The organism is Micromonospora sp. NPDC047756 (assembly GCF_055587245.1).
This window is the reverse complement of sequence record NZ_JBVJGQ010000001.1, coordinates 567,395-622,433: the sequence shown is the minus strand read 5'-3', so window position 1 is coordinate 622,433 and position 55,039 is coordinate 567,395. Positions and strand designations below refer to the sequence as shown.

Below are 55,039 nucleotides of genomic sequence, written 5' to 3'. Positions count from 1 at the left end.
GCCGACAACCTGCCCGGCCGGGTGCACGTCCGCGATTCCAAGGACCGCGACGGCGACCTGCTGACCTTCGCCCCGGCCGCGTGGCGGGCCTTCGTCGAGCTGGCCCGCAGCCACTGACGGGCTACTCAGCCGGCTAGCCGCAGGCGTCCCCGCACCCGACCCGGGCCACCCGTCAGGATGGCCTGGAAGTCTCGCTCGCCCCCCAGTCCCGCGATCAGCCGCCGAACCAGCCGGGCACGTCGAGCCGGAACCAGTTGGCCGAGGCCATCGCGCCGAGGTCGTTTTCCATCGCGGTGACGCGTTCCGGGCCGAGCGTGTCCGCCCACTGTGCACGCAGCCGGTCGAAGATCTCGGCCGAGCGGCGCAGCCCGTCCGCGCCGCGCGGCGTAACCCGGATCAGCCGGCGTCGCGCGTCGGAAGGGTCGTCGACCCGCTCCAGGTAGCCGACGGCGACCAGCCGGTCGACTGTCTTGCCGGCGGCCTGCTTCGAGATGCCCAACCGCTGGCCCAGTTCGGTGGCGGTGGTGCCGTCCGCGCCGACGGCCTGGAGCACGAACCCGTGCAGCGGTCGCAGCTCCGGGTGGCCCTCCCGGGCCAGCTCGGTGTGCAGGTCGTCGATCAGCGTCCGGAACCCGGCCAGCAGCAACAGCGGCAGCGCGAAGCCGGGGCGCGCGGGGTCAGCGGTTGCCATCTTCGACAACCACGTTTACTATTTCGTCAACCACGTTGACTATCGTACCGGATGCGGCACCGACGTCAGCCGTGGCGGCCTCCCGACCTCGCGGCCTCGCGCCGCCCTCTCCGAAAGCAGGTGGACATGTCCGTCTTCACCGAACACACCGCCGAGACCGCACCGGTCGCCGCCCGTCGTGCCATCGAGGGCGTGCAGAACCGCTTCGGCTGGCTGCCCACCCCGGTGGCGCTGATGGCCGACTCGCCGCAGCTGCTCGCCGGCTTCCTCACCGTCAGTGCGGGCTTCGAGCAGACCGACCTCGCCCCGCTGGAGCGGGAGGTGGTCGTCCTCGCCGTCGCTACCACCAGCGAGTGCCACGTCTGCGTCGCCCTGCATACCGGCACGCTCACCCGGCTCGGCGCGACCGCCGAACTGATCACCGCGCTGCGTGCCGGCTCGGCGCTGCCCGAACCACGCCTGGAGGCGCTGCGCCGGTTCACACTGGCCGTGCTCGACCACCGGGGCGCAGTGCCGGACGACGAGATGGACGACTTCCTGGCCGCCGGCTACCAGCCCCGGCACGCGCTGGACGTGGTGCTCGGCGTCGGCGCGTACACCATGTCCACCTTCGCCAACCGGCTCACCCGGGCACCGCTCGACCCGCCACTGGCCGCCCACGCCTGGACGCCGGCCGCCTGACCGCTGGCGCCTGCTTCAGTCGGCCTGCAGAAAGTCGCGCAGCAGGGCGAGCATCTCGTCGGGCCGCTCCTCGTACAGCCAGTGCCCGCAGTCCTCGATCACCTCGCCGCGGACCGTGTCGGCGTACCTGCGGACCTGCTCGGCGACCTGTCCGCCGAGGCTGGCCGCCGACCCGACGGCCAGCACCGGCATGGTCAACTTCGTGCCCCGGTACGCGGCGTTGTCCGCGATGTCCTGCTGGAACGCCCGGAAGTAGGCGAAGCTGGCCCGCAGCTGCGCCGGGTCGCGCAGATGGCTGGCGAACTCCTCGATGTCGGGCGCGCTGATGCTGCCCTTGCGCACCATCAGCGCGTCGGTGAACCTGTCCACCCAGAGCGACTCCCGCCCCTCGACCAGGGCCTCCGGAAGCCCGTTGCCGAGAGAGAAGTAGCCGAAGTTCCACACCCCGGGCCCGGCCGAGGTGAGCGCGGGGAACGTGTAGATGCTCTCGTCGGGGATCGGCGCCTCGGTGAGCGCCAGCCGGCTCACCCGCTGCGGATGGGCGGCGGCGTACGCGTACGCCACCATGGTCCCCAGGTCGTGCCCGACCAGTCGAAGGTCACTGACCAGGCCGAGCTGGTCGAGGAGGCCGTGCAGGTCGGCGGCGACCGTCACCTTGTCGTACCCGCCGGCCGGGGCGTCGCTGCCCCCGAAGCCCCGCAGGTCGGGCGCGACCACGTCGAAGGAGCGCCCCAACTCGGGCAGCAGGTGCCGCCACATGTACCAGCACTGGGGGTACCCGTGCAGCAGCACCAGCGGCGGGCCGGCGCCGCCACGGACGTAGTTCATGGTGATCTGGCCGACCCGTGCCCGTTGCTCGGTGAACCCCGCCGGAACCCGTTCCACGCCCATTCGCCGCCTCCGCCCGCCGTCCGTCCGCCCGGCTACCCGCTCAACCGCCCGCCATGCCCGCGAGGTTCGGGTCCTGCCGGTTGATCCACTCGCCTTCCTTGAAGTCGCGGTGTCCGGCGGCCCGGGACACCGCGACTTCCTGAAAGCCGAGTCGATCTACGGCCGCCGCCCGCCGCGGGCAGGGGGCGATCTCACAGCACCCGGCTTGGGCCGTTCGGGAGCCGGTGCGGGAGACTGGGCGACATGGCGGCTCGTGGCTTCCCGTACACCGATCTCAAGGACTTTCTCGCGGCGCTGGAGCGCGCGGGGGAGTTGCGCCGGGTCGACGTCCCGGTCGACCCGACTCTGGAGATCAGCGAGGTGGTCACCCGCACGGTGCGGGCCGGCGGCCCGGCGCTGCTCTTCGAGCGTCCGACCCGGGGCGAGATGCCGGTGGCGATCAACCTGTTCGGCACCGAGAAGCGGATGGCGATGGCGCTCGGGGTGGATGACCTCGACGAGATCGGCGCGCGGATCGGCGAGATGCTCAAGCCGGAACTGCCGCAGGGCTTCTCGGGCATGATGGGCGGGCTCGGCAAGGTCATGCAGCTCAAGTCGATGCCGCCGAAGAAGGTCAAGACGGCCCCCTGCCAGCAGGTGGTCTACCGCGGCGACGACGTCGACCTCAACCGGTTGCCCGGTCTGCAGGTCTGGCCGGGCGACGGCGGGATCTTCCACAACTTCGGGTTGACCCACACCAAGCACCCCGAGACGGGCAAGCGGAACCTCGGGCTCTACCGCCTCCAGCAGCACTCGCACAACACCATCGGCATGCACTGGCAGATCCACAAGAACTCCACGGCGCACCACGCGGTCGCCGAGCGGCTCGGGCAGCGCCTGCCGGTCGCGATCGCCATCGGTGCCGACCCCGCGGTCGCCTACTCGGCCAGCGCGCCACTGCCCGCGGACATCGACGAGTACCTGTTCGCCGGTTTCCTGAGCGGCGAGCGGGTCGAGATGGTCGACTGCCTGACCGTGCCGCTGCAGGTGCCGGCGCACGCGCAGATCGTGCTGGAGGGTTACATCGAGCCGGGCGAGCGACTGCCGGAGGGCCCGTTCGGCGACCACACCGGCTTCTACACGCCGGTCGAGCCGTTCCCGGTGATGCACATCGAAGCGATGACCATGCAGCGCAACCCCGTCTACCACTCGATCGTCACGTCGCAGCCGCCGCAGGAGGACCACGGCCTCGGCAAGGCCACCGAGCGGATCTTCGCACCACTGCTGCGCTTCCTGATCCCGGACATCGTCGATTACAACCTGCCCGCCGCCGGGGTCTTCCACAACTGCGCGATCGTGTCGATCCGTAAGCGCTACCCGAAGCATGCCCAGAAGGTGATGAACGCGATCTGGGGCGCGCACATGATGTCGCTGACCAAGCTGATCGTGATCGTCGACGAGGACTGCGACGTGCACGACTACAACGAGGTCGCCTTCCGCGCCTTCGGCAACGTCGACTACTCGCGCGATCTGCTGCTCACCGAGGGCCCGGTGGACCACCTCGACCACGCGTCGTACCAGCAGTTCTGGGGCGGCAAGGCGGGCGTCGACGCGACCCGCAAGCTACCCACCGAGGGCTACACCCGCGGCTGGCCGGAGGAGATGCGCATGAGTCCCGAGGTCACGTCTCTGGTCGACAAGCGCTGGAAGGAGTACGGAATCTGATGGCCACCACCGACAACCCCCGCGATCTTGCACTTTCGGTCGACGATTCCTCCCCTTCCTCCGCTTCTGTCGCCGCAGAAAGTGCAAGATCGCGGACGAGGGTGCGGGCCTTCCTGAAGCTCGTCGCCGTCGAGCACTCCGTCTTCGCGCTGCCGTTCGCGTTCCTCTCCGCGCTCGCCGCGATGCAGGGTGCCGGCGGGCGGGTACGGTGGCTCGACCTGCTGCTGATCACCGTGGCGATGGTCGGGGCGCGGACGTTCGCGATGGCCGCCAACCGGATCCTCGATCGCGAGATCGACGCGCGGAACCCGCGTACCGCCGGTCGGGAACTGGTCACCGGAGCGGTGAGCGTCCGCACGGCCTGGACCGGCGCGGCCGTCGCACTCGTGGTCTTCCTTGCCGCCGCCGCCCTGCTCAACCCGCTCTGCCTGGTGCTCGCGCCGCTCGCCGTGGTGCCGCTGGTCGTCTACCCCTACGCCAAGCGGTTCACCAACTGGCCGCACGCCATCCTCGGTATCGCCCAGGCGGTCGGCCCGGTCGGCGCCTGGCTGGCGGTCACCGGCACCCTGGACGGGTCCGGGCCGGCCTGGCTGCTCGGCGCGGCGGTGGGGCTGTGGATCGGCGGCTTCGACCTGATCTACGCCTGCCAGGACTCCGAGATCGACCGGGAGATCGGCGTGCACAGCGTGCCCGCCCGGTACGGTCGGCGCTTCGCTCTGCACGCGTCCTCGGTCGCGCACGTGGTGACCTTCGCGCTGTTCGCCTGGTTCGGTGCGCTGATCGGTCTCGGCTGGCTCTGGTGGATCGGGCTGGCGCTGACCGCCGTGGCGTTCGCCTACCAGCACCTGGTGGTCACCCCGACCGACCTCAGCAAGGTCAACCGGGCGTTCTTCACCGCGAACGGGTTCGTCGGCATCGCGCTGTTCTTCTTCGCCCTGCTCGACCTGGTGATCCGGCTCGGCCTACGGCCCTGAGGTGCTGACCGGGTAGCGCGCGCTCTCGAAGGTCCAGTCGATGGTGCCGCGCACGGCGTTCGCGACCCCGTCGAGATGGTCGGCGACCGCCTCGTCCAACGCCGGGCCGAACGACGGCACCGCGGCCCGCAACGCGACGAAGCGCCGCATCGCCTCCCGCCAGTGCTCGGCAGCACGCTCGGCCGCCTCCGCCTCCGAAACGCCCAGTTCGGCCTCGATGGCGAGGACCAGGTTGTGCCCGCCGGCGGCCACCCGATCCCGTCTCAGGGAGGCCAGGTCGTTGTACCAGGAGAGCAGGTCGTTGCCGGTGCGGGCGATCTGACGCAGCAGCGGGTGGTGGTAGACCGGGTCGGGCAACAGCCGGCCGTTGACGAACTCCACGAGCGGGTACGACACCTCCGCCGCCGAGGTCGACCGACGGAGCTCGACGTACTCGTCCACGCTCGGGCGGCGGCCAGCCTCCTTGCTGACGGCCTCCTGCCAGGTGCCGTCGAGGTGTCGGGCCACCGCGTCGGCGAAACGCTGCCGCCACCGTGCCGGCATCCGGCGGCGCGGCTCCCGCCAGGCCAGCACCAGCAGTCGGCGCAGCGAGCCGGTCAGCCCGGCCTGCCGCAGCCGGGCGCCGTCGTGCAGGAGCGCCAGGGTGCCGTTGCGCAGCGCCCGGATCTGCTCCGGCGTCAACCGGTCCGGCCCGTCGCAGGCGTCATCGACCAGGAAGAACCAGGTGAAGATCGCGGCCAGCACCCGCAGGTCGGCTTCGGTCGCCGCCGGGTAGAGCCTCGCGGCGTACCGGGCGAAGGCGCCCTGGGACAGCCGGCGCAGCGCGGCGTCGTCCAGTGGGAAGCCGAGCTCGGGCAGCAGATCGAGCAGCCAGGCCTGCACTCGATCGACGTGTGGTGGTGGGCGCCGTGGCGGGATCGGGCACTCGGCACGCAGCGCCCGGAGAATCTCGCCGGTCGTCACCGATGCCTCCTCTTCGAGATGGATCCGGTGCGAATCGCCAGCGGCAGCATGTCAGGTCGGCGGGTTGCGCCGGCGCCCCGCCCGACATGTCGGACCGGACCAACCACGGGGGTGCCCACCGGCGGGCCAGCCGGACCAGGCAGGCTGGGGGGATGCGGGAACCATGGGTGGTCGGGGTCTCCGGTGCCTCCGGCACGCCGTACGCGGCGGCTGTCATCGGCGGACTGCTCGACGCGGGCGAGCCGGTGGACCTGATCGTGTCCCGGGCGGCGCGACTCACTGTGCTCGACGAGACCGGCCGCTCCTTCCGTGACGGGCACTGGGCCGAGGACCTCGCCGCCTGGCTGGATCGGGACCTGGCCACGGCGGATGTGCGGCACTGGCCGGCCGGCGACCTGGCCGCCGGGCCGAGCAGCGGCTCCTACCGGGTACGCGGAATGGCAGTGGTCCCGGCCAGCACGGCCGCCTGCGCGGGCATCGCGATCGGGCTCTCCAAGGATCTGTTGCAGCGTGCCGCCGAGGTCAACCTCAAGGAACGCCGTCCCGTGGTGCTGGTCCCCCGGGAGACACCGGTGACCCGCAGCCACCTGGAGCACCTCATCGCCCTGCACGACGCGGGCGCGGTGGTGCTGCCGGCCAGCCCCGGCTTCTACGGTGCCGGCGCGGCGGCCAGCGCGCAGCAACTGGTCGACTTCGTGGCCGGCAAGGTGCTGGACGCGCTCGGCGTCCCGCACACCCTGTTCCGACGGTGGTCCGGCCAGCTCGGCGCAGCCCGGAGCTGAGCCGTCCCGCACGGGGTGACCCGGCCCGCTCCTGCTGGGCATGGTTGTGCCACTCAGCACGAGCGGTGCTGCCGCCCGGCGGTTGGCCGAAGCGGGACGCGGACCGGACTGGTGTCCGGTCCGCGTGGCGTTGTCCGCACCAGTTCAGTACATGCCGGCGTTGGCCGGACCCGGCCCCGTGGATGCCGCCGGCCCCACATTGCGTGGCTTACCGACCTCATCCACCTCGTCCAGCATGCCCTCCCCCTCAAGCAGGGCTCGCACCTCGGATTCCCGAAACCGGCGATGCCCGCCTGGAGTCCGGATGCTTCCTATCCGGCCGGCCGCCGCCCATCTCGTCACAGTTTTCGGGTCTACCCGAAACAGCGCGGCGACCTCACCCGGTGTCAGCAGGCGATCTCCAGTGTCCACAGCCCCCTCCTCGCGTCGACGAAGCCCCCGGCTGAACACACTGCCCCCGGCTGGTGCGTAGCCCAGAGCCGTCATGAGGGACGTATGGCAATTACAGCACCAGGGACATGGCCTGTCCGCCCAAACGCGAAAAATGCACTGAGTGGGGAGTTAGTAATGTTACTGGTGCTACCTCGACCCTGACCGGCGGTTTATGAACAGTGACTCACCGCTCAGTCCAACGGGTGCCGAAGGCCGCACGTTACGCGTCAGCGGTTAAGGTGACTCTCTGTGGATGCCATCGACCTGAGCCTCGTCGACCTGCTGCGCGGCAACGCCCGCCTCTCGTACGCCGAGCTGGCCCGTCAGGTGGGTCTCTCGGCGCCGGCCGTGCACGAGCGGGTCGGCAAGCTGGAGAGCAGCGGCGTCGTCCGGGGCTACCGCGCGGACGTGGCCCCGGAGTCGATCGGGTTGGGTGTCACGGCGCTGATCGGCATCGTCGAGGACTCCGGCGCCGACAGCGACGACATGCTGGAGTCGCTGCGGGTACTGCCCGAGATCGAGTCCTGCTACTTCATGGCCGGGGTGGAGTCGTTCCTGCTCAAGGCGCGGGTCGGCACGATCGCCGAGCTGGAGCAGTTGATCGTGCGGTTGAACCGGACGCCGGGGGTGGCCTCCACCCGTACCGCCATCGCGCTCTCCACCAAGTGGGAGAACCGCCCCCAGCCGGTCGGCCCGCCCGCGGCCTGACCGCCGCGTACCCCTGGTGTCGTCCGGGCGGCCGGCGGTAGCGTGCGCCGGTGACCGAGCCGGTGCGTCCCGTGGCCGTGGTGACCGGCGCTGCCGGCGGCCTGGGCCGTGCCATCGCCACCGCGCTGCACACCGACGGTTGGTCGGTGCTGCTCACCGACCTTGATCCGGTGGCGGTGCGGGCCGCCGCCGCGCCGCTCGGCGGCTGGTCGGCCGCCCTGGACGTCCGGGACGAGGCCGCCTGCGCCGCCGTCGCCGCGGACGCGACAGGCCGGGGTGACCTCGCCCTCTGGGTCAACAACGCCGGCATCCTGGTCACCGGTGCGTCGTGGGAGCACGACGCGGCGACCCGCCGTCGGCTGCTCGACGTGAACACCCACGGGGCCATGAACGGCACCCTCGCCGCGCTGGCCGTGATGCGCGCCCAGGGCCACGGCCACGTGGTCAATGTCGTCTCGCTGGCCGGGCTGGTCGCCGCGCCCGGCGAGACGGTGTACGCGGCCAGCAAACACGCCCTGCTGGCCTTCAGCCTCGGCACCCTGTCCGACCTGCGGATGGCCGGGTACCGGCGGGTGCACGTCTCCTGCCTCTGCCCGGACGGCATCTGGACCCCGATGCTGCACGACCGGCTGGACGACCCGGGGGCGGTCGCCTCGTTCACCGGGTCGATGCTGACCGCGCAGCAGGTCGCGGCGCGGGCCGTCCGGCTGGCCCGCCGGCCACGTCCGGTGGTCAGCCTGCCCCGCTGGCGGGGAGCGCAGGTGCGCCTGCTGGACGCGCTGCCCAGGCTGGCCGTCGCGCTCACCCCGATCGTCCGGGCCGCCGGCCGCGCCGGTCAGCGCCGGCAACGCCGCAGGTCAACGCCGCCGGACCCGCGCTGACCACCGCTGGCCCGCTTGCTAGGTTTCCGAGCGTGACTCATCTCGACCGGTGCGACGAATCCAGCCGAACCTGGGTGACCGAGGCGATCGCGGCCGTCGAGGCAGACGCCAACCGCTCCGCCGACACCCACCTGCTGCCGTTCCCGCTGCCCAGGGAGTGGGGGATCGACCTCTACCTCAAGGACGAGTCGTCACACCCCACCGGCTCGCTGAAGCACCGGCTGGCCCGTTCACTGTTCCTCTACGGCCTCTGCAACGGCTGGATCGGGCCGCGCACCACGATCGTCGAGGCGTCGTCGGGCTCGACGGCGGTCTCCGAGGCGTACTTCGCCCGGATGCTGGGCCTGCCGTTCATCGCGGTGATGCCCGCCTCCACCTCGCCCGAGAAGATCACGCAGATCGAGTTCCAGGGCGGCCGGTGTCACCTGGTCGACGACCCGGCGAGCGTGGTGGTCGAGGCCCGGTGGCTCGCCGAGGACTCCGGCGGACATTTCATGGACCAGTTCACCTACGCCGAGCGGGCGACGGACTGGCGGGGCAACAACAACATCGCCGAGTCGATCTACGCGCAGTTGGAGTTGGAACGGCACCCGATCCCCGCCTGGGTGGTGGTGGGCGCCGGCACCGGGGGCACCAGCGCGACCATCGGCCGATACGCCCGGTACCGCCGGCTCGCCACCAAGCTCTGCGTCGTCGACCCGGAGAACTCGGCGTTCTACCCGGCCTGGCTGGCCGCCGACTGGTCCGTACGCACCGGGAAGGGCTCCCGCATCGAGGGGATCGGCCGGCCCACCGTGGAGGCGTCGTTCCTGCCCTCGGTGGTGGACCGGATGGTCCAGGTGCCGGACGCGGCGTCCCTGGCCGCCATGCGGGCCGGCTCGGCGCTGCTCGGCCGCCGGGTGGGCGGGTCCACCGGCACCAACCTGTGGGGCGCCTTCGGTCTGATCGCCGCGATGCTCGCCGAGCGTCGGACCGGCTCGGTGGTCACCCTGATCTGCGACCCGGGCGACCGGTACGCCGACACGTACTACGCCGACGACTGGGTGGCCGCCCAGGGCCTCGACCTGGCTCCGCACCTGGCCACCATCGACCGCTTCCTGACCAGCGGGAGCTGGCCCGCCTGACGCGGTCGGCGCAGCCCGGCCCTCCTGGGCCGTCAGCGGGGGCTGACCCACCCAGGGCGGAGTGGCCAGGCCCTCTGGCCCGCCACGATTCGGATCAGCGTGGGTCGATCCGTTCGGCCAGCCCGGGGTAGCGCACCACGTAGCCGCTGTCGTCCAGATCGATGTCGGCGGTGAAGGTGCCGCTGGCGAAGCGCACCCGACCGGGCCCGCGCCCGGTGTAGATCTGCTCCGCCGGCACCACCTCCAGGCCGGGCAGCAGCACCCAGGCGACTGTGATCCGGTGCGCCACATCGGCCGGCTCCGCCGCCATCCGAAGCCGGTGGACCGGCAGGGTGTTGAACAGCGGCGAACCGCTCAGGTCGACGTCGAGCGCGTCGGCCAGCCGGTCCGGGTCGTCCGTACCCGGCAGACCGGCTCGGGGATGACCGGCCGCGACCAGTGCGGCGTCGAGGTCGCCCTGCTCGGCGGTGGTCACCCGCCAGCGGCCGGTGGCCCGCTCGAGGGTCACCCGACGCAGCCAGCCGAGACCCTCTGCCTCGACCTCGACGCGGGTGGTGGCCCAGTCCGGCGTGGTGGTCAGCTGGTAGCGGGCGGTCCACGGGATGGGGTCCACGGCGAGCAGGGTGCCCCGGGCCGTCAACCCATGGCCGTCGTCGAGCAGAACCTGCTCGCTGCCGGCGGTGTCCGTCCGGGACCAGAAGATCGACTTCGGCATGGTCGGCATGAGCCGGACGTTACGCGACCCGCTCGGTATCGGCAGGACATGCGCGAACGCCGCCGCGAAGCCGGGGCTTCACGACGGCGTTCGGTAGATCAATCAGTGGGTACGAGCTGCCGGTCGCCCGCCGAAACCGCGCCGATCGTCACGCGGGCGGTCATCGCGGGGCCGGTCATCCCGGACCCGGCTCTCCGAGCGGAAACCGCCCCGAGCGTCCCGGTCGCCGAAGCGCCGGTCACCCTGTGGCCGGTCGCCGAAGCGCCGCTCGCCGGTCGGTCGGTCGCCCCGACCGTCGCGGTCACCGAACTGCGGCCGGTCGCCGAACCGACGCTCGCCCTGCGGCCGGTCGCCGTAGCCCCGGCTGTCCCGATCGGCGTAACGCCGCTCGCCCTGCGGCCGGTCGCCGTAGCCGCGGTCGCCCTGCGGCCGGTCGCCGAAGCTGCGGTCGCCCTGCGGCCGGTCGCCGAAGCGCCGCTCACCCTGCGGTCGGTCGCTGTAGCGGCGCTCGCCGGTGGGCCGGTCGCTGTAGCTGCGGTCGCCCTGCGGCCGACCTCCGTAGCCCCGGTCGCCCTGCGGGCGGTCGCTGTAGCGGCGCTCGCCGGTGGGCCGGTCGCCGTAGCCCCGGTCGCCCTGCGGGCGGTCGCCGAAACGCCGCTCGCCGGTAGGCCGACCTCCGTAGCCCCGGTCGCCCTGCGGGCGGTCGCCGTAGCGCCGCTCGCCGGTGGGCCGGTCGCCGTAGCGCCGCTCGCCCTGCGGGCGGTCACCGAACCGGCGCGGACCGCCGGAGCGGTCGCCGTAGCCCCGGGGCTCCGCCTCGACGCGAACCGGCACGCCACTGGGCTCGCGGGCGCCGACCAGCTCGGCCAGCGCCGCGTCCCCGACCCGGACCCGGGTCTCGGCCGGCGCGACGCCGGCCTTCTCCATCATCGCCAGGGTGGTACGGCGCTGCTTGGGCAGAACCAGCGTGGCGACCGCGCCCGACTCGCCGGCCCGGGCGGTACGCCCCGCGCGGTGCAGGTAGTCCTTGGGGTCCTTCGGCGGGTCGACGTGCAGCACCAGGGTGACCCCGTCGACGTGGATGCCTCGCGCCGCCACGTCCGTGGCGACCAGCACGTTCATCCGGCCCTCACGGAACTCGGCGAGCGTCTTGGTGCGCATCCGCTGGGTCTTGCCGCCGTGCAGCCCACCGGCGCGTACGCCGACGGCCGCGAGCTGCTCGACCAGCCGGTCCACCCCGAGCTGGGTGCGGGCGAAGACCATGGTCCGGCCGTCCCGGGCGGCGATCGAGGCCGCCACCGGGAACTTCTCGTGCGGCGGGATCAACAGCATGTGGTGGTCCATGGTGGACACCGAAGCGGTGGAGGGCGCCGTGGAGTGGGTGACCGGGTCGGTCATGAACCGCTTGACCAGCGCGTCGACGTCACCGTCCAGGGTAGCCGAGAAGAGCAGCCGCTGACCGTTCGAGGGCGTCTTCGCCAGCAGGTCGGTCACCTCGGGCAGGAAGCCCATGTCAGCCATCTGGTCGGCCTCGTCGAGCACCGTCACCTCGACGTCGTCGAGCTGGCAGATGCCCCGCTCAATGAGGTCGCCGAGCCGGCCCGGGGTGGCCACGATGATCTCCACGCCGCGGCGCAGCGCGTCGATCTGACGGTCGTACGGAACGCCGCCGACGGCGGTCTTGAGGAAGATGCCGACGGACTTGCCCAACGGCACCAGGGCGTCGTTGACCTGCATGGCCAGCTCGCGGGTGGGCACCAGGACCAGGGCGCGCGGACGCATCGGCCGGGCCCGGTTGCGGTTGGCCAGCCGGGCGATCATCGGCAGACCGAAGGCGAGCGTCTTGCCCGAACCGGTCTGCCCGCGGCCGAGCACGTCGCGACCGGCGAGCGCGTCCGGAACGGTGGCCCGCTGGATCTCGAACGGGCTGGTGATGCCCTGCTGGCCCAGCGCGCGGACCAACTGCTCCGGAAGGCCGAGAGCGGCGAAGCTCATCGGCTCGGCGGTCTCGACCGCAGGGGTGCCGGCCTCGCTCGGGGCGACGTCGAGCTGCTCCCGGGCGGCGTCGGCCGCCGGGACTGAGTTGAAAACGGACGTAACGGTGCTGTGGTCAGCAGAGGTGGTCAACAAAAACCTTTCGAGCGGGGCGCATCTTCGCGATGGCCTGCCGCGGCTGTGCCGCCGGATCGCCCGCAAGATCGCCCAGGGGCGCACACCACGCGCGCCGGGTCAGTGATCTCATCCAGTGTACGGCGGTCTGGCGAAGCCGCCAGCCGGTTGACCGACCGTAGTGGGCGGACTCACCATCGCCGGCGCTCGCTGGCTCACCCGTTGAGCACGCTGCCCACCAGACCGTCCAGGGCGTCGCCGGCCAGCAGGACGACCATGACACTGATCGCCACCAGCAGCCCCAGAGCGGCGGCCAGGACGATCATCACCCGGGCGTTGGTGGACCGCTCGGTCGGCGTGTCGGACCACCCCTGAGCCAGGATGTGCCCGGTCAGCGAGCCGGAGGTCTCCACCGCGTTGGCGGGTATCGCGACAGTGGCGAAGCCAGCGCCCTCGCCGTTGCCGTAGACGGTGCCGGCCAGATCGGTGCGGTTGTCGCGCCGCCCACCACGGGCGCCGGCAGCGTCCCGCCCGGTGGACCCGGCCGGCGGGCCGCTCGGCGGCGCTGTCACACGCGAGCTTCCGGCGTTCGCGGTCGACGAAGGTGCCCCGGCCGTGGACGGTGGCCAGCTCGGCAGTGCTGGTGCGGGCACCACTGGTGGCGCGGAGACGGCTGTGCCGGCCCATTCGGCACCGGACGTCGATCGGGGCGCCCCGGCGGGGGACGACCACCCGGCCGGTGGTGCGGAGACCGAGGCGCCGGCCCGTACGCCGGGCGTGTCGGTCATCGCGGGCGGCGGCGGAAACGGGGGCGCCGGCATCGGGCCGGGCGGGGCCGGTGGTGCCGGCACCGGCGGACCGGGTGGCGGCAGCGGCGGGCTCGGGACGGGCGGCGTCGGCGGACCGGGGATGGGCGGCATCGGCGAGGGCGGCGGGGACGGCGGGCCCGGAAGAGGGGGAACCGGACCGGGCGGCGTCGGTCGGGGACCCGGCGTCGGTGCCGGACCGGGCGGGTACGGACCCGGGGCCGGCGCGGGCTCCGGTTCCGGTGGCGACGGCTGGGTCGGCCCAGGGCCGGGTGGTGTGGGGTCCGGCTCCGGTTCCGGAGTCGACGGCGTCGGAGGCTGGGCCGGCTCGGCACCAACCGGCGCGGCTCGATAGACGGCGGGCGCGCTCTCGCGACGGTCCGGGGTGCCCAGGGCGCTGGCAGTGCCCCGACTGCTGCTGGGGACCGTGGCGCTGGCCCGGGCCGGCGCGGAGGAGTCGCTTCGCTGGCCCGGCAACGACACGTCGGCTGGGCTGGCCGATCCGGTCGCACGGTAGGTGGTCGCGGCGACCGGAGCGCTGGCCGGCAAGTCACTGCGGAGGGCACCGGCGGTCACGACGCTGGCACGTGCGCGTACCGGTGCCGCCGCCGGGCTCTGGCGCTCATCGCCGGCCGACGCGTCGTCATCGGCGTCGGTCGAGTCGTCAGCGACGACCGCCGCCGTGCCGCTGACTGCCGTGCCACCGCCAGCCGTGCCGCTGACCGCCGGGGCGTCGTCGCTGTCGGCGGAGCCGGCGTCCGTCGAGCTGGTGGCGCTGTCTGTGGAGCTGGTGGCGGCCGGAGTGGCGTCGCTGGTAGCCGCCGGCTCGGCAGTGTCCGACCCGCCGGCCTGGTCGACCACGGGGTCGAGCCTCGGTGGGCCGGCCGGGTCGGCGGCAGCCGGCCCCGGTGGGCCGGCCTGGTCGACCACGGGGTCGACAGTCTCCGCCGGATCTCTCTGCTCGGCCATTTCCGCCCTCCGCGCCATGCTCGCACCCGGACCCGTGACGTCGAGTCGGATGTGCCTGGTTGTCACCGTGCCACAGATCTTCCCGGGCGGACAGCCGGAGCCGGTCGTGGCGGATCAGCCCGTGGCGCTCGGGGTGCCCGTCGCGCTGCTACTGCCCGTCGCGCTCGTGCTGGCCTTCGGTGTGGTCGTCGGAGACGCGCTGGTCGGCGCGTTGGTCGGTGCCGAGGGCAGCGTCGTCGGGGTGTTGCTCGGGGTGTTGCTCGGGGTGTTCGACGGCTTCGGCGTGGTGCTGAGGGTCGGGGTGGGCGTCGGGGTGGTCGTCAGCGTCGGCGTCGGCGTGGGCGTCGCGCTCTCGGTGGGCTTCGGGGTGGTGGTCTTCGTGGGCGACGGGGTCGGCGTCGGCTTGGTGGTCTTCGTCGGCGACGGGGTGGGCGTCGGCTTCGGGGTCGAGACGGGCGGAGTCGGGTTGGTCACGACCGGTGCCGGCACCGCGCCGATCACCCGGGTGGCCGCGTACAGCCGGGACCAGCGGACGACCGAGATCTTGACGACGTCACCAGTGGTGGGTGCCTGCACCATCTTGCCGTTGCCGATGTACATGCCGACGTGGTGGATCGTGGTCCAGCTGCTGCCCGAGGCGAAGAAGAGCAGGTCGCCGGGGAGCAGCGCGCTCTGCGGGACGGTGCGGCCCCGGGTGGCGGCGTACTGGTCGCGGGAGACCCGTGGCAGGTCGAAGTAGTCGGCGCCGGGGGACCGGTACGCCGCCCACATCAGGCCCGAGCAGTCGAACTCGTTCGGCCCCTCCTCGGACCACTTGTACGGGTCACCGAGCTGGGCGAGCGCGTACCGGACCGCGGCCAGTGCCCGGGGGTGCGCGGCCATGCCGCTGATGCTCTGGTCGGTGACGTAGCCGGCGCCGATCTGCTGTTCGGCGGCTTCCTGCTGACGTTCGATCTGAATCAGCGCGGCGGCGTTGTCCCGGCGGAGCTTGAGCAGGCTCGCCTCGGCGGTGCGCAGCGCCGTCTCACCGGCGGTGAACTTCGCCTCGGCGGCGGTCAGCAGATCCTTGGCCTGGCTGTGCTTCTGGTAGGCGGCCTGCTCGCCCGCGCGGGCCCGGGACAGCTCCCCGGCCACGCCGGTGGTGCCGCCGTCGACCTTCTCGCCGCGGGTGATCGCCTGGAGGCGGCTGAGCCCGCGGATGTCCTTGGCGAAGTCGCCCGGCGGCAGCGCGGCGGCGGCCTTGACGGCCTCGGTGGCGGCGGTGTCGGCCGACTGCTGGGCGCGGAGCAGGGCGTCCTGCGCGGTCGCCAGCGCCTTGCCGGCCGCGTCGAGCTGCGCCTGCGCGTCGACGCGTTGCTGCCGACTCACCAGCAACTCCTCGCCGAGCGCGCCGACCTGGACCTCACCGGCGGAGATCGCGGTGGCCAGCGGACCGTTGCCGATGTTGACCACCGGAGGGGCGGGCACGCCGGCGACCGGAGCGCTGCCCGGCAGTTGGAGCGAGCCGGTGACGGCCGGGCGCGAACCCGTGTCCGGCACCGTGGTCGGCACGCCGGGCTCCGCGTACGCGGGGGTGGCCAGCACGGCTGCGGCGATCGCGCCGAGCAGGGCGGCCCAGAGCTTCGGACGCAGGACCGGCGAGATCACCGGGCTCCGTCGTCGCTGCCGTCGCCCGCGCCCGCTGTAGACCATGCCGCTCCCCGTCCAACCACTCGTCGCCGCGCTCGGTGGGCGCGACCGCCGGGACGGTACCAGTGTGTGTGTTCCGCCCCACCTTGTTACTACCGCACCGCGCCACTCATGTCGATGCGTTGTCGGGTTACGGGAGGCTGAGAGTCTGGTGAGGTGGGTCGCTGCCGGCGACCGTGCCGCCGGACCCGTCGGTGTCGCGACGTACGCTCGATCCGGACCGCAGGTGGAAGGGACGTGCCATGGACGCCGGACTCAAGCGTGAGCTCGAAGCGAAGGTGTACGCCGGTGAGCGGCTGACCCGGGAGGACGGGGTCGCCCTCTACGAGAGCGACGACCTGACCTGGCTGGGGCGGCTGGCGCACCACAAGCGCACCGAGCTGAACGGCGAGCGGGTGATGTTCAACGTCAACCGGCACCTCAACCTGACGAACGTCTGCTCGGCGTCCTGTGCGTACTGCTCGTTCCAGCGCAAGCCGGGCGAGAAGGACGCGTACACGATGCGCATCGACGAGGCGGTCCGCAAGGCCAAGGAGATGGAGGACGAGCAGCTCACCGAGTTGCACATCGTCAACGGCCTGCACCCGACGCTGCCCTGGCGTTACTACCCGAAGGTGCTGCGTGAGCTGAAGGCGGCGCTGCCGAACGTCAAGCTCAAGTGCTTCACGGCGACCGAGGTGCAGTGGTTCGAGAAGATCAGCGGCCTGAGTGCCGACGAGATCCTCGACGAGCTGATGGACGCCGGTCTGGAGTCGCTGACCGGTGGCGGCGCGGAGATCTTCGACTGGGAGGTCCGGCAGCACATCGTCGACCACGCCTGCCACTGGGAGGACTGGTCGCGCATCCACGCCCTGGCGCACAGCAAGGGCATGAAGACCCCGGCGACGATGCTGTACGGCCACATCGAGGAGCCTCGGCACCGCGTCGACCACGTGCTGCGGCTGCGTGAGTTGCAGGACGAGACCGGCGGCTTCGCGGTCTTCATCCCGTTGCGCTACCAGCACGACTTCGTCGACTCGGCGGACGGCAAGATCCGCAACCGGATCCAGGCGCGCACCACGATGGCATCGCCGGCCGAGTCGTTGAAGACGTTCGCCGTCTCCCGGCTGCTCTTCGACAACGTGCCGCACCTGAAGAACTTCTGGGTGATGCACGGGCTGTCGGTGGCTCAGCTCTCGCTGAACTTCGGCGTGGACGACCTGGACGGCTCCGTCGTCGAATACAAGATCACTCACGACGCCGACTCGTACGGCACCCCGAACACGATGCACCGGGACGACCTGCTGCACCTGATCTGGGACGCCGGCTTCCAGCCCGTCGAGCGGGACACCCGCTACAACGTGGTCCGGGAGTACGACAAGGCCCCGTCGCTGGCGCAGCGGCGCGCCGAGCCGCAGCAGGTCTGGGCCTGAGTCACCACGTACCCTCGCAGTCGATGACCGAGCAACGAGGACCTGAGCCGCAGAGCGGGTTTCCCCGCCGGGACGCCGAGGGCCGCATCCGTACCCTGGGCGATCTGCTCGGGGTGTGCCTGGCCGGCCTGGTCATCGGGGTGCTCGCGTTGGTGTTGTTCGACTGGGCGTTCGCGGCGATCGGCGCCGGCGACTTCGGGCACACGAACGGTTGGCTGGCGGTGATCCTGCCGGCCTGGCTGTTCTGGGACGACTTCCGGGCCTGGGAGTTCGGCGCGGCCCGGGTGGTGGCGGCGGTGGTCGCCGCTGCCGTCGGGGTGTTCGCCGGGCTGCTGATCGCCGGTCTGGGTGCGGGGTTGCCGCCGCTACTCTCCGGGGCGTTGGCGGCGGGGGCGTTCACGGTGGCGTACGCGGCCCTCTGGTTCCCGGGTGTCCGCTGGCTGGCCCGCCGGACCGGCTGACCGCGACCGCCCGTCGGGCGGCTCGACCCTTCCGCCGGCAGTGGCGGGCGACGGAGAGAACGGAGTGGTGCAGGTGAGTGCCGCGCTCAAGTACACGCTGGGCCGGATCGGGCTGTTCGTCGCAGTGCTGGCGGGCCTCTGGCTGGTCGACATGAACGTGTTCCTGAAGCTGATGCTGGCGCTGGTGTTCTCCGCCGCGCTCTCCTTCTTCCTGCTGCGTGGCTGGCGGGACGAGATGGCCGGAGAGATCGCCGAGGCGACCGAGCGCCGCCGCACCGAGAAGGAACGCCTCCGCTCCGCCCTGGCCGGCGAAGACGAACCCCCCACCCCCGACCAACCCTCGCGTTGATCATGAAGTTATTGCCACGACACGCCGATCAGCCGGGCAATAACTTCATGATCAACCGACGAGGGTGGGCTGGGATCGGCCTACCGGATGGGGTTGGGGGTTGGGTTACCAGGTGGTGGAGCCGGGGGCCTTGGGCCAGGGCTTCGAGATCGGCTTGATCAGGTACGCGATGCCACCGGAGCCGCCGGAGACGCCGCCGCTGGCGTTGACGCGCTTGGTACGCAGCCAGATCTGCTCGAACTGCGCGCGCTTGTAGACGTTGCGCACGACGTCGTTGCTGGACGAGGCCGGATCGTTGACGATCACGTCGCCGTCGGCGGTGAAGCCGACCACCACGAAGAGGTGCCCGGAGGTGCCGTAGTTCGCCCCGTCCAACTCACTGGCGAGGAATGACTGACTGGTCACGACGGGGATGCCGGCGGCGATGAGGCGCTCCAGCTCGTCCAGCGAGTGCAGCCTGGTCACCCGGCCCTCCAGACCGGGGAAGCTGGCCGCGTACGCGGTGTTGAACGGCCAGTTGCCCGCGCCGTCGTACGCGTAGTCGTAGGTCATCCGGGCGGCGTGGTTGACGGTCGGGTCGGGGTAGGTCGGGTCGACCCAGGAGGTGTCGGCTGTCGACGGCCGGCGACCCCAGTACTCGACGACCATCTCCGTCGAGGTGGGCGAGCACCACGCCTCGCCGCCGCCGTCGTACTCGGGGTAGTGCCCGGAGTGCACGTTCTGCGAGTAGCGCGGCACCGGCAGTTCCCGACCCCAGGCGATGTGTCCGGCGCTCGGCGGCACCGTGAACCGGTCCGGCACCGTGGAACTCATCGCGCCGAGCATCCGGACCACCGGGGCGGCGCTCTGCCCGGGCGCGCGGTAGAGGGTCAGCTTGAGCTGGTACGACCGCAGCAGCACCCCGGCGGTGGCGTCGTCGATGCTGAAGGTGTCGGTCCAGATCGTCGACCAGGGGTCGCCCTGTCGGTTGACGCTGGTTCGCCGGATGTCGGTGTCGCCGGACGCCCAGCGACCCAGGACGTACCACGGGGTCTGGTCACCGCTGGTGTAGCTGCCCTGCATCTCCACCTGGATCCAGGTGCCGGCGGGGGTCTCCGCGTTCCAGGAGGCGATCAGTTCGGTGGCGTCGAACCCGATCCGGGTCACCGGCGAGGTCCAGGTGCCGTACTCCCAGGTGCGGGTGGCGCCGGTGTGCGGGTCGGCGTACTCGGTGGTGCCGGCCGGGCGGGCCAGGGTGACGCCCGCTCGGGCACCGGGCACGACGCGGGTGCCGGCCCGGCTGCCGCGGTGCCAGTCGGCGGGCCCGGACCAGTCCTGGTAGGTGATCTGCTCGTCGTGGGCGGGGGCGGGCGGGTGCGCCGCCAGCGCGGGCGTGGCGCTGGTGAGCAGGGTGAGCGTGGTGACGCCGGCGAGGGCGGCCGCGCGCAGGCGGGGTCTGGCCATGGGTGCTCCGCGGTGTCGAGGGGGCATCGTCGCTGGTCAGTTTTCCGCTTGGAGGGAAGTTTCGCCAGATGTTGATAGGTGGAAAATCATTGCCGCCATGATGATCCGCCTGGGATGGCCAACGCAACGATCAATGTTGATATGACCATGTGACAGGTGGTGAAGTGTCCTTCACCGAGCGGGATCTCCCGCCCATCGAGGAGGTAGTCCATGGCCCTCCGCACGCCCATCCCCCTCCGCCGTGCCCTGGTGCTCGCTGTCGTCACCGGGCTGGGCATCGTCACCGTCGCCGCCGGCCCGGTCGCCGCCCGACCGGCACCGGACCGCACCGCTGAGCAGGCCGCCGCCGGCTACCGGGTGCTCGGGCCCCGGACCCTCGCCGACCGCAACGCGGTGGCCCGCACCGGAGCCGCCATCGACTACTCCGAACACGGCGTGCTGCACATCTCGGCCACCGCGGCCGAGGCCGCCGCGATCGGCAAGCTCGGCTTCCGGCTGGAACCGCTCGCCCCGCCACCCAACGCCGAGCGCGGCGCCGGCGACTTCGGCGCGCTGGCCTTCCCGCCGGCCGACTCGAACTACCACGACTACGCGGAACTGACCGCCGTCGTGAACCAGGTCGTCGCCGACCACCCGGCGATCGCCCGCAAGATCAGCATCGGTTCGTCGTACGAGGGCCGCGACCTGATGGCCGTGAAGATCTCCGACAACGTCGGCACCGACGAGAACGAGCCGGAGATCCTGTTCAACTCCCAGCAGCACGCCCGTGAGCACCTGACCGTCGAGATGGCGATCTACCTGCTCAACCTCTTCACCGACAACTACGGCAGCGACTCCCGGATCACCAACATCGTCAACGGTCGGGAGCTCTGGATCGTGCCGACCGTCAACCCGGACGGCAGCGAGTACGACATCGCCACCGGGTCGTACCGGTCCTGGCGCAAGAACCGGCAACCCAACAGCGGTTCGTCCAACGTCGGCACCGACCTGAACCGCAACTGGTCCTACAACTGGGGATGCTGCGGCGGCTCGTCCGGCAGCACCTCGTCGGAGACCTACCGTGGGCCCTCGGCGTTCTCCGCGCCCGAGACGCAGGCGCTGCGCAACTTCGTCAACGGCCGGGTCGTCGGCGGTGTGCAGCAGATCAAGGCCAACATCGACTTCCACACGTACTCGCAGTTGGTGCTCTGGCCGTACGGCTACACCACGGCGAACACCGCGACCGGGATGAACGCCGATCAGTACAACACCTTCGCCACCATCGGCCAGCAGATGGCGGCCACCAACGGCTACACCCCGGAACAGTCCAGCGACCTCTACATCACCGACGGAGACAGCCTCGACTGGATGTGGGCGACCCACAACATCTGGGCGTACACCTTCGAGATGTACCCGGGCTCGGCCAGCGGCGGCGGCTTCTACCCGCCCGACGAGGTGATCCCGGCGCAGACCTCGCGCAACCGGGAGGCGGTGCTGATCCTCAGCGAGTACGCCGACTGCCCGTACCGGGCCATCGGCAAGCAGGCGCAGTACTGCGGCGGCGGTGGCGGCACCACTGTCTGGTCGGACACCTTCGAGACCGCCACCGGCTGGACCATCAACCCGTCCGGCACCGACACCGCCACCCTCGGCGCGTTCGAGCGGGGCGCCGCCCAGGCGACCACGTCCTCCGGGGCCAAGCAACTCGCCCCGTACGCCGGGTCCAACGACCTGGTCACCGGCCGGCTCGCCGGCTCGGCGGCCGGTGACTACGACGTGGACGGCGGAGTGACCAGTGCCCGGTCGCCGGCAGTGACCCTGCCGTCGTCCGGCACGCTGACCCTCTCCCTCGCCTGGTACCTGGCGCATGGCTCGAACGCCTCGTCGGCGGACTACCTGCGGGTGAGCGTGGTGCACAACGGCGGCACCACAGCGCTGCTCACCCAGGCCGGCGCGGCCAGCAACCGTAACGGGAGCTGGGCTCTGGCCAACCTCAACCTGACCCCGTACGCCGGCCAGTCGGTGCGCATCCTGGTCGAGGCGGCGGACGCGTCCGGAGCAAGCCTGGTGGAGGCGGCTGTGGACAACGTCACCATTACGTCCTCCTGATCGGGTGGGGCCCCGTCCCGCCCCGGCGGGGCCCCACCACCCGCTCCTGCGCCTCCAGATCCGGGACAAACCCCTCGTGCGACGGGGCTGCGCGATCGAGCCACGCCGATCGGCCCTTGATCGATCCGGCACGTCCTGGCGGTGCGCTACCGTCTTAGCGACCAGTCCGCAGCGAAGCCGGTGCTCATCCCGGCGCTGTCCCGCAACTGTGATGCCCCACCGGCAGGTGGGGACGAGCCAGGTCGCCTACGGATCGGTCGCGAAACGCGCTCTCGAGGAAGGGCGCCTCGTGGGCGGGCGCACGAAAGTCCCTGTCGGCGAAGCACCACACTCCTCGACCGACAGGAGGCCCCCATGAACAGACGTACCCCTCGGATCTTCGCGGCGACCCTCGCGGTCGCCGCGCTCGCCCTCGGCGCGTGCGCCGAGAAGGCCGACGACAAGCCGAGCGCCGGCACCGCTGCCGCCGCCTACCCGGTCACGGTCGGCGCGCTCACCCTCGACAAGCGCCCCGAGAAGATCGTCGTGTTGTCGCCCACCGCCACCGAGATGCTCTTCGCGATCGGTGCCGGCCCGCAGGTGACCGCCGTCGACGACCAGTCGAACTACCCGGCCGACGCGCCCAAGACCGACCTCTCCGCCTTCCAGCCGAACGCCGAGGCGATCGCCGGCAAGAACCCTGACCTGGTGGTGCTCTCCGACGACCGCAACAAGATCGTCGAGCAGCTCGGCAAGCTGAAGATTCCGGTGTACCAGACCCCGGCGGCGGTCACGCTCGACGACTCGTACCGGCAGATCACCGAACTGGGCACGCTGACCGGTCACGCCGACCAGGCCACCGACGTCACCACCCGGATGAAGGACGACATCGCCAAGCTGGTCAAGGACCTGCCGCAGCGCACCGAGAAGCTCACCTACTTTCACGAGCTGGGCCCGGAGCTCTACAGCGCCACCAGCAAGACCTTCATCGGCTCGCTCTACAGCCAGGCCGGCCTGACCAACATCGCCGACCCGGCCGACGCGGACGGTAAGAACTTCGGCTACCCGCAGCTGTCCCAGGAGATCATCGTCAAGGCCGACCCGGACTTCGTCTTCCTGGCCGACGCCAAGTGCTGCCAGCAGAGCGCCGACACGGTCAAGGCGCGCAGTGGCTGGGCGGGCCTCACCGCGGTGAAGAACAACCAGGTCGTCGCCCTCGACGACGACATCGCCTCCCGCTGGGGCCCACGGGTCGTGGACCTGCTCCGGGTCATCATCGACGCGGTCGCCAAGGTGCCCGCGTGACCGTCGTCCGTCAGTGACCGGGTCGCGCCAGGTGTCCGAGCCGGCACCAACCGGTCGGTCGACCGAGCCGCCGCCGTCATCCCCGCGGGCCGAGCCACGTTCTCCGGCCCGGCCCGCCGGGCTGCCCTCCGGGGCCCGGCCCGCGGGGCTGCGCATGCGGTGGCTGGTCGCGGGCCTGGTAGCGGTGCTCGTCGCGCTCGTCGTCGGGGTGTCACTCGGCCCGGTGAGCCTGCCCCCGGGCAGCGTCGCCGCCGAGCTGCTCAACCTGTTTCCCGGGGTGCACCTCGACAGCGGGCTGACCGAACGTGAGATCGCCATCGTCACCGAGCTGCGCCTGCCCCGGGTGGTGCTGGGCCTGCTCGTCGGCGGTCTGCTCGCCCTCGCCGGTGGTTGCTACCAGGGCGTGTTCCGCAACCCGCTGGCCGACCCGTACCTGCTCGGTGTGGCCGCCGGCGCCGGCCTCGCGGTCACCGCGGCGATCGCCCTCGGCGGTGCCGGCCGGCAGGGCACGCTCTCCGGGTTGCCGATGACCATCCCGCTGGCCGCGTTCGCCGGTTCGCTGCTCGCCGTCACGATGACCTACGTGCTCGGCGCGGCCGGTGGACGACGCGGGTCGCCGGCCATGCTGATCCTGGCCGGGGTGGCGGTCTCCGCGTTCCTCTCCGCCGGGCAGACGTACCTCCTGCAACGCAACGCCGACAGCATCCAGCCGGTGTACTCCTGGTTGCTCGGCCGGCTCGCCACCGCCGGTTGGCACGACGTGCTGCTGGTGCTGCCGTACGCCGCGCTGACCACCGTGGTGGTGCTGCTGCACCGCCGCGAGCTGGACGTCCTCGCGGTCGGCGACGACGAGGCGAGGAGTCTGGGCCTGCACCCGCAACGCACCCGATACCTGTTGATCGCCGCCGCCTCGCTGGGCACCGCCGCGGCGGTCTCCGCGACCGGCCTGATCGGCTTCGTCGGCATCATCGTGCCGCACACCGTCCGGCTGCTCGCCGGGTCCAGCTACCGGGTGATCCTGCCGATGTCACTGCTGTTCGGCGGCGCGTTCCTGGCGCTGACCGACGTGGTGGCCCGCACCGCCGCCGCGCCGTCCGAGCTGCCCATCGGAGTGGTGACCGCCCTGCTGGGCGGCCCGTTCTTCGTCCTCGTGCTGCGGACCGCCCGACGGGCGCTCACGTGAGCCGCGAATCCGCCGCCGACACACCGGCCGTCGAGGTGCGCGGGCTGCACGTCGCCCTCGGTGGCACGCCGATCCTGACCGGCGTCGACCTCACCGTCGCCGTCGGCGAGTGGGTCACCGTGATCGGCCCGAACGGCGCCGGCAAATCCACCCTGTTGCGCGCCGTCGGCGGCCTGCTGGCCGCGCCGAAGGCGATCACTCTCTTCGGTACGCCGAACGCCGCGCTGCGCCGTCGGGACCGCGCCCGGATAGTGGCCACGGTGGCGCAGTCCCCGGTGGTGCCGCCCGGCATGTCGGTGCTGGACTACGTGCTGCTCGGCCGCACCCCGTACATCCCGGCGCTGGGCCGCGAGTCGACAGCCGACGTCGACGCCGTGCACGAGGTGCTGGGGCGGTTGGACCTCGCCGGCTTCCACCGTCGCGAACTGGCCACCCTCTCCGGCGGCGAACGGCAGCGGGTGTTCCTGGCCCGCGCGCTCGCCCAGGGCGCGACGTTGCTGCTGCTCGACGAGCCGACCAGCGCGCTCGACATCGGCCACCAGCAGGACGTGCTCGAAGTCGTCGACCAGCTGCGCCGAGAGCACGGCCTGACCGTCCTGGCCACGATGCACGACCTCTCCCTGGCCGGGGAGTACGCCGACCGGATGGTGATGCTCGCCGCCGGTCAGGTGGTGGCCGCCGGAAGTCCGACCGAGGTGCTGACCGAGGAGCTGCTGGCCACCCACTACCGGGCCAGCGTCCGGGTGGTCCCCGGCGCCCACGGCCCGCTGGTCGTCCCCGTCCGCCCCGCCCGCCCCTGAGCACGCGGACGCTGGGTCAGGGGCCCAGGTCGATGACGGAGAAGAGGGCGCCCTGGGGGTCGCGGAGGGCGGCGAAGCGGCCCGCCGGGATGTCGCGGGGCGGGACCAGGATCGTTCCGCCCAGCTCGGCGGCGCGGGCCGCGGCGGCATCCGCGTCGGCCACCGCGAAGTACACCGTCCAGTACGCGGGCAGGTCGGCCGGGAAGTCGTCGGCCAGCGGCGGCATCATCCCGGCGACGATCTGCGTCCCGAGCCGCCACCCGGTGTACGTCATCGCGCCCACCGCCTGGTCGTCGGGCTGCCAGCCGAACACCAGCTCGTAGAAGACCTTCGCGCCCTCGGGATCGGGGGTGACCAGTTCGTTCCAGCTCATCGCGCCCGGCACGTTGAACACCTCGGCACCGGCCATGGTCAGTGGCTGCCAGACGCTGAACGTGGCACCGGCCGGGTCGGCGAAGACCGCCATCCAGCCCCTGTCGAAGACCTCGAACGGTGGTACGACAACCTGCCCGCCGGCCCGTTCGACCCGGCCGGCGACCAGCTCGGCGTCGTCGGTGGCGAGGTAGGTCGACCAGATCGGGATCTGGTCCGGAATCGCGGGCGGGCCGGCGCCGGCCACCGGCTTGCCGTCGAGCAGGAAGACCGTGTAACCGCCCGCCTCGGGTTCCGGCGTGACCCGGCCGGTCCAACCGAACAGCTCCGGGTAGAAACGCCGCGCGTCGGTCAGGTCCGGGGTGGCCAGGTCGGCCCAGCAGGGCGTACCCGGCGGGACGGTGCTCACGTCACGACCCCTCTCGACCCGGCGGCCCATGCGGCCCCCCTGCCGGAATCCTGGCACCGTCCCGCCGCGGCCCGGGGCGGAAACGGACGAATCGTCAGCTGAACCGGCGACCCTCGTCCCGTCGGTACGCCCAGCTGGCGAGCGCGGCGAGCAGCACCACCCAGACACCGAGCATGATCAGCGCCAGCGGTTGGACGCGGTAGTCGCTGACCGCCGCCCACATCAGCTCTGCCGCGCCCCGGGTGGGCAGGAACGGGGCGATCGTCTCGATGAATCCGGGCGCGTCGCCCGGCGCGGAGAGCAGTCCGCCGCCGAACGCCAGCGGCAGGAAGACGATCTGCGCGACGACGATCGCCGCCTTGCTCGGCAGCGAGTAGCCGATGGCCAGGCCCATCAGCGTGAACGGCACCGAGATGACGGCCACGGTGCCCATGGCCAGCAGGAATGCCATCGGGGTGACCTCGGCCGCGGTCAGCGTCGCGCCGATCACCACGACCGGGATCAGCGAGAGGTACGTCAGTGCCAGGCCGGCCAGCACCCGGCCCGCGAACCGGGGCGCCGGTCCGGCCGGCAGGGTCCGGGTGTACGGGTTCCACGGCTGGTCGCGGTCCTCGGCGACGCCGACGCCGTACTGGAAGATGTTGGCGCTCATCACCGAGAAGGTGACCATCGACGCGGTGGCGAGGGTGGCACCGACCGAGTCGTCACCGGCAAACGGCACCACAAAGAAGATCATGGCGGCGGCCGGGAAGAAGGCGCTCCCGACGATCGCCACCGGAATCCGGATGATCTCCAGGAGTTGATATCGGGCGTGGACCAGGGCCAGTTGCACGGCGGCCTCCTCAGACGGTGGTGGGTCGGCCGCCGGAAACGGCGGTGGTGGGTCGGCCGCCGGAAACGGCGGTGGCGGGTCGGTCAGCGGCGGTGGTCTGCTCCGGGGTGGACCCGTCCCCGCTGGTGATGGCGAGGAACGCCTCCTCCAGCGAGGTCGGTCGTACCTCCAGGTCGGTGAAGGCAGTTCCGGCCGTGACCAGCGCTCGAACCAGTTCGTCGGCGTCGGTGGTGAGCAGGTGCAGCCGGCCGTCGACCCGTTCGGTGCGGACCACCCCCGGCAGGTCGGGCAGGTGGTCGGCGACGAGGCTGACCCGGCGTACGCCGACGATGCCGCGCACCGCGGCCACCGTGTCGTCGGCGAGCACCCGGCCCTGCCCGATCACCACCACCCGGTGGGCCAGCGCCTCCACCTCCTCCAGGTAGTGGCTGCTCAGCAGCACGGTGCCGCCGTCGGAGTGGAACGCGCGGATCGCCTCCCACAGGGTGTGCCGGGCGGCCACGTCCAGGCCGGTGGTCGGCTCGTCGAGGAGCACCAGCCGGGGTCGGCCAACGAACGCCAACGCCACCGCCAGTCGACGGCGCTGCCCCCCGGAGAGCCCACCGGTCTGCCTCCGGGTGAGGTCGCCCAGGCCGAACTGGTCGAGCAGTTCGCCGCGGGGTACCGGGTCCGGGTAGTGCGCGGAGACGAAGTCGACGACCTCGCCGACACGCAGCGTGCCCGGAAGGCCGGTCTCCTGGGGGGTGACCCCGACCTGTCGTCGGCTCGCCGGGTCGCGGGGGTCGCCGCCGAACAGCTCGACCCGCCCCGAGCTGGGGCGACGCAGGCCGACGAACAGGTTCATCAGGGTGCTCTTGCCGGCGCCGTTCGGCCCGAGCAGGCCGACCAGCTCACCGGCTCGGACTTCCAGGTCGACACGGTCGAGTGCGAGGACGTCGCCGTACCGGCGGCTGGCCTGGTCGGCGCGGGCGAGGGTCATGGCTGCTCCTTCGACGGGGTGGGGTCGAGCAGGGCGCGGATCGCTTCGGTGTACTCCTCGAACGCCAGCCGACCTCGTCGGCTGAGCCCGACCAGGGTCGCCGGGGTGCGTCCACGATGGGTCTTGCTGATCTCCACGTAGCCGGCGTCCTCGAGTTTGCGCAGGTGCACCGATAGGTTGCCGGCGGTCATCGCGAGCAGCTCCTGTAGGCGGGGGAACGCGATCTTGTCGCCGACGTTGAGCGCGGAGAGGCTGGCGACGACCCGCAGCCGGGCTTGCGCGTGGATGACCGGATCCAGCTCGGTCACGGCTGCTGTCGCTGTCGCTGTCGTCGCCGGGCGAGCGCGCCGGCCACCAGTATTCCGCCGCCGCCGGCCAACGCCACGACGAGCGGATGCCAGCCCGGCCCGGCGAACGCCCCGACCAGGTTGATCACGCTGATCCAGACGCCCAGCCGGAACAGGTCCTGGTCCAGCCAGATTGCCCCGCCGGCCATGTGCAGCGCACCGGTCAGCCCGACGGCGGTCGCCGACCAGAGCAGCGCCGCCAGGTCGTGCGGCAGGTGCTCGGAGATCCGGCCCAGCCCCGCGTAGACGCTCACCGTTCCGAGGGCCCAGGCGTACCCGTACCACTTGCCACGCCGGGCGGAGTCGCCGCTCACCTGGCCGTAGGCCCGCACGCTGACCACCGCCTGGGTGGCTCCGGCAGTCGCGAGCAGTACGAAGAGGACGGTCAGCGGCAGCCAGCTCGGCAGTGCGACCAGCGCCCGGTCACTCGGGGGGAACCGCAGGAAGAACAGCCCGAAGCCGACCAGCCAGGCGACACCCCACGGCCAGTAGAGCAGGCGGGCGTCGGGGTCGAGCTGGCGTGCTGTGGCGGACCGCTGGTCCTGGATCAGCCGGAGCGCCGCTGCGGCGTCAGAGGGTGGTGAGTCATCGTCGAGGTCCACGCAAACTACTTTAAGGCACAAAGTCGAGCGAGGTGACCCCGTCATCACCGACGGGACCCCCGATCCCGGCGAGCATTGCCTATGGTGGTTCAGTCGTGACGACTGATCCGTCGCACAGGCCACAGGGGAGGGTTCGTGTCAAGCCCGAGCAATGAGCTGGAGGTCCAGCCGGAGGCTCTGACGGCGTTCGCCGCCGGGTCCAGGGATCGGGCGACCCGTTTCCGCGAACTGCACCGCGCATTCGGCGACGGGCACGTGCCGCGGCACGCCTTCGGGGTGATGCCGGCGTCCTTCAACCTCGCGGCGGCGTACGCCGAGCAGTTCGAGGCGTGCCTCCAAGGGCTGGCCGACGGGGCCGAGATGATGGCCGACATCGCCGAGGGGCTCGACGACACCGCCGCCGCCTACACCGGCACCGACGTCGCCAACACCGACCTCTTCGTGCCCGGCCGTCCGCCCGCTCCCGACCTCATCGCGCCCGGTCCCTGGTCGGGTGGCACCGGCGCTCCGACCGGTCCGGTGCCGGCATGAGCACCGAGGCGCTACAGCGCAACAAGACCTACTTCGAGCAGATCGTCTCGGGCACGCCCGACCCCTTCAAGCCGCTCTCCAACGCGGTGCTCTGGCCCTTCGAGCAGCTGCTGGAGCTGGTCGCCGGGGAACCCGACGACCTGATGCGGGCCGCGCAGCTCTGCCTGGACACCGGCACGGCGGTGCGGGAGATCGCCGGTGACCAGATCGCCGACCGGGCCCGGTTGCGTGGCGCCTGGACGGGCGATGCCGCCGACAGCTTCCACGCCTCGATGGAGTCGGTGGAAGCGGCGATCGAGAAGTTGGCCCAGGGGCTCGACGGCACCAAGGACGTGCTGGTCGAGGCGGCGAACGCGGCGGTGGACGCGTTCAATCTGCTGGTCGAGCTGATCCTCGAGTTCCTGCTCTGGTTCCTCACCGAGGTGATCATCGCGGCGGTGGCCGCGGCGCTGAGCGCCGGCGTCTCGTTGGCCGCCACGGTGGTCCGGGTGCTGGCCCGGCTGGCCACCACGGTGGGTCGGATGGTCAAGATCGTCGCACGGTTCGCCGAGGTGCTCACCCGCCTCGCCGCCCGGCTGGGCAAGGTCGCCGGGCAACTCCGCGAGTACGCGGACACCGTCATGGAGATCAAGAAGCGAAAGAAGCAGTACAAGCTGCTCAGCAAGGGCGGCTGGACGGCCGAGGGTCGAGCCTTCCAGGTGGAGAAGTTCAAGACCCTCTTCCCGGGCAAGTTCGTCATCAACCAGGTCTCGCCGGTCAACATCCCCGGGTTCGGCGGCGCCCTGCTGGACACCGGCGTGGGCCTGCACGACATCTCCGACGGGCAGAAGGACCGCAACTACCTGGTGGACGGCACGTACAGCGAGGACCTGGGCCCGTACACAGCGGGTGTGCAGAATGTCTTCGACTCCATCGTGAACTGAGAGGCAGCCATGACCTTCCCCGCCCTGGACCGCATCGAGGCGCTGGCTCGCAACCTCGACGGATGGCAGCGGCAACTCGCCGACCGGATGGCGGAGCTGGAGCAGACCAGCGCCGAGGGTGTGAGTGACTCCGGTCTGGTGCGGGTCACCGCCGCGGCCGACGGCAAGATCCTCTCTTCGGAGCTGAACGCGCGGGCCATGCGACTGGACTCCTACAGCCTGGCCGAGGAGTTCACCGCGGCCGCCAACCGAGCACAGGAGGCCGCTGCGGCCCGCGTCCGCGAGTTGGTCGGGGAGGTCATCGGCGACCCGGGCGCCGGCCCGCGCCGGTCCGCCGACCACGAGGGACGCTGATGACGATCGACGGGAGTCAGGCGCGCTACGTCGAGGGGGTCACCCGACTGCTGGCGGCCGGGGAGCAGGTGCGCGCGGTGGCCCAGGTGCGAGCGGGCGGCGGGCTGACGCCCGCGCCTCCTTCGCAGCCGTCGGCCCCACCCGCCACGGGTGGGCCGGGCTTCCTGGGCGTCCTGCTCAACGTCCTCTCGCCGAACATCACCTTCGGTCGGGCGGACAACGCCGTCGACTGGCTCTTCTTCGGTGTCGGAGGTCGAGGCGAACCGGACTCTCAAGCATCAGTGCTGCACCACGCCCTGACCGTGGCGGCGAAGGGCAGCGGCCTCCGGACCCTCGTGCTGGGGGTCACCGACCAGCGGCTGCTGCTCGGCGCGACAGCACCCGTCGGCCTGCTCTCCAGCTCCGCGGCGGACGAACAGGCGCAGACCGACATCGAACTGCTCGGGTCCGTCCCGCGCGCGGCCGTGGCCGCCCGGGTCGGCAGGTACCGGTTGAACTGGAAGCGGCTGCGCCTCGACTTCGCCGACGGGTCGTGGCTGTCGTTCCACGTGCCGCTGGCCGACTCCAGCCGCCCGCTGCGCGAGGTCGCGGCGGCCCTGTCAGCCGGCTGAGCCCTCGACCAGCGGGGCGGGCAGCGGCGCGACGTGCAGCACCGCCAGCCGGGACACCGCCCGGGTGAGCACCACGTACAACCGGTGCAGCCCACGCGGCTCGGCCGCGACGATCGCGGCCGGCTCGACCACCACCACATGGTCGTACTCCAGGCCCTTGACCAGCGTCGCCGGCACCACGGTGACCCGTTCCGCGGCCGCCACGTCGTCGGCGGTCGCGGTCTCGACCCCGGCCTCGGCCAGCGCCGCGCGCAGGCCGTCGACCGCGTCGTCCGCGGCGATCACCCCGACCGATCCGTCGTGCGCGAGCGCCGCGCGCACCTCGGCCACCGTCGCCGAGGTCAGGTCGGTCACCGTACGCACGTCCAGGCCGCCGTCGTGACGCAGCGACTCAGCCGGCGGTACGTCCACCGCGAGCGCCGGGAGCAGCAGGTTCGCGAACGCGACGACTGCGGCGGGCACCCGGAAACCGACAGTCAACGGGACCACCACCGCGTTCGGCTTGCCCAAATGGGCGAGGGACTCCCGCCAATCCGTCGCCGCCCACGGCGCGGTGCCCTGGGCGAGGTCACCGAGGAGCGTGACCGAGCCGTGCTCACTGCGCCGAGCGATGGCCCGACACTGCATGGGGGAGAGGTCCTGCGCCTCGTCCACCACCACGTGCCCGAACCCGGGGAGCCGTTCCAGCAGTCCGGTCGCCTCGTCGATCAGCACCGCGTCGGCGGCGGTCCAACGGGTCGCCTTCGGCGTGCGGGCCGGCTTCACCCACGTCAACCGCGCCTGCTCAGCGTCGCTGAGCAGCCCGTCCGCCGCGGCGGCGAGCCGGACCGGGTCGGAGAACAAACTGTGCACCAGCCCTTCCGGGGTGAGCGATGGCCAGACCGCGTCCAGGAAGTCGAGCACCGGCCGGCAACGGCTCATCCGGCGCAGCCAGGCGTCGCTGGGCGACTCCGCACGCCGCGCCTCGGCCTGCCGTTGCAGCAGACTCACCACCCGCGCCTGGACACGTTCCCGACCCGTGCCGTACGGCAGCCCCTCCCGGCGGGTCTCCTCGACGATCCGGTGCAGCGGCTCCACCCCGATCCGCCAGCGGAACGAGCCGTCCGACACGGTGATCGACTCGGTCGGAGTGCCGATCCGCGCCTGCACGGCACGTCGCAGCACGCTCGCCATCCGTACGTCGTGTTTGAGCGCGGCCACCGCCGGTGCCTCGACCGCCCGAACCGCCACCCTGGAGATCAACTCCTCCACCGTGGCCTGCTCCACCTCGACCTCACCGAGCGCCGGCAGCACCGCCGCGATGTACGACAGAAACGCCCTGTTCGGCCCGACGATCAACACACCCGCCCGCCGCAACCGCTCCCGATGCAGGTAGAGCAGGTACGCGGCCCGGTGCAGACCCACAGCCGTCTTTCCCGTACCCGGCGCGCCCTGCACACAGATCGAGTCGGCGAGATCAGCCCGAACCAGCTCGTCCTGCTCCGGCTGGATCGTGGCGACGATGTCCCGCATCGGCCCGACACGTGGACGCTCAATCTCGGCGGTCAGGATCCGACTGCTCGTACCGAGCTCCTCACCCCGATCCAGCCGCTCATCCTCGAAACTGGTCAGCACACCATTGCTGAACCCGAACCGTCGCCGAACCGCCACCCCCTGCGGATCCCGCACACTGGCCCGGTAGAACGACCGGGAGACCGGTGCCCGCCAGTCCAGCACCAACGGTTCACCGCGCTCATCGGTGACATGCCGCCGCCCCACGTGATACCGCCGCCCGTGATGATCGTCGCTGGCGTCAGGCGCGGTCGGCTCGCTGCCGGACCTGCCGGCGGTGGTCCGGTTGTCGGTGGCCGTGTTGCCTGTGGTGCTGTCCTCGACGGTCCGGTTGTTCGTGGTCCTGCTGTCCGTGGTCCGGTTGTTCGTGGTGCTGCTGTCCGTGGTGCTGCTGGTGGTGGTGCTGACCCCGGCGGTCCGGTTGTCGGTGGCCCTGTTGGTCGTGGCGCTGTTGTCCGTGGCGCTGTTGTCCGTGGTTCCGTTGCCGGCGGTGCTGTTGTCAGGGGCGCCGGCGAAGTCGAGGCGGCCGAAGAAGAGCGGAGTGGTCGGGTCGTCGGCCAGTTCGGCGACCCGGCGGGCCAGGGTGCGACCGAGCGTCTCGGCCGCGTACGCGTCGCCGGCCACCTGGTCACCGGTGGCGAAGAGAGACTCGGCCCGCTCCCGCATCCGAGCCAGTGCCGCCCGCGAGGTGCTGAGGTGTGCGCGTTCGGCGGCCAGGTCGGCGTCGAGGTCAGTGTCGGTGTCGGTGTCGGTGTCGACTTCAGTGTCGGTGTCGGTGTCGACTTCAGTGTCGGTGTCGGCGTCGAGCTCAGTGTTGGTGTCGGCGTCGGCCTCGGCCTCGGCCTCAGTGTCGGTGTCGGCGTCGGTGTCGAGATGAAGTGCGGGCATGCTGACGTCCCATCGTTCACATCTGCTGCGCGCTCGCGTGTCCGGGGGCGGATGGCCGGCCGCCCGGCGCGAAGACGTCCGTTCCGGTGCAGCTCACCTCGGCCGTCAAGCGGCCTGCAACCCTACGCCTCCCAACCCGCCGCAGCCATCGAATTACCGACGCGACCACCCGTCCGAGACGGAGTGTCGCCAGGCCGGCTGTCGCTGGGGGATCACGCCCGCTCCGCCTCCTCATGCCGCGGCCGCCGCGACGTCAGAGATCGACTCGACTCGGCTTTCAAGAGGCCGCGGTGCCCGGCCCCGGTGCGACGCCCCGGTCTCCAGCAAGTCGAGTCGCGATCAGCGGGAGACGCGGCTCGTGACGGCAGGGAACCGCAGGGTTGTCGCGGTCGCGGTCGCGGGCGGTGGCGGTGGCGGTGGCGGTGGCGGTGACAAGGCGCGGCGGCGAGTCGGGGTTGCCGGTCGGGGTTGCCGGTAGTGGTGGCAAGGTGCGGCTGTCCGTCGGGGTTGCCGGTCGGGGTGGCCGGTGGCGGTGGCGAGGTGCGGCTGTCCGTCGCGGTTGCCGGTCGCGGTGGCCGGTCGGGGTTGCCGCTCGGGGTGGCCGGTAGTGGTGGCAAGGTGCGGCTGTCCGTCGCGGTGACCGATCGGGGTGGCCGGTGGCGGTGGCGAGGCCTGGCTGTCCGCCGGTCGCGGTTGCCGACCGCGGTGGCAGGGCGCGCCTTGGCGGTCGCCGGTCGAGGTGGCCAGGCCCAGTCGTGAGCGGAGTGGGCGCTGTTGGCCGCATCAGCAGCGCAGGTGGTAAAGGTTGCGACGTGGGATACGCAGTGGGTCTAGCCAGCTGGGCGGGAGGAATTCAGGTCGACCGTCCGCGAGTCGGACCGTCCAGTCACCGCGGTGGATGAGTCGGTGGTGGTAGCCGCACAGCAACACCGCGTTGCCCAGCGCGGTCTCGCCACCGTCGGCCCAGTGTCGGATGTGGTGGCCGTCGCACCATCTCGGCGGTCGATCACAACCAGGAAAGGCGCAACCGCCGTCCCGCAGGACCAGCGCGCGCCGCAACGGGCCGGTGAAGAGTCGGCGCTGGCGGCCGATGTCCAGGACCTGACTGTTGCCGTTCAGCACGACCGGCAGTACACCCGCATCGCAGGCCAGGCGGCGGACCGCACCGGGGGTGAGGTGCGTGCCGGTCTCCAGTGTCCCGGCGCGTACGCCGTTGAGTAGTTCCTCCAGCGAAACGGTCACCACCAGTTGAGGCCGGTCACCGCCGTTGTCGGGCAGCTGACCGGTGCGTAGAGCCAGTCGGCAGATCTCGCCTAACGCATCAGCGCGGCGCTGACCAGGACTGCGGTCATCGTGCTCACCGGACGGCGCGCAGAGCGGATCGATCGCCTCGCGCAGCAGGCTCGCGGTTTCGGTGTCGAGGTTGCCGCTGAGGCGTACCTCGCCGTTTCTTTGTTCGGAGAGCGTGACGTGCCGGCGGGCCTCTGCTCGCTCGGTGGCCCGCTCCAGAGCCTTCAACTCAGCCTGGTCGGCCAACTCCGGGGCGACGTGCGCGAGGACGCGCTCACCGAGCCGGCTCAGGCTGGTCGGATCGAAGCGCTCGGCCCAGGCGACCAGTAGTTGGGTGGCCTTGTCCGCCGCTTCGGGGCCTGCTTCGACCGGGAGGGCGGCGATCGTCTCGGCCACCACCCGACCCTGCTCAACCGTCATGGCACCGCTGAGCAGCGCGGCGCGTACCGCTGGCGGAGCGGCGTCGATGGCGGCGGCGAGCTGGACCAACTGGCGGGCGCTGCGCCCTGAGAGCCGCAGTCGCTCCCGGAGCCAACCGGCTGTGGACGAGGCGCCCTGAGCGACCGCCACCCCGCGACCATCCAACTCGCGGACCAGGCCCAGCTGGACGGCGGCCAACCGCTGCCCCAACACCTGGGTCGCATCGAGTGAGGCAAGCAAATCGTCATCGGAGAGCGCCCAGAGCGCGGTTTCGGCGCAGTCGTCAACTGCCCCGCTCACCTGCGCCAACGCCTCCAACATGGAACCAGAATAGAACTGGTGTACGACATTTTCGGAGTCGTATTGACCAATAAGTGGAAGTGGGCATCGTGGGCTGTCCGCTCGCCGTGCCCCGATTTCCCGCCGGCCGGCGCGTCCGTCAAAGCGCACCGCCAACGCCGCCCGCCAGCAGCGCCGTCAAGCCGCGCAGCCCGCTGGGGCCGAGTCGCGAAGACGCGCTCGGCCCCGCCGCTCGGCCGCGCCGCCCGCGCCGCCCGCCCCGCTGGACTGGCCGCGCCACCGCGCCACCGCGCCACCGCGCCACCGCGCCGCCCGAGCTGTTGGGCCGCGTCGCCCGCGTCGCCCGCGCCGCCGCGCCCCCGCGCCGCTGGACTGGCCGCGCCCCCGCGCCGCCCGCGCCGTCCGCGCCGTCCGCGCCGTCCGCGCCGTCCGCGCCGTCCGCGCCGTCCGCGCCGTCCGCGCCGTCCGCGCCGCTGGGCTGGCCGCGCCGCCAGGCCGCGCTCGCCATGCAGGCCACTCCGTCGAGCCGCGCCCGCCGTCGAATCCACCTGCTGGCCGCTGACGGTGCAGGCGTGGCCGACGGGACGCGGGGGTGATGGCGGGTTGGGGAGGCGGCCGGGATCATGGGTGTATGACCGAGGCCCGCTCCGATTCGCGCCGGATGACGATCAGTGACCCCCAGGTGATGCGGGCGATGGCGCATCCGGCCCGGATCGCGATCATGGAGTACCTGAACAGTCGCGAGAGTGGTGGGACTGCCACCGAGTGTGCCGAGATCGTTGGGCTGTCGCCGAGCGCTACCAGTTACCACCTGCGGGCGCTGGCGAAGTTCGGCCTGGTTGAGCAGGCGCCGAGTCGGGGGGACGCGCGCGAGCGTTTGTGGCGTGTGCCGAGCGTGAGTGTGCTGGTCGAGGCGGGTCGCGATGCCGGGCCTGAGGCGCGTGCGGCCGAGCAGGCGCTGGTGGAGGCGCATGCGGTCCGGGCCATGGAGCGGACTCGGGACTGGTTGCGGCGTGCCGGGGACGAGCCGGCCGAGTGGTACGAGACGGCCCTCTTCACCGACACGCTGGTGCTGCTCACCGCCGACGAGTTGACCGAGTTGAACCAGGCGGTGATGGCGCTGCTCCGGCCGTATCACCCGCGGCGGCGGCAGGGTGGCGCACCGCCGGGCGCGCGCACGGTCGCGGTGCAGTACCGGACGGTGCCGCTGGCATAGTCGGGCTTGCATGAATCAGTTGTGAAGGATTATTTTCGAAGTATGTCCTTCGCAACTGACGATTCGCGCTGGTCGGACGTCTGGCTCGCCGCCGCCGCTCGGGGCACCACGATCTGCGGCGACTTCCTCGCCGCGACCGCGCTGGCGTTGGCACTTCAGGGTGCCGGCGCCGGTGGGCTGGCCGTGTCGGGGCTGCTGCTGGCCGCCACCCTGCCCCTGGTGGTCCTCGCCCCGCTCGCAGGCAGACTCGCCGACCGGACGGACAGCCGTACCCTGCTGGTGACGATCGGGTTCGGGCAGGCCGCAATCTGCGCCCTCCTCGCCGTCGTCGAGCAACCGGTCCTGGTGGTGGGGCTCGTCGCCCTGCTGGCCTGCGGGCTCGCGGTCACCCAACCCTGTCTCGCCGCGCTGCTGCCGGCGATGGTCCGCCCGGCTGACCTGCCGCGCGCCAGCGCGATCAGCCAGACCGCCGTTTCGCTCGGTGCGCTCGGCGGCCCGGTGCTGGCCGGCCTGCTGGTGGGGCAGTTCGGCACTCGCGTACCGCTGCTTCTCGATGCGGCGACCTATCTGGCGCTCGTGGTCGCGGGCCTACTCCTGCGGACCCGACGCGGCGGCCGGCGCCCCGCCGCCGCATCCGGCAGCGCCGCATCCGGCAGCGCCGCGTCCGGCAGCGCCGCGTCCGGCAGCGCCGCGTCCGGCAGCGCCGCGTCCGGCAGCGCCGCGTCTGGCAGCGCCGCGTCTGGCAGCGCCGCGTCTGGCAGCGCCGCGTCCGGCAGCGCCGCATCCGGCCGGGCTGCCGCCGTCAGCAGCCCGGCCGTTTCGGGCGGCGTGGCAACCCCGGGGGGTACGGAGGGCGGCTGGCGGCTGCGCCGCGATCCGTTGATGCTCGTCATGGTGGTGAGCACTGCCGTGGTGATCGCGGCGATCGGCGGCATCAACGTGATCGAGGTCTTCTTCATCCGCGAGACCCTGGGTGGCTCGGCGACCACGTATGGCCTGGTCAGCGCCGCATGGATGGCCGGCATGCTGCCGGGGACCTGGCTCGCCGTACGACTTGCCCGGCGGCTCGACGACGACGGCGCGTTGGTACGGGGGGTGCTGGCGACTCTGGCCGTGTGCAGCCTGATGGTGTTGCTGGCGGCGACGGTGCCGGCGGCAGGTGTGCTGGTGCCGCTCTGGCTGGTGGGTGGTGCGGCCAACGGTGGCGAGAACGTCTTCGCCAACCTGCTCACCGCTCGGCGGGTGCCGGAGGCGGTGCGCGCCCGGGCGTACGCCAGTTACGGCGCGGCGGTGCAGGGTGGCTCGATGGCAGGGTTTCTGATCGGCGGGGCGCTGCTCGCGGTCGTTCCGCCTCGGCCGCTGATCGCCGGAGCCGGTGTGGTCGGGCTGCTGGTGGTGCTGGTCTTCGTGCCGTTCGTGACCGGGGCGGCACGACGGTCGTCAAGTGCGGGCTTGGCCACTCCGGGCCGGCCCGCCGAGCCGGAGCCGGCCGCCGGGGATACGGTCGGGCCATGGCTGAGCGCATCGCACGCCCGCGGGTCGGGCACATCCAGTTCCTGAACTGCCTGCCGATCTACTGGGGTCTGATGCGCTCCGGTGCCCTGCTCGACGTCGACCTGCAGAAGGACTCGCCGGACCGGTTGAGCGCGGCGCTGGTCGCCGGCGACCTCGACATCGGCCCGATCACGCTTTTGGAGTATCTGAAGCACGCCGACGAACTGCTGCTCCTGCCGGACCTGGCGGTGGGCAGCGACGGGCCGGTGCTCTCGGTCAACATGGTCTCCACCCGACCGCTCGCCGAGCTGGACGGCGCCCGGGTGGCGCTCGGTTCGACCTCCCGTACCGGGGTGATGACGGCTCAGCTGCTGCTCGCCGAGCAGTACAACGTGCGGCCCGAGTACTTCCGCTGCCCGCCGGACCTGACCCAGATGCTGCTGGAGGCAGACGCCGCCGTGCTGATCGGGGACGTGGCGCTGCGGGCGTACTACGAGGCACCGCAGAAGGGCCTCACCGTCACCGACCTCGGGCAGGCGTGGCGGGAATGGACCGGGCTGCCGATGGTCTTCGCCGTGTGGGCGGTCCGCCGCGACTTCGCCGCCGCCCACCCGGGCCTGGTGAAGGAGGTGCACGAGGCCTTCCTGCGTTCGCGGGATCTCTGCCTGGCCGAGTTGGACCAGGTCGCCGAGTCGGCGGCCCGCTGGGAGACGTTCGACGCGGCGACGCTGGCCACGTACTTCCGGACCCTCGACTTCTCCCTCGGCGAGCGGCAGGTCGCCGGGCTGCGCGAGTGGGCCCGGCGGGCCGCCGCCATCGGCGAGGCCCCGGCGCTGCCGGACGGCGGCCCGGAGTTCTTCGCCGGCTGATCGCGGCCAGGCCGGGCAGAGCGCCAAGCTGCGAGACCAGGCCCCGGGTCAGAAGGCCCGGGGCGGGGCGCGGCCGGCGTCAGCCTGACCGGCTCAGGTGCCGGGGCGGAGCAGCGCCTCGGTGATCTTCTCGCAGTTCTTCATGCCGTAGTCGTAGCCCATGTTGATCGGGTACTGGACCATCACGCCCATCGTCCAGGTGTCACCGATGGCCAGGCAGTTGATGTGCATCTCCTGCTCCTTGGTCCGGTCGATCCACCCGTTCTTGATGGCGATCTTCTTCTGCTCGGAGGCCGGGAAGGCCTTGCGGATCCCGAAGTCGCCGGCTCCACGAACCAGTTTCATCTCGTTGAGCAGCCACTTGGTCCACTTCGGCCCGGCGGCCGTGCCGGTGGCGATGCAGTTGCCCATCCGGGCGGTGTCCCGGGGAGAAAGTGCCGTCCGGCTCCAGCCGCCGTCGGGGGCGACGCTGCTGTCGGTCAGTTTGCACATGGAGATGAGCCGCTTGATCGACGCTTCCCGGTCGACCTGGTTGTAGAACTGTTCGGCCCGGGTGTTGTCGCTGTCCCGGATGATCCGCGTCGCGTCGGCGAGCTTCGCGTCGCTCGGGGTCTGGCCGGCGTCGGCTGCGCGACGCAGGTAGTCGGCGACGATCCAGGCCTTGATCATCGAGGCGGTCGTGCTGGTCTCGCCCATGTTCTTCGAACCGATGATCTTTCCGGTTCGGCGGTCGAGGACGCTCCAGGAGTACCAGCCCTCGATGTTCAGGTCGAGGTCCTTGGCAACGAACGGCAGCGGCTCCAGCGACGGGCTGGGCTTCGGCGACGGCGAGGACGGTTGGCGGGCGCTGCGGTCGGTGCCGGATCCGGTGGGGCGGTCGCTGGTGCCGGAGCCCGCGTCGCCCCACTTGGCCGCGGCGGACGACTCGAACGGCGACCCGGGCAGCAGTCGCAGCGACACCAGGACCAGCCCGATGAGGATGACCGCGACGGCGATCAGCCGAACCGGGGAGGCCTCGCCGCCGTTGCGGCGGTCGACTCGACGGTTGCCGGCCATCAGAGCTTTCCGACCGGCTGCTGCGGCACCTTGAGCGCGGCACCCGGCTGCGGGGTGACCAGTTGGGTGGCCACACTGGCGCAGACCTTCGCGCCGTAGTCCAGACCGGTCCTGATCGGGTAGCGCAGCATCACCGCGAGGCTCCACTTGCTGGTGACGGCGAGGCAGTTGACGTGCCAGTCGCCGTCGCCGTAGATGGGGGTCCAGCCGTTCTTCATGCTGACCGGGCCCTGAGCGGTGATCGACTTGGGTAGACCGTCGATGATTCCCCAGCGGCCACCACCGGACGAGGGCCTCTGGTCCTTGGCCGCGGTGGTGCCCTTCACCTTGCTCATCTGGTCCAACACCCACTTGGTCCACTTCGGGCCGGCGGCCTTACCGTCGGCGATGCAGTCGCCGACACGAGCCGCGTCGCGGGGGGACATCCGGGTGAAACTCCAGTAGCCGGTGTACGGCTTGACGTTGCCGCGCTTGGTGTCGGTCAGCCCGCAGATCTTGATCGCTCGCTGGATCACCGCGTCGGGGACGCTGCTCGACGAGGGCTTGTAGGAGCCACCCGCAGCGGCGTGGACCTTGTTGGCCGCTCCGTCGTTGCTGTCGACGATGGCGAGTCGAGCCGCCTCCTTCAACGATGCGGGCGGCTCCTTGTCGCCGAGCTGTCGCAGGTAGTCGGAGACGATCCACGCCTTGATCATCGACTCGGTGGAGCTGGTCGCGGTCATGTTCGGCGACCCGGAGATCTTGCCCGTCTTCCGGTCCAGCAGGGCCCACGAGAAGAACTCACCCTTGAAGCTCACCGACACCGGGCCGGCGGCCAGGGTGGGCGGCGGCGGTGGGGTGGGCGCGGGCGCGGCGACGCTCGACGTGCCGCCTCCGCCTCCGCCGCCGCTGTCGTCGCTGGCGAGCCGGGCGTACGCGGTGGGGACCAGTAGGACGCCGCCGAGCACGACCGCCGTGATGGCGAGCACCAGGGTCACGCGAGATCGCATGAGTGGGTGAACTCCAGGTGTCAGGGCCGGGGGGACCGGCTTGTCGTCGGGACGAATCGGGTGCGATCGCCGAGGCCGGGGGAGGTGGCCTCTGTGGAGATGTCGATGTCGGCAGCCGATTGGTTGTCCGGCAGAAGTCTACGTCCGTACCGGCGGACCGCCAGGGTTCGACACTAGGCAACCTGGGATAAAGGCGGGATATGAGGCCGGTATGAGGTTTTTGCAGTGATTCACCTTTGTTTCGTGGCCTAGGTCACGGTGCCGTCACGGTCCCCAGGTGGCGCAAAGCAGTCATCCGCTCACAGATGGGATGGGTGGATTCCTGTTACACCCCCTGGTGCAACGAGGCGCAAGCTGTAACACTTAGCCTCATGTATGGCAACGACTTCTCCGCCCCGGACGGCGCCACCGACGAGGCGCCCGGCGGCCTGCTGGGCGAGGTCGAGGCCGCCGAGGCCGAGCTGCGCGCAGCGGCGGCGCGCGGGCGGCGCGGCGGACCCGCGCCGGACGAGGACCTGGCGGCGTACTTCGCGGAGGTCGTCGACGCCGAGCAGAAGATCGAGCCCCGCGACTGGATGCCCGACGCGTACCGGCGGACGCTGATCCGACAGATCGCCCAGCACGCCCACTCCGAGATCATCGGCATGCAGCCGGAGGGCAACTGGATCAGCCGGGCGCCGTCGCTCAAGCGCAAGGCGATCCTGCTGGCCAAGGTGCAGGACGAGGCGGGCCACGGCCTCTACCTCTACGCCGCCGCCGAGACCCTCGGCATCAGCCGCGACGAGCTGGTCCAACTGCTGCTCGACGGCCGCCAGAAGTACAGTTCGATCTTCAACTACCCCACCCTGAGCTGGGCCGACGTCGGGGCCATCGGGTGGTTGGTGGACGGCGCGGCGATCGTCAACCAGGTCCCGCTCTGCCGCTGCTCTTACGGCCCGTACGCCCGGGCGATGATCCGGGTCTGCAAGGAGGAGTCGTTCCACCAGCGGCAGGGCTACGAGATCCTGCACACCCTGGCGCACGGCACCCCGGCGCAGCAGGCGATGGCCCAGGACGCGGTGGACCGTTGGTGGTACCCGTCGCTGGCCATGTTCGGCCCGCCCGACGGCGACTCGACGCACTCCGCCCAGTCGATGGCCTGGAAGATCAAGCGCTTCTCGAACGACGACCTGCGCCAACGCTTCGTCGACATGTGCGTCCAGCAGGCCGAGATCCTCGGGCTGCGCATCCCCGACGCGGACCTGCGCTGGAACGACGAGCGGCAGGCGTACGACTACACCCAGCCGGATTATGACGAGCTGATGCAGGTGATCTCGGGCGACGGGCCGTGCAACCGGGAGCGGATGGCCCACCGCCGGGCCGCGCACGCCGACGGCACCTGGGTACGCGAGGCCGCCGCGGCGTACGCCGCGAAGCGGGCGGGACAGAAGGAGACGGTGGCCGCGTGAGCGAGCGTAGCGAGCAAGCCGAACAAGCCGGCATGACGAGTCATTCGCCTCTGTGGGAGGTCTTCGTGCGGGCCCGGCGTGGGCTGTCGCACACGCACGTCGGCAGCCTGCACGCGCCCGACGCCGAGCTCGCCCTGCGCAACGCCCGTGACCTCTACACCCGCCGCCAGGAGGGCGTGTCGATCTGGGTGGTGCCGGCCGGTGCGATCACCGCGTCCAGCCCGGACGAGAAGGACGCCTTCTTCGACCCGGCCGCCGACAAGGTCTACCGCCACCCCACCTTCTACGAGGTGCCGGACGGGGTGGCGCACCTGTGAGCGAGCGGAGCGAGCGAACCAGCCAGCTCAGCGGCGGGGTGCTTCGCGCCGCCGCCGAGCGAAGCGAGGTGACGGCGTGAACGGGCCCTTCGACTTCACCATCTCGCTCGGCGACGACGCGTTGATCGCGGCTCAGCGGCTGGCCGAGTGGACCACCCGCGCGCCGGAGATGGAAGAGGACATCGCGCTGGCGAACATCGCCCTCGACCAGCTCGGGGCGGCGCGGTTGCTGCTGTCGTACGCGGGTGAGCTGGAGGGCGCCGGCCGAGACGAGGACGCCCTGGCGTACCTGCGCGACGACCGCGAGTTCCGCAACGCGCTCCTGGTCGAGCTGCCCAACGACGACTTCGCGGTGACGATGGCGAAGCTGTTCTTCCTGGCGGCGTACCAACTGCCGTTGTACGGGGCGCTGGCCGGCTGCGCGGACGAGCGGTTGGCCGCCGTCGGCGCGAAGGCGCGCAAGGAGTCGGCGTACCACCTGGACCACGGCGCGCTGTGGGTGAAACGGCTCGGTGACGGCACCGAGGAGTCGCATCGTCGGATGCAGGCCGCCGTCGACCAGGTGTGGCCGTACACCCACGAGCTGTTCGCCGCGGACCCGGCGGCCCCGGTCGATCCGGCCACCCTGCGGCCCTCGTTCGACGAGGTCGTCGGCCCGGTGCTGGCCGAGGCGACGCTCACCCGGCCGGACAGTTCCTGGGCCCCGGCCGGTGGGCGGGCCGGTGTGCACACCGAGCACCTGGCCTACCTGCTCGCCGAGATGCAGGTGCTGCACCGCGCCCACCCCGGAGCGAAGTGGTGAGCGCGCCGAGCGCGAGCCCGGCAGTCGCCGACCGCACCGGCAGGGGGAGCGCACGGGAGGCCGCCGCGAGCGTCGTGGACCCGGAGATCCGGGTCATCACCATCGACGAGCTGGGCATCCTGCGGGCGGTCGAGGAGGATCCGGCCAGTGGCCGGGTGACCGTCACCATCACCCCGACCTACACCGGCTGCCCGGCGATGGACGTGATCCGGGCCGACATCCGCCGCGCGCTCGCCGCCGCCGGCCACTCGGACGCGCAGGTCCAGACCGTCTACAGCCCACCGTGGAGCACCGACTGGATCTCCGAGGCTGGGCGGGCCAAGCTTGCCGCCGCCGGGATCGCCCCGCCGGCCCCGGTGCCCGCCGCCGGTGTCGTGCCGCTGACGCTCGCGGTCCGCTGCCCGCAGTGCGGTTCACCGGAGACCGAGCAGGTCAGCCGGTTCGGTTCCACAGCGTGCAAAGCGTTGTGGCGGTGCCGTTCCTGCTCCGAACCCTTCGACCACCTGAAGGCGCTGTGACTGTCACCATCACCCGCCCGGTTCGCCGGCGGCCGGTCTTCCACCCGTTGTCCGTCGCCGCCGTCGACCGGCTCACCGACGACTCCGTGGCGGTGACCTTCGCCGTACCCGAGGAACTGCGGGAAACCTTCGCGTTCCGCGCCGGCCAGCACCTCACCGTGCGGCGAGTCGCGGAGGACGGCACGGACGTGCGCCGGTCGTACTCGATCTGCTCCACCCCCGACGATCTCGCCCGGCACGGCCGGTTGCGGATCGGGGTGCGGGAGGTCCCCGGCGGCGCCTTCTCGGCGTTCGCGTGCGGGGCGCTGCGCGGTGGCGACACCGTGGAGGTGCTGCCGCCGCTGGGCACCTTCACCACGGCGTTCGCGCCGGACCGGGCGCGGCACTACGGCGCGGTCGTCGCCGGCTCCGGCATCACCCCGGTGCTCGGGCTGGTCGCGACCGCCCTGGCCGTCGAGCCGGCCAGCACCTTCACCCTGGTGTACGGCAACCGCACGGCGAACACCGTGATGTTCGCCGAGGAACTGGCCGACCTGAAGGACCGCTATCCCACCCGGCTGCACCTGGTGCACGTCCTCTCCCGGGAACAGGGCGAGTCGCCGCTGCTCTCCGGTCGGATCGACGCCGAGCGGCTGGGCCGGTTGCTGGGCACCATCGTGCCGGGCGACCTGATCGAGGAGTGGTTCCTCTGCGGCCCGTACGGCATGGTGGTCGACGTCCGGGACGTGCTGACCGGTCGAGGGCTGCCCGAGTCGGCGGTGCACACCGAGCTGTTCCATGTCGACACGCCACCGGAGCCGGTGCGCCGACCGGCCGACCAGGCCGGCGGCGGGGCGGAGGTGACGATCGTGCTGGACGGCCGGTCGTCGAGCTTCACCATGGGTCGCGAGGAGCGGGTGCTGGACGCCGCGCTGAAGGTGCGGGGTGAGCTGCCGTACGCCTGCAAGGGTGGCGTCTGCTCGACCTGCAAGGCGAAGGTCGTCGACGGCGCGGTCACGATGGCCCGCAACTACGCGCTGGAGCCCGACGAGCTGGCCGCCGGCTACGTGCTCACCTGCCAGTCCAGCCCGACCACCGACAAGCTCACTGTCGACTACGACGCCTGATCGAGCATCCGTACCGCAGATCTTGGACACTTTCCGTCACGCCGAAACGGAAACTGTCCAAGATCTCGGCGGGACACGCCGGTCGTCGTACTAGGGTGCTCGTCACCGGCGACGGAGGGGCGCGTCGGCCGCCGAACCGGCGACGTAGGCTCGGGGTGTGACGGTGAGCCGGGAGATCGACGACATCCTGCAGCGCGGCGCGGACGGCGGGCGGATCACGCCCGAGGAGGCGCTGCTGCTCTACACCGAGGCGCCCTTCCACGCGTTGGGCGAGGCGGCGGACGCGGTGCGCCGGCGGCGCTACCCGGACAACGTCGTCACCTACCTGATCGACCGCAACATCAACTACACGAACGTCTGCGTGACGGCGTGCAAGTTCTGCGCGTTCTACCGGGCGCCCAAGCACTCCGAGGGCTGGACCCACCCGACCGAGGAGATCCTGCGCCGCTGCGGCGAGGCGGTCGAGCTGGGCGCCACCCAGGTGATGCTCCAGGGCGGGCACCACCCGGACTACGGCGTGGAGTACTACGAGGAGCTGTTCTCCTCGGTCAAGCAGGCCTACCCGCAGCTGGTCATCCACTCGATCGGCCCGAGCGAGATCCTGCACATGGCCAAGGTGTCCGGGGTGAGCCTGGACGAGGCCATCGCCCGGATCAAGACCGCCGGCCTGGACTCGATCGCCGGCGCCGGCGCGGAGATGCTGCCCGAGCGGCCCCGCAAGGCGATCGCCCCCCTCAAGGAGTCGGGCGAGCGCTGGCTGGAGGTCATGGAGCTGGCCCACCGGCAGGGCATCGAGTCGACCGCCACCATGATGATGGGCACCGGCGAGACGCACGCCGAGCGGATCGAGCACCTGCGGATGATCCGCGACGTGCAGGACCGCACCGGCGGTTTCCGGTCGTTCATCCCGTGGACGTACCAGCCGGAGAACAACCACCTGAAGGGCCGCACCCAGGCGACCACCCTGGAATACCTGCGGCTGGTCGCGGTGGCCCGGCTCTTCTTCGAGACCGTGCCGCACCTGCAGGCGTCCTGGTTGACCACCGGCAAGGACGTCGGGCAGCTTTCGCTGCACATGGGCGTGGACGACCTCGGGTCGATCATGCTGGAGGAGAACGTCATCTCCTCCGCCGGTGCCCGGCACCGCTCCAACCTGCACGAGCTGATCGGCATGATCCGCTCGGCGGACCGGATCCCCGCGCAGCGCGACACCCTCTACAACCGGCTCGCCGTGCACCACACGCCGGCCGACGACCCGACCGACGAGCGGGTGGTCTCGCACTTCTCCTCGATCGCGCTGCCCGGCGGCGGCGCGGGCCGATCCCTGCCGCTGGTGGACGTCAGCTGACGGTCGACCCCCGGCCGTTCGGCTGATCGACGCTCATGCTCCCGCCGGATCACCCCGGCGGTACGGGTGGTCCCCGCCGCCGCAGCGTCAGCCTCTCCGGTGCGGGGCTGGTGGAGGTGATCGTCGGCGGCTAGCGTCCCGGCTCATATTCGTCGCCACGGTCGACGGAAGAGGCTGTCCTCCATCGGCCCGCTGCGGGTCGTTCATATAACGCACGGCAGTACGGGCGGGATGGGTGACCATTCCGCCCGTACTGTCTGCGCAGCTCGGGCCGGACGGATGAAAACCCCTCCGCCTGCTGGCGTGGAAGATCGGCCTCCGATAGCGTCCGCTCGTTCCGCAACCATTCTTTCTTCCCTACCCCCGGGGGACTGATGACAGCGTTCCACCGCTCGACGCTGGTGCGCGCCAGTGTCGTGGCGCTGCTCGCGGCCGGCGGCATCGCCGCCGTGGCCGCCCCAGTGCTGGCGGCCGAGCAGGCCGATCTGGCCCTGGTGCCGCTCAGCTACAACCTGGCCAAGGGCGTCACGGAGGCCAAGAGCAAGCCGTTCAAGTTCTCCGTCGACAACACCCGCAGCGAGGAAGACGCCAAGGGTGTCAGTTACACGGTGGACACCAGCAAGCTGAAGACGAACAAGGTCCGGGTCGTGGTGCCCGACGGCTGCCGGGTGAACGGCAAGAAGTTCACCTGCCGCCTCGGCGACCTGCCCGCCGGCACCAGCGAGGACTTCGGAATCCCGATCTTCTCCACCGGCGGCAAGGGCGCCGCCGGCACCCTGGTGGTCACCATCCGCTCGGCCACCGAGGACCCCAACAAGGAAGACAACAAGGTCGAGCACGACATCACCGTCACCGAGCCCGGGTACGACCTGACCAGTTGGGTGCAGGACGTCAACGCCAACGTGGTGCTGAACGGCGTCAACGGTGACGACCCCGACCTTCGGCCGGTGCGGCCGGGCGAGACGGTGCCGGTCGACTGGGCGGTCTACAACGACGGCAGCCGCAAGGCCACCGGTCTCGCCTACGTGCTGACCCTGCCGGCGGGCGTCACCTTCGACACCCTGCCCGACACGTGCACCAGGCAGACGTTCGGCGTCGCTCAGGCGCTCTGCCAGGACGACGGCGCGGTGATCCGCCCCGGTGACTACTACACCGCGGACATCAAGGTGACTGTCGGCAAGGACGTCACCGAGCCCGTGCTGCGGGTCGGCGAGCTGGTGGCGCACGGCCTCGACGCGGCAGCGGGCAAGCCCGAGGAGCAGCCACGACGGGCCAGCACCGCCCAGCGGAAGGCCTTCACCGAGATCGACGAGGGCGACAACCAGGCGATCTTCGACGTCTTCGTCGACCAGACCGTCGACCCGACGCCGACGGCCACCCCGACGCCGACGGCCACCCCGACGCCGACGGTCACCCCGACCCCGTCGCCGACGGTCACCCCGACGGAGACCCCGTCGCCGACGGTCACCCCGACGGAGACGCCAACCCCGACGGAGACGCCAACCCCGACGCCGACGGTCACTCCGACCGAGACGCCGACCCCGACGCCGACGCCGACGGAGACGCCGACCCCGACCCCGACGCCGACGGAGACGCCGACGCCAACGGAGACGCCGACCCCGACGCCGACGGTCACTCCGACCGAGACGCCGACCCCGACGCCAACGGAGACGCCGACGCCGACGCCGACCGTCACCCCGACCGAGACGCCGCAGCCGACGGTCACGCCGACGAAGACGCCGACCGTTACGCCGACCCCGACCCCGACCGAGACGCCGACGGTCACTCCGACCGCGACGGCCACTCCGACGCCGGTCCCCGGCGGTACGACGACGCCGGGCACGACCGTCTCGCCGGGTGCCGGTGATGGTTCCACCGGTGGTGGCTCGGGCGGTGGCGGCCTGCCGGTGACCGGTGTGCAGGTCGGCCTGATCGGCGGCATCGGCGTGATCATCCTGCTGGTGGGTGGGGCGCTGCTGGTGCTCACCCGGCGCCGCAAGGTGGTTCTGGTCTCGCCGACGGACGAGAAGTCGACCGACTGACACCGGTGTCCTGACCAGCGGCGCGACCGCGACGGGTGCGATGGCGCCGGGCGTTCTGACCGAGGTGTCACGGACGCGGGTACGACGTGCGGGCGGGGTGGGCGACCACCCCGCCCGCACGCGTACGGGCTGCCGGCCGCCCACCCAGCGAACGTCGGTTGGCGGGCGGCTGGCAGAGTGAGGGGGTGAGCCGTACCCCGCAGGGCCAGCGCGCCAGTCTGGACAAGCAGCCGCACGAGGTCGCCGCGATGTTCGACGGCGTGGCCGAGCGTTACGACCTGACCAACACGGTGATCTCGCTGGGCCAGGATCGCTCCTGGCGGCGGGCCACCCGGGCGGCGCTCGGGCTGCGACCGGGCGAGCGGGTGCTGGACGTGGGCGCGGGCACCGGCGTCTCGACGCGGGAGCTGGCCCAGTCCGGGGCGTACGCGGTCGGGGTCGACCTGTCACTGGGCATGTTGCACACCGGCAAGCGGGCCCGGCCCGAGGTGCCGCTGCTGGCGGGAGACGCGCTGCGGCTGCCGTTCGCCGACGCCAGCTTCGACGCGGTGACCATCTCCTTCGCGTTGCGCAACGTCAACGACACCGACGCGGCGCTGCGTGAGCTGGCCCGGGTGACCCGGCCGGGCGGCCGGCTGGTGGTCTGCGAGTTCAGCACCCCGGTCAACCCGGTCTTCCGGACGGTCTACCTGTCGTACCTGATGCGGTCGCTGCCGGCGGTGGCCCGCACGGTGTCGAGCAACCCCGAGGCGTACGTCTATCTCGCCGAGTCGGTCCGGGCCTGGCCGGCGCAGTCCGCGCTGGCCGGCCGGGTCGCCGCGGCCGGGTGGGGGCGCGTGGCGTGGCGCAACCTGACCGGTGGCGTGGTGGCCCTGCACCGGGGGATCCGCGAGTAGCGGGCACCGCACCAGCCGGCACGGACATTATTCAGGTTCCGTGAATATCGGACTTGGTCCACTTTGCCCGGTACGCTCGATCGCATGACCGGAGCAGACCCGGCGGACCCGGTGGCCGCGACCGATGACGACGCGGCCGAACTCATCTCTCAGTTGCGCGAGTTGGCCGGGGCCGACCCGGTGGAGGTCCGGCAGGTGGTCGCCGAGGTGTTGGCGGCGCTGGACCGAGCGGCGGGTGGGGCGCTCCGCGAGCATCTGCCGGAGACAATTCGGGTCGATGCGGGCCTGGACGCCTCCAGCACGGCCTGACACCTGACCGCTGTGGACGGTCGAGAGCTGTCACATCGGCGAGTTAGGTACCCCTGATCCTGCGCTGGTATGACGCCGGTCATACACTCGTCCCGTCTGGCTTGTGAAGCATTTCACGAGCGTGCGGGAGGAGGCGCGGATGACCGCGGTGGAGCATGACGCCGACGTCATTGTCGTGGGCGCCGGTCCCGGTGGATCAGCGACTGCGTACCACCTGGCCCGGCACGGCGTACGGGTGCTGCTGTTGGAGAAGACCGAGTTCCCCCGGGAGAAGGTCTGCGGCGACGGGTTGACGCCGCGCGCGGTGCGCCAGCTCATCCGGATGGGTGTGGACACCTCGCCCGAGGCGGGCTGGCTGCACAACCGCGGCCTGCGGGTCATCGGCGGTGGGGTACGCCTCGAACTGGACTGGCCGGAGCTGGCCAGCTTCCCCAACTACGGTCTGGTGCGCACGCGCCTGGACTTCGACGACCTGCTCGCCCAGCGGGCGGTGGCTGCCGGCGCGAAACTTCGGACCAGCGTCAACGTGCTGGGCCCGGTGCTCGACGGCGACGGCCGCGTCACCGGCGTCGAGGCGGAGGTCGGGCCGGGCAAGGAGCCCACCACCTTCCACGCCCCGCTGGTCGTCGCGGCGGACGGCGTCTCCGGCCGGTTCCCGCTGGCGCTCGGGCTGGCCAAGCGGGAGGACCGGCCGATCGGGGTCGCCGTCCGCCGCTACTACCGCTCGCCGGCCAAGCACGAGGACAACTACCTGGAGTCCTGGCTGGAGCTGCGCAGCAAGGACAGCGGCGACAACCTGCTGCCCGGGTACGGCTGGATCTTCGGCCTCGGTGACGGGCGGGTCAACGTCGGGCTCGGCGTGCTCAACTCGTCCTCGGCGTTCGGCAAGACCAACTACCGCCGGCTGCTCACCGACTGGCTCGCCAACACCCCCGAGGACTGGGGAATGACCGACGAGACCAACGCCGAGGGCCCGATCCTCGGTGCCGCGCTGCCGATGGGCTTCAACCGGGTGCCCCACTACACCCGCGGAGTGCTGCTGGTCGGCGACTCGGGCGGCATGGTCAACCCGTTCAACGGCGAGGGCATCGCGTACGCGATGGAGTCCGGCGAGCTGGCCGCGGAGGTCGTGGTCCAGGCGCTCGCCCGGCCCGCCGGCCCGGAACGCGAGCGTGCGCTGCTGGCGTACCCGAACGAGTTGAAGGCCCGGCTCGGCGGCTACTACCGGTTGGGCGGCATCTTCGTGAAACTGATCGGCCGCCCCGAGATCATGCGGATCGCCACCAAACACGGCATGCCGCACCCGACGCTGATGCGTTTCGTACTCAAGCTTTTGGCCAACCTGACCGACCCGCGCGGCGGGGACGCGATGGATCGGGTCATCAACGCGATGACGAAGGCCGCCCCAGCTGTCTGAGTAGGACGGCATCGGCGCTGGTCACGCCGCCGATGCCGACAAAGATCGACCCCCGCCGACTGCCACGGCGAGGGACGTGAATAGTGTGATTTTCGTCAAGCACCGAGGGCAGGGAAGGACGAGCAGGAGAAAACGATGTCGCTCTCGCCTTACGCACCGATCATCGGGCTGTTCGCCCTCGCCGCGGCGTTCTCGCTGTTTTCCGTCGGCGCCGCCCGCTTCGCCGGTCCCCGTCGCTACAACAAGGCCAAACTCGAGGCTTACGAGTGCGGCATCGAGCCCAGCCCGCAGCCGGTCGGCGGCGGGCGGTTCCCGATCAAGTTCTACCTGACGGCGATGCTCTTCATCGTCTTCGACATCGAGATCATCTTCCTCTACCCCTGGGCGGTCTCGTTCGACGCTCTGCCGATCTTCGGCTTCGTGGAGATGGTCCTGTTCATCGTCGCGGTCTTCGTTGCGTACGCCTACGTGTGGCGGCGCGGCGGCCTGGACTGGGACTGAGGAAGGAACGTCAGATGGGCATCGAGGAGAAGCTTCCCGCCGGCGTCCTGCTCACCTCGGTGGAGAAGCTGGTCAACTGGTCCCGGAAGTCGTCCGTGTGGGGCGCCACCTTCGGCCTGGCCTGCTGCGCCATCGAGATGATGGCCGCCGGTGGTCCGCACTACGACATGGGCCGCTGGGGCATGGAGGTCTTCCGGGCGTCGCCCCGGCAGGCCGACCTGATGATCGTGGCCGGCCGGGTGAGTCAGAAGATGGCCCCGGTGCTGCGCCAGATCTACGACCAGATGGCCGAGCCGCGCTGGGTGCTGTCGATGGGCGTCTGCGCCAGCAGCGGCGGCATGTTCAACAACTACGCGATCGTGCAGGGCGTCGACCACGTGGTGCCGGTCGACATGTACCTGCCCGGCTGCCCGCCCCGGCCGGAGATGCTCATCGACGCGATCCTCAAGCTGCGCGAGAAGATCATGTATGAGCCGCTGGGCCCGAACGGCCGCAAGATGCTGGCGGCCCGCCAGGAGCGCGGCGACGTTCCGATCGTCCCCTACGGCTCGATGCCCTCCTCGTACCGCAGCGACAAGGCCCGGCGTGCCGAGTGGACCCGGGCGGTCCGCGAGGGCCGCGAGGAGCAGCTGCGCATCGAGAACTGGATGAACGCTCAGAACCACCTCCACCCGCAGGCAGGCCCGAAATGACGTCACCCACCGACAAGCCAAACGACGGCGGGGTGCCGGTGCCGGTCACCCCGGTCGGCGCCAGCAGCACCGCCCCGGCGGAGTACCCGCCGGCCAGCCCGGCGGGGCGCGGCATGTTCGGCAACCAGGGCACCGGCGACGTGTCCGGCTACGGCGGCCTGGTCCGCCAGCGCCAGCCCATCGAAGAGGCGTCCCGGCCGTACGGGGGCTACTTCGACGAGGTCCGCGACGCGCTGGAGGAGGCGTACCCCGCCTTCAACGACGCCATCGAGAAGGTGGTCGTCGACCGGGGTGAGCTGACCCTGCACGTCCGCCCGGAGCGGATCGCCGAGGTGTGCCAGGCGATGCGGGACGACCTGGCGCTGCGCTTCGAGCTGTGCTCCTCGGTGTCCGGCGTGGACTACCTGGGCGCCGACGAGCGTCGGCTGCACGTGGTCTACTTGCTCACCTCGATGACGTACCGGCGGCAGGTCCGGCTGGAGGCCGCGGTCTCCGTCGAGGCCCCGCACCTGCCCAGCGTGACCGCCGTCTACCCGACGGCGGACTGGCAGGAGCGCGAGGCGTACGACATGTTCGGCATCGTCTTCGACGGCCACCCCAACCTGACCCGGATCCTCATGCCGGACGACTGGGAGGGCCACCCGCAGCGTAAGGACTACCCGCTCGGCGGCGTCCCCGTCGAGTACAAGGGCGCGGAGATCCAGCCGCCGAGCGAGCGGAGGTCGTACCAGTGACGACGTCGAACTACGCCAGCGAGCGCGAGACCGACGAGGGTCGGGTCTTCACCGTCACCGGTGGGGACTGGGACACCATCGTCTCGGGCACCGACCCGATCAACGACGAGCGGATCGTCGTCAACATGGGTCCGCAGCACCCGTCCACGCACGGGGTGCTGCGACTGATCCTGGAGCTGGAGGGCGAGACGGTCCGCGAGGCCCGCTCGGTCATCGGCTACCTGCACACCGGCATCGAGAAGAACCTCGAATACCGCAACTGGGTCCAGGGTTCGACGTTCGTGACCCGGATGGACTACCTCGCCCCGATCTTCAACGAGACGGCGTACGCCCTCGCGGTCGAGAAGCTGCTCGGCATCACCGACGACATCACCGAGCGGGCCACCACGATCCGCGTGCTGATGATGGAGCTCAACCGGATCTCGTCGCACCTGGTCTGGCTGGCCACCACCGGCATGGAGCTGGGCGCGATCTCGATCATGTTGTACGGCTTCCGCGAGCGGGAGTACATCCTCGACATCTTCGAGACCATCACCGGTCTGCGGATGAACCACGCGTACGTGCGGCCGGGCGGTGTGGCGCAGGACGTGCCGGACGAGGCGATCGTCAAGATCCGCGAGTTCCTCAAGATGATGCCGAAGAAGCTCAAGGAGTACGAGGACCTCCTCTCCGGCCAGCCGATCTGGACCGAGCGGACGAAGGGCGTCGCGGTGCTGGACGTCACCGGCTGCGTGGCGCTCGGCATCACCGGCCCGGTGCTGCGCTCCGCCGGCCTCGCCTGGGACCTGCGCAAGACCATGCCGTACTGCGGCTACGAGACGTACGAGTTCGACGTGCCGACCCACCCCGACGGTGACGTGTGGGGTCGCTACCAGGTCCGGCTCGCCGAGATCCGGGAGTCGATGAAGCTGGTCGAGCAGGCGCTGGACCGGCTCCGTCCCGGCCCGGTGATGGTCGCCGACCGCAAGATCGCCTGGCCGGCGCAGCTCGCCATCGGCGTGGACGGCATGGGCAACTCGCTGGAGCACGTCGCGAAGATCATGGGTCAGTCGATGGAGTCGCTGATCCACCACTTCAAGCTGGTGACCGAGGGCTTCCGGGTCCCGCCCGGCCAGGTGTACGTCGCCATCGAGGCGCCCCGCGGCGAGCTGGGCGTGCACGCGGTCTCCGACGGCGGCACCCGGCCCTACCGGGTGCACTACCGGGAGCCCAGCTTCGTCAACCTCCAGGCCCTCCCGGCGATGGCCGAGGGTGGTCTGATCGCCGACGTGATCGCCGGCGGCGCCTCGTTGGACCCGGTCATGGGCGGGTGTGACAGGTGAGCGCGAGGAGTGAGCTTGCGAGCCCCGCAGTCGCGAACGGAAGGCGGCTCTGATGACGACGACTTTCACTGACGAGACCCGGGAGCGGGCGCGCGAGATCATCGCCCGTTACCCGTCGGACCGGTCCCGCTCGGCGTTGCTGCCGCTGCTGCACCTGGTGCAGGCCGAAGAGGGGTACGTCTCCCCGGCCGGGGTCGCGTTCTGCGCCGAGGTGCTGGGGCTGAACAAGGCCCAGGTCGGCGCGGTGGCCACCTTCTACACGATGTACAAGCGCAAGCCGACCGGTGACTTCCTGGTCAGCGTCTGCACCAACACGATGTGCAACGTGCTCGGTGGCCAGGAGGTCTACGACACCCTCGCCGAGCACCTGGGCGTCGGGCACGACGAGACCACCGCGGACGGCACGATCACGCTG

55 protein-coding genes and 1 pseudogene (2 of these 56 cut by a window edge) are annotated in these 55,039 nt (G+C 71.4%); 37 read left to right on the top strand and 19 right to left on the bottom strand.

Annotated elements, in window-relative coordinates; genetic code table 11:
* Nucleotides 1-117: the 3' portion of a DUF397 domain-containing protein gene (locus tag ACZ6NZ_RS02890; RefSeq protein WP_465855210.1), read on the top strand. Its footprint begins 72 nt before the window's first position; the window shows 117 of its 189 coding nt (coding positions 73-189); the start codon falls outside the window, past its left edge; its stop codon occupies nt 115-117.
* A 97-nt stretch (nt 118-214) separates the two neighbouring features.
* On the opposite strand, the gene ACZ6NZ_RS02885 is transcribed toward ACZ6NZ_RS02890, so the two are convergent.
* Complete coding sequence (locus ACZ6NZ_RS02885) at nt 215-691, bottom strand: MarR family winged helix-turn-helix transcriptional regulator (RefSeq protein WP_465855208.1); 477 nt, start codon at nt 689-691, stop codon at nt 215-217.
* A 126-nt stretch (nt 692-817) separates the two neighbouring features.
* Between ACZ6NZ_RS02885 and ACZ6NZ_RS02880 the strand changes: the two genes are divergently transcribed.
* Nucleotides 818-1,372, top strand: a complete 555-nt coding sequence (locus tag ACZ6NZ_RS02880) for a carboxymuconolactone decarboxylase family protein (RefSeq protein ID WP_465855206.1) — start codon at nt 818-820, stop codon at nt 1,370-1,372.
* 15 nt (nt 1,373-1,387) lie between these two features.
* Here ACZ6NZ_RS02880 and ACZ6NZ_RS02875 read toward each other — a convergent pair whose 3' ends face one another.
* Nucleotides 1,388-2,263, bottom strand: a complete 876-nt coding sequence (locus ACZ6NZ_RS02875; RefSeq protein ID WP_465855204.1) for an alpha/beta fold hydrolase — start codon at nt 2,261-2,263, stop codon at nt 1,388-1,390.
* Between the two features lie 243 nt (nt 2,264-2,506).
* On the opposite strand from ACZ6NZ_RS02875, the gene ACZ6NZ_RS02870 reads away from it, so the two are divergent.
* On the top strand, nt 2,507-3,967 hold the full coding sequence (locus ACZ6NZ_RS02870; protein WP_465855202.1) for a menaquinone biosynthesis decarboxylase: 1,461 nt from the start codon (nt 2,507-2,509) through the stop codon (nt 3,965-3,967).
* A complete protein-coding gene (gene mqnP / locus ACZ6NZ_RS02865) occupies nt 3,967-4,941 on the top strand; it encodes a menaquinone biosynthesis prenyltransferase MqnP (protein ID WP_465855200.1) in 975 nt (324 codons plus the stop codon). Before ACZ6NZ_RS02870 ends, mqnP begins: the two co-directional genes overlap by 1 nt.
* Here mqnP and ACZ6NZ_RS02860 read toward each other — a convergent pair.
* The gene (locus ACZ6NZ_RS02860; RefSeq protein WP_465855198.1) at nt 4,930-5,904 is read right to left on the bottom strand and encodes a terpene synthase family protein; all 975 of its coding nucleotides are present in this window, start codon (nt 5,902-5,904) and stop codon (nt 4,930-4,932) included. The genes mqnP and ACZ6NZ_RS02860 overlap by 12 nt on opposite strands.
* A 152-nt stretch (nt 5,905-6,056) precedes the next feature.
* Here ACZ6NZ_RS02860 and ACZ6NZ_RS02855 point away from each other — a divergent pair, with 152 nt between their 5' ends.
* Complete coding sequence (locus tag ACZ6NZ_RS02855) at nt 6,057-6,686, top strand: UbiX family flavin prenyltransferase (RefSeq protein ID WP_465855196.1); 630 nt, start codon at nt 6,057-6,059, stop codon at nt 6,684-6,686.
* 144 nt (nt 6,687-6,830) lie between these two features.
* Here the strand turns inward: ACZ6NZ_RS02855 and ACZ6NZ_RS02850 are convergent, their stop codons facing one another.
* Nucleotides 6,831-7,097 (bottom strand): BldC family transcriptional regulator, encoded by a 267-nt coding sequence (locus tag ACZ6NZ_RS02850; RefSeq protein WP_007454516.1) that lies wholly within the window; start codon nt 7,095-7,097, stop codon nt 6,831-6,833.
* Between the two features lie 270 nt (nt 7,098-7,367).
* Here ACZ6NZ_RS02850 and ACZ6NZ_RS02845 point away from each other — a divergent pair, with 270 nt between their 5' ends.
* The 3 genes from ACZ6NZ_RS02845 to cds1 are packed head-to-tail and all read left to right on the top strand — an operon-like array spanning nt 7,368 to nt 9,831.
* Nucleotides 7,368-7,826, top strand: a complete 459-nt coding sequence (locus ACZ6NZ_RS02845) for an Lrp/AsnC family transcriptional regulator (protein WP_091395696.1) — start codon at nt 7,368-7,370, stop codon at nt 7,824-7,826.
* A 50-nt stretch (nt 7,827-7,876) separates the two neighbouring features.
* A complete protein-coding gene (locus ACZ6NZ_RS02840; protein ID WP_465855193.1) occupies nt 7,877-8,707 on the top strand; it encodes an SDR family NAD(P)-dependent oxidoreductase in 831 nt (276 codons plus the stop codon).
* Nucleotides 8,708-8,739: 32 nt separating this feature from the next.
* Entirely contained in the window at nt 8,740-9,831 is a 1,092-nt protein-coding gene (cds1, locus tag ACZ6NZ_RS02835) for an L-cysteine desulfhydrase Cds1 (RefSeq protein WP_366605872.1), read from the top strand.
* A 94-nt stretch (nt 9,832-9,925) separates the two neighbouring features.
* Here cds1 and ACZ6NZ_RS02830 read toward each other — a convergent pair whose 3' ends face one another.
* From ACZ6NZ_RS02830 to ACZ6NZ_RS02815, 4 genes are all read right to left on the bottom strand, one after another.
* Nucleotides 9,926-10,546 carry a putative glycolipid-binding domain-containing protein gene (locus ACZ6NZ_RS02830; RefSeq protein ID WP_366606179.1) on the bottom strand — a complete coding sequence of 207 codons (621 nt, stop codon included), beginning with the start codon at nt 10,544-10,546 and terminating at the stop codon, nt 9,926-9,928.
* A 102-nt stretch (nt 10,547-10,648) separates the two neighbouring features.
* On the bottom strand, nt 10,649-12,541 hold the full coding sequence (locus tag ACZ6NZ_RS02825; protein WP_465855915.1) for a DEAD/DEAH box helicase: 1,893 nt from the start codon (nt 12,539-12,541) through the stop codon (nt 10,649-10,651).
* A 329-nt stretch (nt 12,542-12,870) separates the two neighbouring features.
* Nucleotides 12,871-14,430, bottom strand: coding sequence for a hypothetical protein (locus tag ACZ6NZ_RS02820; protein WP_465855191.1), 1,560 nt, complete (start codon nt 14,428-14,430; stop codon nt 12,871-12,873).
* A gap of 114 nt (nt 14,431-14,544) precedes the next feature.
* Nucleotides 14,545-16,122, bottom strand: a complete 1,578-nt coding sequence (locus ACZ6NZ_RS02815) for a C40 family peptidase (protein WP_465855189.1) — start codon at nt 16,120-16,122, stop codon at nt 14,545-14,547.
* Between the two features lie 239 nt (nt 16,123-16,361).
* Here ACZ6NZ_RS02815 and mqnE point away from each other — a divergent pair, with 239 nt between their 5' ends.
* The 3 genes from mqnE (at nt 16,362) to ACZ6NZ_RS02800 (ending at nt 18,341) form a co-directional block, all read left to right on the top strand.
* Nucleotides 16,362-17,531, top strand: coding sequence for an aminofutalosine synthase MqnE (gene mqnE, locus ACZ6NZ_RS02810; RefSeq protein ID WP_238683249.1), 1,170 nt, complete (start codon nt 16,362-16,364; stop codon nt 17,529-17,531).
* A gap of 23 nt (nt 17,532-17,554) precedes the next feature.
* The gene (locus tag ACZ6NZ_RS02805; protein ID WP_465855187.1) at nt 17,555-17,992 is read left to right on the top strand and encodes a hypothetical protein; all 438 of its coding nucleotides are present in this window, start codon (nt 17,555-17,557) and stop codon (nt 17,990-17,992) included.
* 73 nt (nt 17,993-18,065) lie between these two features.
* Nucleotides 18,066-18,341: a DUF4229 domain-containing protein gene (locus ACZ6NZ_RS02800; protein WP_366606175.1), complete on the top strand. Its 276-nt coding sequence runs from the start codon at nt 18,066-18,068 to the stop codon at nt 18,339-18,341.
* Nucleotides 18,342-18,446: 105 nt separating this feature from the next.
* Here the strand turns inward: ACZ6NZ_RS02800 and ACZ6NZ_RS02795 are convergent, their stop codons facing one another.
* Nucleotides 18,447-19,784 carry a C39 family peptidase gene (locus tag ACZ6NZ_RS02795; RefSeq protein ID WP_465855184.1) on the bottom strand — a complete coding sequence of 446 codons (1,338 nt, stop codon included), beginning with the start codon at nt 19,782-19,784 and terminating at the stop codon, nt 18,447-18,449.
* A gap of 210 nt (nt 19,785-19,994) precedes the next feature.
* Between ACZ6NZ_RS02795 and ACZ6NZ_RS02790 the strand changes: the two genes are divergently transcribed.
* From ACZ6NZ_RS02790 to ACZ6NZ_RS02775, 4 genes are all read left to right on the top strand, one after another.
* On the top strand, nt 19,995-21,872 hold the full coding sequence (locus ACZ6NZ_RS02790) for a M14 family metallopeptidase (protein WP_465855182.1): 1,878 nt from the start codon (nt 19,995-19,997) through the stop codon (nt 21,870-21,872).
* Nucleotides 21,873-22,226: 354 nt separating this feature from the next.
* Entirely contained in the window at nt 22,227-23,156 is a 930-nt protein-coding gene (locus tag ACZ6NZ_RS02785; protein WP_465855181.1) for an ABC transporter substrate-binding protein, read from the top strand.
* 154 nt (nt 23,157-23,310) lie between these two features.
* Entirely contained in the window at nt 23,311-24,339 is a 1,029-nt protein-coding gene (locus tag ACZ6NZ_RS02780; protein WP_366605860.1) for a FecCD family ABC transporter permease, read from the top strand.
* On the top strand, nt 24,336-25,139 hold the full coding sequence (locus tag ACZ6NZ_RS02775) for an ABC transporter ATP-binding protein (protein ID WP_465855180.1): 804 nt from the start codon (nt 24,336-24,338) through the stop codon (nt 25,137-25,139). Before ACZ6NZ_RS02780 ends, ACZ6NZ_RS02775 begins: the two co-directional genes overlap by 4 nt.
* A 16-nt stretch (nt 25,140-25,155) precedes the next feature.
* On the opposite strand, the gene ACZ6NZ_RS02770 is transcribed toward ACZ6NZ_RS02775, so the two are convergent.
* From ACZ6NZ_RS02770 to ACZ6NZ_RS02750, 5 genes are all read right to left on the bottom strand, one after another.
* A complete protein-coding gene (locus ACZ6NZ_RS02770) occupies nt 25,156-25,920 on the bottom strand; it encodes a VOC family protein (RefSeq protein ID WP_357196629.1) in 765 nt (254 codons plus the stop codon).
* A 94-nt stretch (nt 25,921-26,014) separates the two neighbouring features.
* On the bottom strand, nt 26,015-26,752 hold the full coding sequence (locus ACZ6NZ_RS02765; RefSeq protein WP_465855177.1) for an ABC transporter permease: 738 nt from the start codon (nt 26,750-26,752) through the stop codon (nt 26,015-26,017).
* Nucleotides 26,753-26,762: 10 nt separating this feature from the next.
* A complete protein-coding gene (locus tag ACZ6NZ_RS02760; protein ID WP_465855175.1) occupies nt 26,763-27,731 on the bottom strand; it encodes an ABC transporter ATP-binding protein in 969 nt (322 codons plus the stop codon).
* The gene (locus tag ACZ6NZ_RS02755; protein ID WP_366605853.1) at nt 27,728-28,039 is read right to left on the bottom strand and encodes a transcriptional regulator; all 312 of its coding nucleotides are present in this window, start codon (nt 28,037-28,039) and stop codon (nt 27,728-27,730) included. The genes ACZ6NZ_RS02760 and ACZ6NZ_RS02755 overlap by 4 nt, the downstream gene beginning before the upstream one ends.
* Nucleotides 28,036-28,680: a transporter gene (locus ACZ6NZ_RS02750; protein WP_465855173.1), complete on the bottom strand. Its 645-nt coding sequence runs from the start codon at nt 28,678-28,680 to the stop codon at nt 28,036-28,038. The genes ACZ6NZ_RS02755 and ACZ6NZ_RS02750 overlap by 4 nt, the downstream gene beginning before the upstream one ends.
* A 135-nt stretch (nt 28,681-28,815) precedes the next feature.
* Between ACZ6NZ_RS02750 and ACZ6NZ_RS02745 the strand changes: the two genes are divergently transcribed.
* Genes ACZ6NZ_RS02745 through ACZ6NZ_RS02730 form a run of 4 tightly spaced genes read left to right on the top strand, consistent with a single transcriptional unit; the run spans nt 28,816 to nt 31,099 of the window.
* Nucleotides 28,816-29,211 carry a type VII secretion target gene (locus ACZ6NZ_RS02745; protein ID WP_465855171.1) on the top strand — a complete coding sequence of 132 codons (396 nt, stop codon included), beginning with the start codon at nt 28,816-28,818 and terminating at the stop codon, nt 29,209-29,211.
* A complete protein-coding gene (locus ACZ6NZ_RS02740) occupies nt 29,208-30,134 on the top strand; it encodes a WXG100 family type VII secretion target (protein ID WP_465855169.1) in 927 nt (308 codons plus the stop codon). The genes ACZ6NZ_RS02745 and ACZ6NZ_RS02740 overlap by 4 nt, the downstream gene beginning before the upstream one ends.
* Before the next feature lie 9 nt (nt 30,135-30,143).
* Nucleotides 30,144-30,488: a YbaB/EbfC family nucleoid-associated protein gene (locus tag ACZ6NZ_RS02735; RefSeq protein ID WP_366605846.1), complete on the top strand. Its 345-nt coding sequence runs from the start codon at nt 30,144-30,146 to the stop codon at nt 30,486-30,488.
* Complete coding sequence (locus ACZ6NZ_RS02730; protein WP_465855167.1) at nt 30,488-31,099, top strand: hypothetical protein; 612 nt, start codon at nt 30,488-30,490, stop codon at nt 31,097-31,099. Before ACZ6NZ_RS02735 ends, ACZ6NZ_RS02730 begins: the two co-directional genes overlap by 1 nt.
* On the opposite strand, the gene ACZ6NZ_RS02725 is transcribed toward ACZ6NZ_RS02730, so the two are convergent.
* The 3 genes from ACZ6NZ_RS02725 to ACZ6NZ_RS02715 all read right to left on the bottom strand — a co-directional run bounded on the left by ACZ6NZ_RS02725 (nt 31,088) and on the right by ACZ6NZ_RS02715 (nt 36,056).
* Nucleotides 31,088-33,538: a HelD family protein gene (locus tag ACZ6NZ_RS02725; RefSeq protein ID WP_465855165.1), complete on the bottom strand. Its 2,451-nt coding sequence runs from the start codon at nt 33,536-33,538 to the stop codon at nt 31,088-31,090. The genes ACZ6NZ_RS02730 and ACZ6NZ_RS02725 overlap by 12 nt on opposite strands.
* 783 nt (nt 33,539-34,321) lie before the next feature.
* The gene (locus tag ACZ6NZ_RS02720; RefSeq protein ID WP_465855164.1) at nt 34,322-35,569 is read right to left on the bottom strand and encodes an HNH endonuclease signature motif containing protein; all 1,248 of its coding nucleotides are present in this window, start codon (nt 35,567-35,569) and stop codon (nt 34,322-34,324) included.
* Nucleotides 35,570-35,687: 118 nt separating this feature from the next.
* Complete coding sequence (locus ACZ6NZ_RS02715; protein WP_465855162.1) at nt 35,688-36,056, bottom strand: hypothetical protein; 369 nt, start codon at nt 36,054-36,056, stop codon at nt 35,688-35,690.
* Between the two features lie 123 nt (nt 36,057-36,179).
* Between ACZ6NZ_RS02715 and ACZ6NZ_RS02710 the strand changes: the two genes are divergently transcribed.
* Genes ACZ6NZ_RS02710 through ACZ6NZ_RS02700 form a run of 3 tightly spaced genes read left to right on the top strand, consistent with a single transcriptional unit; the run spans nt 36,180 to nt 39,127 of the window.
* A complete protein-coding gene (locus ACZ6NZ_RS02710; RefSeq protein ID WP_465855160.1) occupies nt 36,180-36,764 on the top strand; it encodes an ArsR family transcriptional regulator in 585 nt (194 codons plus the stop codon).
* A 42-nt stretch (nt 36,765-36,806) separates the two neighbouring features.
* Nucleotides 36,807-38,324 carry an MFS transporter gene (locus ACZ6NZ_RS02705; RefSeq protein WP_465855158.1) on the top strand — a complete coding sequence of 506 codons (1,518 nt, stop codon included), beginning with the start codon at nt 36,807-36,809 and terminating at the stop codon, nt 38,322-38,324.
* Complete coding sequence (locus ACZ6NZ_RS02700; protein WP_366605836.1) at nt 38,276-39,127, top strand: menaquinone biosynthetic enzyme MqnA/MqnD family protein; 852 nt, start codon at nt 38,276-38,278, stop codon at nt 39,125-39,127. Before ACZ6NZ_RS02705 ends, ACZ6NZ_RS02700 begins: the two co-directional genes overlap by 49 nt.
* 93 nt (nt 39,128-39,220) lie before the next feature.
* Here the strand turns inward: ACZ6NZ_RS02700 and ACZ6NZ_RS02695 are convergent, their stop codons facing one another.
* Together ACZ6NZ_RS02695 and ACZ6NZ_RS02690 are read right to left on the bottom strand one after the other, a co-directional pair.
* Nucleotides 39,221-40,183, bottom strand: a complete 963-nt coding sequence (locus ACZ6NZ_RS02695; RefSeq protein ID WP_366605835.1) for a serine hydrolase — start codon at nt 40,181-40,183, stop codon at nt 39,221-39,223.
* Nucleotides 40,183-41,172: a serine hydrolase gene (locus tag ACZ6NZ_RS02690; RefSeq protein WP_366605833.1), complete on the bottom strand. Its 990-nt coding sequence runs from the start codon at nt 41,170-41,172 to the stop codon at nt 40,183-40,185. The genes ACZ6NZ_RS02695 and ACZ6NZ_RS02690 overlap by 1 nt, the downstream gene beginning before the upstream one ends.
* A gap of 371 nt (nt 41,173-41,543) precedes the next feature.
* Here ACZ6NZ_RS02690 and paaA point away from each other — a divergent pair, with 371 nt between their 5' ends.
* The 15 genes and pseudogenes from paaA to nuoE form a co-directional block, all read left to right on the top strand.
* Nucleotides 41,544-42,620: a 1,2-phenylacetyl-CoA epoxidase subunit PaaA gene (gene paaA, locus ACZ6NZ_RS02685; RefSeq protein WP_366605831.1), complete on the top strand. Its 1,077-nt coding sequence runs from the start codon at nt 41,544-41,546 to the stop codon at nt 42,618-42,620.
* Nucleotides 42,617-42,937: a 1,2-phenylacetyl-CoA epoxidase subunit PaaB gene (paaB, locus tag ACZ6NZ_RS02680; protein WP_465855155.1), complete on the top strand. Its 321-nt coding sequence runs from the start codon at nt 42,617-42,619 to the stop codon at nt 42,935-42,937. Before paaA ends, paaB begins: the two co-directional genes overlap by 4 nt.
* Nucleotides 42,938-43,013: 76 nt before the next feature.
* Nucleotides 43,014-43,739: a 1,2-phenylacetyl-CoA epoxidase subunit PaaC gene (gene paaC / locus ACZ6NZ_RS02675; RefSeq protein WP_465855153.1), complete on the top strand. Its 726-nt coding sequence runs from the start codon at nt 43,014-43,016 to the stop codon at nt 43,737-43,739.
* On the top strand, nt 43,736-44,257 hold the full coding sequence (paaD, locus tag ACZ6NZ_RS02670; protein ID WP_465855151.1) for a 1,2-phenylacetyl-CoA epoxidase subunit PaaD: 522 nt from the start codon (nt 43,736-43,738) through the stop codon (nt 44,255-44,257). Before paaC ends, paaD begins: the two co-directional genes overlap by 4 nt.
* A complete protein-coding gene (gene paaE / locus ACZ6NZ_RS02665; protein WP_465855149.1) occupies nt 44,254-45,363 on the top strand; it encodes a 1,2-phenylacetyl-CoA epoxidase subunit PaaE in 1,110 nt (369 codons plus the stop codon). The genes paaD and paaE overlap by 4 nt, the downstream gene beginning before the upstream one ends.
* A gap of 157 nt (nt 45,364-45,520) precedes the next feature.
* Complete coding sequence (gene mqnC, locus ACZ6NZ_RS02660; protein WP_357231653.1) at nt 45,521-46,711, top strand: cyclic dehypoxanthinyl futalosine synthase; 1,191 nt, start codon at nt 45,521-45,523, stop codon at nt 46,709-46,711.
* A gap of 374 nt (nt 46,712-47,085) precedes the next feature.
* A pseudogene (locus ACZ6NZ_RS02655) lies at nt 47,086-48,153 on the top strand (cell wall anchor protein); the annotation flags it as partial.
* A gap of 785 nt (nt 48,154-48,938) precedes the next feature.
* A complete protein-coding gene (locus ACZ6NZ_RS02650; RefSeq protein WP_196920656.1) occupies nt 48,939-49,649 on the top strand; it encodes a demethylmenaquinone methyltransferase in 711 nt (236 codons plus the stop codon).
* Nucleotides 49,650-49,733: 84 nt separating this feature from the next.
* Nucleotides 49,734-49,958: a hypothetical protein gene (locus ACZ6NZ_RS02645; protein ID WP_366605824.1), complete on the top strand. Its 225-nt coding sequence runs from the start codon at nt 49,734-49,736 to the stop codon at nt 49,956-49,958.
* 139 nt (nt 49,959-50,097) lie between these two features.
* The gene (locus ACZ6NZ_RS02640; protein WP_465855146.1) at nt 50,098-51,375 is read left to right on the top strand and encodes a geranylgeranyl reductase family protein; all 1,278 of its coding nucleotides are present in this window, start codon (nt 50,098-50,100) and stop codon (nt 51,373-51,375) included.
* Between the two features lie 135 nt (nt 51,376-51,510).
* Complete coding sequence (locus ACZ6NZ_RS02635; protein WP_007454588.1) at nt 51,511-51,876, top strand: NADH-quinone oxidoreductase subunit A; 366 nt, start codon at nt 51,511-51,513, stop codon at nt 51,874-51,876.
* A gap of 14 nt (nt 51,877-51,890) precedes the next feature.
* Nucleotides 51,891-52,568: a NuoB/complex I 20 kDa subunit family protein gene (locus ACZ6NZ_RS02630; RefSeq protein WP_124821345.1), complete on the top strand. Its 678-nt coding sequence runs from the start codon at nt 51,891-51,893 to the stop codon at nt 52,566-52,568.
* Nucleotides 52,565-53,302, top strand: a complete 738-nt coding sequence (locus ACZ6NZ_RS02625; RefSeq protein ID WP_465855143.1) for an NADH-quinone oxidoreductase subunit C — start codon at nt 52,565-52,567, stop codon at nt 53,300-53,302. Before ACZ6NZ_RS02630 ends, ACZ6NZ_RS02625 begins: the two co-directional genes overlap by 4 nt.
* Nucleotides 53,299-54,624 carry an NADH-quinone oxidoreductase subunit D gene (locus ACZ6NZ_RS02620; RefSeq protein WP_357196569.1) on the top strand — a complete coding sequence of 442 codons (1,326 nt, stop codon included), beginning with the start codon at nt 53,299-53,301 and terminating at the stop codon, nt 54,622-54,624. Before ACZ6NZ_RS02625 ends, ACZ6NZ_RS02620 begins: the two co-directional genes overlap by 4 nt.
* Before the next feature lie 52 nt (nt 54,625-54,676).
* Nucleotides 54,677-55,039 carry the beginning of an NADH-quinone oxidoreductase subunit NuoE gene (nuoE, locus tag ACZ6NZ_RS02615; RefSeq protein ID WP_465855141.1) on the top strand. 885 nt of this gene lie beyond the right edge of the window, so only the first 363 of its 1,248 coding nucleotides appear in the window; the start codon lies at nt 54,677-54,679; the stop codon falls past the right edge of the window.

What these genes read in the sequence shown, in the direction of transcription:
- ACZ6NZ_RS02885 (WP_465855208.1), bottom strand. Translation starts at nt 691, where the DNA reads ATGGCAACCGCTGACCCCGCGCGCCCCGGCTTCGCGCTGCCGCTGTTG.
- ACZ6NZ_RS02880 (WP_465855206.1), top strand. Translation starts at nt 818, where the DNA reads ATGTCCGTCTTCACCGAACACACCGCCGAGACCGCACCGGTCGCCGCC.
- ACZ6NZ_RS02875 (WP_465855204.1), bottom strand. Translation starts at nt 2,263, where the DNA reads ATGGGCGTGGAACGGGTTCCGGCGGGGTTCACCGAGCAACGGGCACGG.
- ACZ6NZ_RS02870 (WP_465855202.1), top strand. Translation starts at nt 2,507, where the DNA reads ATGGCGGCTCGTGGCTTCCCGTACACCGATCTCAAGGACTTTCTCGCG.
- mqnP (WP_465855200.1), top strand. Translation starts at nt 3,967, where the DNA reads ATGGCCACCACCGACAACCCCCGCGATCTTGCACTTTCGGTCGACGAT.
- ACZ6NZ_RS02855 (WP_465855196.1), top strand. Translation starts at nt 6,057, where the DNA reads ATGCGGGAACCATGGGTGGTCGGGGTCTCCGGTGCCTCCGGCACGCCG.
- ACZ6NZ_RS02830 (WP_366606179.1), bottom strand. Translation starts at nt 10,546, where the DNA reads ATGCCGAAGTCGATCTTCTGGTCCCGGACGGACACCGCCGGCAGCGAG.
- ACZ6NZ_RS02825 (WP_465855915.1), bottom strand. Translation starts at nt 12,541, where the DNA reads ATGAGCTTCGCCGCTCTCGGCCTTCCGGAGCAGTTGGTCCGCGCGCTG.
- ACZ6NZ_RS02820 (WP_465855191.1), bottom strand. Translation starts at nt 14,430, where the DNA reads ATGGCCGAGCAGAGAGATCCGGCGGAGACTGTCGACCCCGTGGTCGAC.
- ACZ6NZ_RS02815 (WP_465855189.1), bottom strand. Translation starts at nt 16,122, where the DNA reads ATGGTCTACAGCGGGCGCGGGCGACGGCAGCGACGACGGAGCCCGGTG.
- mqnE (WP_238683249.1), top strand. Translation starts at nt 16,362, where the DNA reads ATGGACGCCGGACTCAAGCGTGAGCTCGAAGCGAAGGTGTACGCCGGT.
- ACZ6NZ_RS02805 (WP_465855187.1), top strand. Translation starts at nt 17,555, where the DNA reads ATGACCGAGCAACGAGGACCTGAGCCGCAGAGCGGGTTTCCCCGCCGG.
- ACZ6NZ_RS02795 (WP_465855184.1), bottom strand. Translation starts at nt 19,784, where the DNA reads ATGGCCAGACCCCGCCTGCGCGCGGCCGCCCTCGCCGGCGTCACCACG.
- ACZ6NZ_RS02790 (WP_465855182.1), top strand. Translation starts at nt 19,995, where the DNA reads ATGGCCCTCCGCACGCCCATCCCCCTCCGCCGTGCCCTGGTGCTCGCT.
- ACZ6NZ_RS02785 (WP_465855181.1), top strand. Translation starts at nt 22,227, where the DNA reads ATGAACAGACGTACCCCTCGGATCTTCGCGGCGACCCTCGCGGTCGCC.
- ACZ6NZ_RS02780 (WP_366605860.1), top strand. Translation starts at nt 23,311, where the DNA reads ATGCGGTGGCTGGTCGCGGGCCTGGTAGCGGTGCTCGTCGCGCTCGTC.
- ACZ6NZ_RS02760 (WP_465855175.1), bottom strand. Translation starts at nt 27,731, where the DNA reads ATGACCCTCGCCCGCGCCGACCAGGCCAGCCGCCGGTACGGCGACGTC.
- ACZ6NZ_RS02740 (WP_465855169.1), top strand. Translation starts at nt 29,208, where the DNA reads ATGAGCACCGAGGCGCTACAGCGCAACAAGACCTACTTCGAGCAGATC.
- ACZ6NZ_RS02735 (WP_366605846.1), top strand. Translation starts at nt 30,144, where the DNA reads ATGACCTTCCCCGCCCTGGACCGCATCGAGGCGCTGGCTCGCAACCTC.
- ACZ6NZ_RS02730 (WP_465855167.1), top strand. Translation starts at nt 30,488, where the DNA reads ATGACGATCGACGGGAGTCAGGCGCGCTACGTCGAGGGGGTCACCCGA.
- ACZ6NZ_RS02725 (WP_465855165.1), bottom strand. Translation starts at nt 33,538, where the DNA reads ATGCCCGCACTTCATCTCGACACCGACGCCGACACCGACACTGAGGCC.
- ACZ6NZ_RS02720 (WP_465855164.1), bottom strand. Translation starts at nt 35,569, where the DNA reads ATGTTGGAGGCGTTGGCGCAGGTGAGCGGGGCAGTTGACGACTGCGCC.
- ACZ6NZ_RS02715 (WP_465855162.1), bottom strand. Translation starts at nt 36,056, where the DNA reads ATGGCGAGCGCGGCCTGGCGGCGCGGCCAGCCCAGCGGCGCGGACGGC.
- ACZ6NZ_RS02710 (WP_465855160.1), top strand. Translation starts at nt 36,180, where the DNA reads ATGACCGAGGCCCGCTCCGATTCGCGCCGGATGACGATCAGTGACCCC.
- ACZ6NZ_RS02705 (WP_465855158.1), top strand. Translation starts at nt 36,807, where the DNA reads ATGTCCTTCGCAACTGACGATTCGCGCTGGTCGGACGTCTGGCTCGCC.
- ACZ6NZ_RS02700 (WP_366605836.1), top strand. Translation starts at nt 38,276, where the DNA reads ATGGCTGAGCGCATCGCACGCCCGCGGGTCGGGCACATCCAGTTCCTG.
- ACZ6NZ_RS02695 (WP_366605835.1), bottom strand. Translation starts at nt 40,183, where the DNA reads ATGGCCGGCAACCGTCGAGTCGACCGCCGCAACGGCGGCGAGGCCTCC.
- ACZ6NZ_RS02690 (WP_366605833.1), bottom strand. Translation starts at nt 41,172, where the DNA reads ATGCGATCTCGCGTGACCCTGGTGCTCGCCATCACGGCGGTCGTGCTC.
- paaA (WP_366605831.1), top strand. Translation starts at nt 41,544, where the DNA reads ATGTATGGCAACGACTTCTCCGCCCCGGACGGCGCCACCGACGAGGCG.
- ACZ6NZ_RS02645 (WP_366605824.1), top strand. Translation starts at nt 49,734, where the DNA reads ATGACCGGAGCAGACCCGGCGGACCCGGTGGCCGCGACCGATGACGAC.
- ACZ6NZ_RS02640 (WP_465855146.1), top strand. Translation starts at nt 50,098, where the DNA reads ATGACCGCGGTGGAGCATGACGCCGACGTCATTGTCGTGGGCGCCGGT.
- ACZ6NZ_RS02635 (WP_007454588.1), top strand. Translation starts at nt 51,511, where the DNA reads ATGTCGCTCTCGCCTTACGCACCGATCATCGGGCTGTTCGCCCTCGCC.
- ACZ6NZ_RS02630 (WP_124821345.1), top strand. Translation starts at nt 51,891, where the DNA reads ATGGGCATCGAGGAGAAGCTTCCCGCCGGCGTCCTGCTCACCTCGGTG.
- ACZ6NZ_RS02625 (WP_465855143.1), top strand. Translation starts at nt 52,565, where the DNA reads ATGACGTCACCCACCGACAAGCCAAACGACGGCGGGGTGCCGGTGCCG.